Consider the following 57671-nt stretch of genomic DNA (forward strand, 5'->3'; position numbering starts at 1 on the left):
CGACCAACATTGCTCACTGAGCTACGCTCAATATTGCTCGTTGGTCAATTCGTCATTGCCCGGAATTCATCCCAACACTGAACGGAGTACCGTTACAGTGTGGGGCTTCTTCCGCTTTAAGCTAAAATGTTAGTTGTTGAATCAAAGAAAAGCTGACTTGAGTTTTGTATTTACTTAGTCATAGTCAAAATTTATGAATCGACCTCGAATTATTCAACCTGGTCAAAGTTATACATTTAGTAAGTATTTTGAACTACCTTTTTCTCCAGCAGATATTTTGGCTGAATTGGGTTGTGACTACGAACGTGAACGGTTACAATTACCGCAATTGATATCTATCCCCAATCAAATCCCAGAATTGCAACGAGTCATTGACCGGAATTTCCGACGTGTCAAGCTACTGAGTGAAGATGCACGTAAGCAAGCAATTATTGCACCCATACTACTAGAAGTTTGTGAAATCGCGCAAACCCAATTGAATATTGAGTATCCCATTAGCGTCAGCGACCAACTCAAAGGTAACTTAGATTATTACATTGATAAAGGTAAGGGGTTGTTAGTGATTGAAGCTAAACAAGCAGACTTAAGTAGGGGGTTTATACAATTAGCCGTAGAATTAATTGCACTAGATCAATGGATAAATTCAGATACACCAATTCTTTATGGAGCGGTAACGACTGGTGAGGATTGGCGATTTGCTACTTATAAACGTCAAGAAAAACAGATAACTGAAGACTTCAAATTATATCGAGTCCCAGAAGAATTAACTGAATTAATTAATATTTTGGTTGGCATACTAAGCAATTAAAGCTGGGTATAAAAATGTCAAAGCTACTAAATTTCATAAAACCCAGATTGGATAGTGCTACCTGTTCCGTAATTGGGTGCGAATGCAGTAAACCTCATGTCATGCCTTTTCCCGATTAGTCAAGCCCTGCAACAGGCGAGCAATTCGGAAATTTAAAAACCTGCCAAAATGGCAACCTGATTCTAATTAACCAAGTTAAATTGTACAAAGATAAACGACTTCAAGGGTTTTGTTATCAGGGGCTACCACGCAAGCAAATTCATTTTGTAAAAACACTATATACTAAGTGATTTACAAAAACAACTATCTCTACCAATTATTTGCAGAGTCTTTTCTGTGCAGATAAATATCAATAATCAGGTTTGGCATTTGCTGCAACAGGAATATTAAATGTGTGCGGGCGTTGTTGTTGAAGTACGCATTAGCCCCAAATAACGGGCAACATCTGTATACATTCCTGTTCACTTCAGTGGCAAATGGCAGAGTGGGAGTTTGAAAGCTGACTGATATGCTTCCTCCCACTCTCTTTTTATTTAATTCGTAATTCGTAATTCGTAATTCGTAATTCGTAATTATTGTTGAAACACTAGTGGGCAATTGGGAGGTGTTTTTACATATTTGGGATTCTCTGATCAAAACATGAGCTATCTTTAAAAATGAGTATCGCGTAAAAACTCAATAATCGCTGCATTCAATACTTCAGAAGCACCAGTTGAGGCATCATGATAGCAGTTAGACAAAATTTCTAATTTAGAATTGGGGATATGCTGATGCAATTTTTCACCATGACTAATAGGAAACCAACTATCTTGCTCACCCCACAAAATTAGTGTAGGACACTTAATCGCACTCAGTTTATTTTGAATTTGGGTGAGCATATTTGGCTTGTTTTCTTGCCAATTCTGAATTTCTCGCGCTGCTATTTGTAACTCTTCGGCGACTTTGGCGATTGTACCAGGTAGTTCAATAAACGGGTAAGTTATCCAATAGACATCTTCCTGTGTCAAAATTGACGGATCAAATAATACCCCACGTCTTTCTATAGCCATAATTTCTCTAAATAGAGGTGCAAACAAATATGCCAGACGTAAGAAGTCAATTGTATGCATTGTTTCCAAGGGCGTTTGGGCAAGTAACCACATAGCCCAATGAGGTAGACGTTCGGCAAAAATAGGTACGTTTACGACTACAAGCCGCCCGACTAACTGCGGATTTTCTTGAGCAAGGGCAAGGGCAACTAATCCCCCCAGAGATTCAGCCACAATCACTGCGGGTTCATCACATAATGCCTGAATAATTCTTTGAAACTCAATAACTTGATGACCGTTGTCTTCTCTACGAGACAATGGTTTTTCGGAAAAACCAAAACCTTTGGCATCAAAACAAATTACCCGGAAATATTTAGATAATGGTGCTATACTATGACGCCAATTATAGCTCCAACTACCCATGCCATGTAATAAAATTAGCGGTTTGCCTTTACCTATTTCGCCATAAGCAATTTGTACAGGATACCCTTTAGCATCAGTAATAATTAGATTTTGCCGCCCTTTAGGAAAAGTGGCTTGCCACCAATCTTTCATTCCGTTATCAATAAATAATTTAACCGCCTGTTAAGGCATTCCATAGCATTCTAATTACTATCACGGGCAATGCGACTAAAACAATGGCAATCAGCAATAATCCCACCAAAACGCCAAAGATAAACCACCCGTCGGCACTCTTTTGCTGGCTAGGAAACTTTAAGTAATCTTCCAACAGCTTGATATTATTAGTATTAGCTCTCCAGGTAAAATCAAAAAAGTCTCCCAAAACTGGGACAGCGCCTACTAAGCCATCAATGATCACATTTAGAACCATTTTGCCTAAAGTGGCTCTAGATACACCCAGTCGCGCTGCTTCTAGGATGATGTAGCTAGAAAACATGATTCCCAAAAAATCACCACCAATAGGTATTAATCCTATAATTGGATCTAGACCAAAACCAATCTGCGTACCAGGAATGGTAATAACATTATCCAGCAGCCGACTTAACTGACGCAGGCGCTTCAAGGTGGGTGCTTTGGCATCAGGTTCAATCATCGAAAATCGAAAAGGAGAATCAGGCATGGAGGCGATCGCTAAGTTTGTCTTGAATCGTTAGACATTTTACTCCCCTACTGAATTTTTGCAAAAATTTTCTCAGGGATTTATAACGATATTTACATATTTTTCACGAGATTCTGACTGTGCTTTTGGCGCATATCTTCGCCGACAGTCACGTTTAACTGATCTCCAATTAACAGAACCGCAGCACTCATCGACAGCCAAAGCATTAAAACTATCACAGCCCCTACTGCACCATAGACTTTATTATAATTGCCAAAATTCGCCACATAAAGCCGAAATAGAGCAGACAATATTGCCCAGAAAACAGCTGCTAAAATTGCTCCAGGCATCATTGGCGTGCCTGAGTTCCACTGGCTTGGGCCATAGCGATAGACAAAACTAAAGGCGACAGCAACAATACTTAAAGCTAAAGGCCAACGTAAAAGCTGCCAAAGATGCAACAAGAAAATTAAAGAATCATTTCCGCGCACTACCATTGCCAACAGTAGATCGCTGGTAAACACTAAGAAAGAAGCCAACACTAAAAGCAACATAGTACCGACTGTTAATGCCAAAGAGACGAGCTTGGCTTTCCAAAAGGGACGCATGTTTTCTGAAGGAATTTGATGGATTTGGTCGAAGGCAGTCATAGCTGTACTCACCGCCCCAGAAGCAGTCCAAATTGCTAATATAAAGCTCAGAGAAAATAAACCACTGTTTCTAGAATTGGTAATTTCTGTAGTGGCAAAATCACGAATTAGAACCAGGGCTTCTTCAGGTAGGACTTGACTGAGTTGTGCCGCCAGTTGTTTAAAGGTAGCTTGTAAAGATTCTGCTAATAAGCCAATGGCTGTAACGATCGCAAGAATTGCAGGAAACAGCGATAACATAGCATTGAAGGCAATTTCTGAGGCGAGTCCAAAAAGTCGTCTTTCCATTGTCCTGGCAAAAGTTTTTTTGAGCGTGCGCCAATTGAGATGGCGAAAGAAGCGTAAAAAACGAGGCTTTGGCATGATTTAGAGTTAAAACTGGTTGGCTTTATTAACTACTTTGCCAAATTTTGTGTAGCGATCGCATTTATCTTTTTACCGCAAGAATACCTAGTGGGGAGTAGGGAGTGGGGAGTGGGGAGTGGGGGGGAGCAGGAGGACAAGGGGACAAGGGGACAAGCAGAATAACCATGCCCCATGCCCAATGATATTATGTTCGCATAATTAGTTATGATTTCCACAGTCATTGCACCCCACCCCTTAATCCCCTCCCCGCAAGCGGGGAGGGGAGACGAAGCGTAGCTTTGGCGGGGTGGGGTTCTTCGGGTTTAATAAGTAATCAAGCGAACATGATATGACTCTTATTTATGTTGAATTACTTAGAGGATATACAAAAACTCCCCTCTGGTGTGAAGGGAGTCAGGAATTAGGTATGAGGGATTGGATTTTATTGACTCAACAACCCGATAGCCATCTCAAGATGCATTTTCGCTTTGTGCAAGGCTAATAGCTTCTCTTGGGTGTATCTATCCGGGTAATTCATGATTCTCCCTTCCATCGTGATTTTGATGAGTGCAGCTTGCTCATCAGTAGGTGAGTTCATCTCATCTATAGCGTTACTCAGTGCTTGCATGAAAGCAAAGGTAGGAGGTTTTAATCCCTTCCCTGTCTCAAACTGGGATAGCGCCATACGAGGGAATACCATCAACGATGTAATCCATGAAGTTTTGTACCCTTTATTCCCAGTTGGTTTGATACCGTAGCGTAAGCATAGGTCACGAAGTTCTTTGATGGTTTTGATTTCCAGTTCCGAACGTGTAAACATAGAGTAGCCATTCCTTAAAAGTGGTATCGGTAGGTAACAACTTTCTCAGGGTAAATTGCCTACCGAATTAAAACTGTATTTCGATGCTTGCCCCGAAATAAGTTATATTTACATCTCTCAACAATGCCTAACCGTAAAGGTAATCCTCAAAATTTTGACAATCCACCGAGTAAAGAATTAACTGAAAATGTTACTTTTAGAGCTACGAAAGAAATGAAGGAAGAAATACAGAAACAAGATAATCCAGCGCAATTTTGTAGAGATGCCGTTCAAAAAGCACTGGATGAAAAGAAAGGGAAGCAACAGTAAATAGTATTCAAATATTAATTTTTGTTTCAACAGCTACAGTAGTTATGCTTGCGCCACTTCACACTCACAAAAGCTACTGAGGTGTTACTTTAAAAAACTTTTGATGCCAATATAGATTGGTCAGTCTTTAGGATTAAAGTATTACTCTTGTTCTAATAAAAAAAGAAACCATCATGCTTTTTTGATTGACGAAAAATGTAACTTTAGTCCTTTTATAATACAACGAGGGTAATAATGGCTGAAAATACTAATCAAACGATAACTTTAACACAAGAGTGGTTGACAGAAATCCAGACACTCAAAGAGCAGATGGCGGGACTTCAGAGCGATCGCGATACGGCTTGGGAAAGCGCCCAAAAATGGCGTCAGCTTTACAACACAGAAGCAGAACAACGGCGCACAGATGCCCAATTGTCCCAACAGGCGATCGCATTCCTCAAGGCAGACTTGCATAAACTCTCTTGTCTTGAGATGGAGACACTGGCTGCTGGAACACCAGTAACAGCGATTCAACAAGAAATAGAACAACTAAAATCTGTAGAGGAATTGCAAGCTAAACTCATCGCCGTAATCAAAGAACGCGATCGCCTTTTGCAAGCTTTGAAAATTGAGCAGGATAACCACGCTCAAACCCGCAATAGCCTTACAACTGCCTTGGGTGATGCTATTGATAGCTTGACACGCGAACGAGCCGGAGGAGAAAAAGAGAGTAAATGACCTGCCGCTAAATGCTTAGGCTCTCTAGCGGGGATTTAAATCCCCGCCTCCACTACTAGACTCCGTAACTCTATCCTTGTCTCGGCTGAATGCCAGATACAATTAATGTCTCTATCGACTTGCTATCGAGGGGTTTGGAGAACAAATATCCCTGTGCGTACTTGCATTTCATGGCTCTAAGTAGTGCCAGTTGCTCTACAGTTTCTACGCCCTCTGCTATTACATCTATATTTAGACTTTGGGCTAGGGTGATGATCGCTTGAACAATCTCCAAGTTTTCCCCGTTAGCACCAATCTTAGCAACAAAAGAACGATCAATCTTCAAGGCATTACTTGGAAAACGGTGCAGGTAACTCAAGGATGAATAGCCTATGCCAAAATCATCTAAGTGTAATTGCACATTCATCTGTTGCAGTTGCAAGAGCATAAAAGTTGCTGATTGAATATTTTCCATCAGTACGCTTTCGGTAATCTCCAGCTTTAAATTGTTGCCTTCCAGACCAGTCTCTTGCATAATTTGGGAAATTTGCTCAATTAGCCCGGACTGTGAGAACTGTTTAGTGGAAAGATTTACACTGATTGTCAAGGGTGGTTCGCTAGGAAATTGTATTTGCCAAGCACGCATTTGCCGACAAGCCTCGCTCAGTACCCAATAACCAATAGGAATAATCAACCCAGTTTCTTCCGCCAGTGGAATAAAGTTGTCTGGAGGAACTAATCCCTGTTGCGGGTGCTGCCAGCGAACGAGAGCCTCGAAACCAGTAATTTTGTAAGTTTCTAACAACACAATTGGCTGATAGTAAACCTGAAACTCGTGGCGTTCAACTGCCCGCCGTAGATCCATCTCTAACTCTAATAGCTTCGTTACTTCGGTGTACATGGTTGAGTCAAATATCTCATGGCGTGCCTTACCCAATGCCTTAGCGCGATACATTGCAATGTCAGCATCGCGCAGGAGTTCCTCTGGTAGGTTGTAATTACCCTTATTTAGGGCGATGCCAATGCTGACGGTGGTAAATACCTCATATCCGCTGAGTTGGAACGCAGATGTCAGAGTTTCGTGTATCCGCTCCACTACGCCTGTTACGTCATTGATGTTGTTGAGATCCTCAAGCAAAATTGTAAACTCATCTCCCCCTAGACGAGCAACTGTGTCTCCAGCACGGAGACAGTTCTCCAGTCTGCGAGCAAGGGCAGTTAATAGTTGATCGCCAATCATGTAGCCGAGACTGTCGTTGATAACTTTGAAGCGATCTAGGTCTAGAAAGAGAACAGCAAATGTATAGTCCGCACGTCGTTTTGCCATCATCAGCGCACGTTCTAGCCGTTCCATAAATAAGGCGCGATTTGGCAAACCGGTTAGTATGTCGTGAAAAGCGTCATGAATTAATTGCGCCTCTGCAACTTTTAAAGCAGTAATGTTCCGAGCGATACTTAAAACAAAAAATACTGAGCCGTCGCTAGCCAACTCAGGCACAAGACGGGTATGGTAATGTTTTGTTTGGGAAGCGATCGCTAAACTGCATTCAAAGTCGGTTTCTTGCTTAGTTTGGAAAACTTGCTGGAGTTTATGATCGCATATCCGGCAAAATTCTTCTGGCAGATTTAACTCTGCGTTTGTTTTGCCGATAAATGTTTCGGCTGATATTCGTGTAACCTTTTCAATAACTGGATTAACGTAAACGTAGCGCAATTGAGTGTTAAATCTGGAAATAATATCAGGTGCATTTTCAACTAGTGCTTTGAATTCTTGCTGGCGACGCGCTAGTGCCTCCAATATCTGCTTACGCTCGGTGATATCCTGAAAAACGCAAACTGCACCCGTGATGTTACCATTGTCGTCTTTAATTGCTGCAATACTATCATCAATGGGGATTTCAACACCGTTTTTAGCAATTAGTATCGTCTGTTCTGGTAGACCGACAGTAACACCAGACTGAAGGACTTGCCTGATCGGGCTTTCAATTATTATCCGAGTTTCTTCATGAGCAATATTGAATATTTCTGTTGCTTCTTTACCAAACGCATCTGAATAATTCCAACCCGTCAGTTCCTCTGCAATAGGGTTCATAAAAGTTACAGTTCCAGATTCGTCGCTAGTAATTACAGCATCTCCAATACTTTTAAGTACAGCAGTCAGCCATTGTTCATTCTGTTTTAATTTTTTTTCCGTTCGATGTTTAGAAAGTGTAATTTCAATAGTGAACTTTAATTCCTTTTCTTTGAAAGGCTTGAGAATGTAGCCAAACGGCTCTGTTTCCTTTGCTCGATTCAATGTTGATTCATCGGCATTAGCAGTCAGATATATTACTGGAATTTTAAAAATATTATGAATTATCTGAGCGGCCTCCACACCGTCCATCTTTCCTTTGAGATGAATATCCATTAAAACTAAATCTAGAGAATCATCTGCTGCTTTCTTAATTGCTTCTTCTCCAGAATCGGCAAGCCCTAGAACATTATATCCAAATTTTCTTAGCCGACTTTGTATATCCATTGCTACGATGATTTCATCTTCAACAACTAATATATTTACTGAATTCATAATTTTGTGAAACTTACAATCTTAGGAAGTTTTATTCGGAAATATAATTTTATATTCCACTCCATTATCGCTGGTAAGATCGATATTACCTTCTAACTGATGTGTTAGACCTTTGACTAATCGCAAACCTAATGATTCTGTAGTTTGAAAGTCAAAATCTAGGTCAAACCCGACACCATTATCACTGATAATAAGCGTAAATAAATTTGCTTCTATGGAGCAAAATTCAATACAAATTTCTCCTGGTTCTCTTTGGGGAAAGGCATATTTTAAGGAATTTGAAATAAGTTCATTGACAATCAACCCGCAAGGAATAGCTGCATCAATGGCTAGAAAAACCTCCTCAACATTCATTTTCAAGGTAATAGCGCTGGAATTAACGTTGTATGAATAAAATAAATTAGTTACTAAATCTTGGATATAGTCAGCAAAATTAATCCTTGCCAAGTCTTGAGATTGATATAGTTTCTCATGGATCAGAGCCATTGATTCAATCCGGTTCTGGCTATCTTTGAATACCTCAAGGGCTTGATTGTCCTTGAGATACTCTGCTTGCAGATTGAGCAGACTAGAAATAATCTGCAAATTATTTTTTACGCGGTGATGAATTTCTTTCAATAGCACCTCTTTTTCTTGAAGCGATGCTTTAATCTGCTCCTCTGCTTGTTTGCGCTCCCGTCTCACCTGTGCCTCACGCAACTCGCGTGCAACAGCAGGGATAAGTCGTGCTAGATTACCTTTAATGATGTAGTCATGGGCACCAGCTTTCATGGCAGCTACTGCGGTATCTTCACCAATAGTGCCTGAGACAATAATAAATGGCAAGTCAAGTCCACTTTCCTTGACTTGCTTCAATGCAGCAGGAGCGCTAAAGGTGGGCATGGAATAATCGCAGATGACGATATCCCATGTTTGCCCTGCGATCGCAGCTTTCATGGCTATGGGTGTATCAATCCGTTCAAAGGTTACTTGATAGCCACCACGTTGCAGTTCACGCAGCATCAACAAAGCGTCATCTTCTGAATCCTCAACAAGTAATACGCGCAGTGGTATACCCATGTAATTCGTAATTCGTAATTCGTAATTCGTAATTAAGAAAGTCAGCTTTGTATCTATAACCTGATTTTGGAGGATTGGTAAGCTATATCCTTGGCGGTGATTCGTTTAAGACAAACCAGTACAACCCTAGCTGTCGCACTGCTTCACTGAATTGGGAAAAGTCTACTGGTTTACGAACATAGCTGTTGGCACCCAAGCTGTAACCATTGATTAAGTCTTGCTCCTCCTTGGACGAGGTGAGAATGACGATGGGAAGGATTTTTGTCCTGTCGTCGGTTCGCAGGTGTCGTAAAACTTCCAGACCATCCATTTTAGGCAACTTCAAATCCAGGAGGATGAGATTTGGCATAACGCTCATGTCGCGATCGGCGTACACACCTTTACCAAAGAGATAATCTAGGGCTTCTGCTCCATCGCGTGCCACTATTACCTCGTTCATAATATTGTTTTTCTTGAGTGCGCGTAGGGTTAGCGCTTCATCATCAGGATTATCTTCTACAAGTAAAATCATGTTGTATGTTTTCCTCTAGTTAAAGGGTGAAGTAGAATGTTGCGCCTTGCTCTACTGCACTTTGGGCCCAGACACGGCCACCATGACGGTGGACAATGCGCTGCACAGTAGCTAGTCCGATGCCAGTGCCTTCAAACTCAGTCATGGCGTGCAGGCGCTGAAAAGCACCGAAGAGTTTCTCAACATAGGCCATATCAAAGCCTGTACCATCATCACGGACAAAATACACATGGGTGTCATCTTGCTGCAAAAGCCCAAATTCTATGCGTGCTTTTTGATTTTTTCCTGTAAACTTCCACGCATTACCCAGCAGGTTTTCTAGCACGATCCGTAAAAGATGAGTATCACCATTGGCAACCAATCCCGGTGTAATGACAAACTCTACTTGGCGTTCTGGTTGTGTTTTGTGCAACTCACTTGCGATCGCCTCCACCAGTCCGCTCAGATCAACGTTTTCGCAACGCATCTCACTGCGCGTTAGTCGTGACAAATTCAGTAAATCGTCGATCAGTTGTGCCATTCGCTGGGTGGCTGCACGCACTCGCTGGAGGTAGTTTTGGCCTAGTGCGTCAAGGTTATCAGCATAATCTTCTAGTAGCGCTTGGCTAAAGCCGTCGATGCTCCGCAAGGGGGCCCGCAGGTCGTGAGATACAGAATAACTAAATGCTTCCATCTCTTTATTAGTGGCTTCGAGTTGTGCTGTGCGTTCTGCTACTCGCTGCTCAAGCTCGACGTTCAGGCGCAGAATCTCTGACTCTGCACTTTTACGCTCATTAATTTCAGTTTGCAATTCTTCGTTAGTGTTTCTAAGTTCGACAGTCCGTTTGTTAACCTCTATTTCTAACTCATCACGAGCTTTTTGCAGAGAATTTTCCATCCGCTTGCGTTTGGCGAGTTCCTGATTGGTGATCATGGCTGCTAAACCGACGAGAATAGAAGCTATAATGCTGCCAAAAATAGTTAACAAAGTTGTTTGATGAGCGCTGGCGTTCGCCTCTATTGACCGCTGTTTCAACAATTCATTCTCTTCGTTCTCCATAGCTGTAGTCAGCATTCGGATGTCCTCCATGATCTGCTGACCCTGATCTGTCTGAACTATTTCCAGCGCGGACTCTAAATTTTTGCTCCTGGCGTTAATCGCCTCTTCCATCAAAACTAGTTTTTTGGCAATCATGGGTTCAAGGCGATCAAGCCGCCCCTGTTGATTGGGGTTATCCGCAATCAATTGGCGCAGAGCCTTAAGTTTCTGAACAATCTCGTCAGTTACAGTGCGATACGGTTCTAGATACCGTTCTTTGCCCGTGAGAAGATAGCCCCGTTGTCCAGTCTCTGCATCTTTGATTTGTGACATTACTTCTTTAGTCTTTTCCAGCACCTCGCGTGTATGTGTGACCCACTGAGCGTTTTCTCTATACTGAAGCAAACTCAGATACGAGACGACGCCAACACCAGCCATGATTGCCACTGCTATTACAAAACTGCCCGTATTCTTTTTGTAAATAGCCCATTTCATTTTTTACCTTCCTAGTTGAAAAAGTAGCCGCTGACTAAATTGGTAAAAACGGTGAGCCAGCGCTGTAGACGGGTAACATAACAGCCCATTAGTGCAGCGTTAGCGACCTGAGAAGAGCCGTACTCCTACGGAGAAGCAAGCTACGCGTTAGCGTCTTCATACCGCACAGAAGGAAAAGGGTGACTAGCAGCCCCAGTCCAAGCAGCTATATCTTCGTTCCACCAAACAAGACCGATGAAAAAATTGGCTTGCTGAATAAGAAGTATGAATTTGATTTTGTTTAATATCAAAACCCATATATAGACGAGATATATGGGTTTTGATATTTGAATTCATACTTGAAATCAGTAATGCCAAAAGTTTTTCACGATACTACTCGTCATAGTCGTGCTAACTGATACCAAGTTTCTTAACTTTTAGAGCAATTTGGCTCTTATAAAGGATATCTATATTAGTTAATTATTGTGAGCGTATATTTTCTGACTCATAAAAAGGCAAATAATAAATTTTGTTTAATTATTCAGTATATTTCCCAAGCTATTTTCAAGAGATTTTCGCTTGCATAAATTATGTAAATATGCTATAAAAATTCAGCAATTACACTTAAAAAGCTTTGCTAGTATTAACTTTATATTAACTTGACTTATTGACTGGGTAGACTAGATAGAGACTTGACACTCCCTGCCTCCCCTGCTTTCTTCAGTCAGTGACGCTTCGGAATTGCTGGAATAAAGTAAAAATAATCGGGCATGGGGATAATTAACTCATGCAACTAACTCAAGGCAAGGTAAAGTACCCATGCTCAGGCGCTTAATTTTGATTGTTACTGCCGCTATACTCTTTAGCAGTTCCTTGACCGTGGCAGAAACTAAAAAGCCTAAACCACTGGATAAATTTCCTCCTAGTCCCCTAGAAATTACCACACCCGATCCACTGCTACCACGTTTGCCCAAGGATAAACAGCCGTTAACTCTCCAAGAACAGCAAAAATTAGAACCAGCGCTGGATGCCTTAAATCAAGAAGCAGCAGCGAAACTGCAAGCAGGAGACCAGGTGGCGGCGTTTGAAATTTGGAACCGGGAACTTCGTTTGCGGCGCTTTTTAGGTTCATTAGCAGAGGTGCAAGCACTATCACGAGTCGGAGCGATCGCCTGGAAGCAAAATGATGGACAAGAAGTAAAATATATTACGCAGCGATTGCAAGCAATTCAAAAGCAGGGACAATCTCAGAAAACAACCGCCCAAATTGATCTAGAATTGTGGCGATCGCTAGGTCAAGCTTATCAAAATGTGCGATCGCCTAAACTAGCTGTGGAAGCTTACGACCAAGTTTTGTTAGTGGTACGAGAGCAAAAAAATACAACAGCAGTAGTAGAAACCCTCAAGACAATTGGGGAACTACATTTGAGTTGGTTTGATTATCCCAAAGCTGCGCCAATCTACGAGGAATTGTTGGCTTTAGCTACATCCCAAGGCGTTGGTGTAAACGAGGTAACATATCTGCAATGGCTAGCTTACATTTACGAGCAAATAAAACAACCGCAGCAGTCATTGAATGTACTTAATAAATTAGCAGAAATTTACGTTAGTGAAAATAATCTTACTGAAATACCAGAATTAAAGCTAGCGATCGCTTCAAATTACGAATCTCTAGCAAAGGAAGATCCTAACTTACTGCTAGAGGCTTTTAAAAATTATCAAGAAGCTTATACCACTGCTTGGCAATTAAAGGAGTACGTTCGTGCTGGTGAAGCTTTGCAGAAGTTAATTGCGCTGTACCGTTCTCAAGGACAAACAGAGCAGGCTTTGCAGGCTAGCGAAATTCTTGTAGAGACACAGACGCAAGCCGCCAACTTTTACGGATTGATGCAAGCTTATGACCAAATTGGGCAATTGTATCTAGAACGTAAACAGTTTCCTCAAGCATTAACAGCTTTTCAAAAAGGATTAGAAATAGCGCAACAACTCAAACATGAGGAAGCATACTTTACTGGGCAAATTAAAAAAGTCTCGAAAGCAAATTTGTAGCTTATATTGCCCCTGACTTGATTACTGGGGTCAATCTAAAATCTAAAAGTGGGAGATAATTGTAGAGAAACTGCGATTCAACCCTTTAGGAATTGACCCCGAAATGTTGGATTAGGAAACATTTTCGTCTACAAAAAAATTTTTCTTTCCTTAGTATGCGTATTATTATCTCAAAATAAATCTTTACATCACTTCCCCCGGTCGGGTGATTATGGCATTATCTTTAGGAGAGGTTAGCGATCGCCCGATTCAAGATTTGGGAAAATAGTTCTCGATCAGCAAAGGAAATGCCGTCCATCGCTTCATCACGCACGGCTGCGGCGATTGGAGGTAAAACAGCTTCTAGTTCCTTACCTGCATCCGTAAGCCAGATTCGCCAGATGCGGCGATCGTAAGTGTCGCGTTCTCGACGCACCAAGCCGCGTTCTTCCATCCGATCTAGTACGCCTGTCAAAGTCCCCCCCACTTGTTTGAGTTTGTCCCCAATACTAGAAGTAGGTAAACCATCTTCTTGCCACAAACAGCACAACACCAGCCAGTGAAATGGCGTAAGTCCAAAGGGTTCTAGCCTCTCTGTAAACTTGCGACTGAGCAGTTGTGAGACTAATTTGATTCTGTAACCCAAATTGTATGGTGCCAGATTTTGCTGCCACGAATCTAAAGCTGGGGATTGATTAGATGTAGAAACCATTTAGCAAAATACTTAGTGTACGTACTATTATAACTAGATTAGTTTTTTTAGCAATAGTTGCTTGGCATCTGTCTTAGGGAAGAAATTGAATCAACTGGTACTCTTTGACAGTGCCGATAATGCGGTGAGGTCGAGATAATTTAGAGGACTGGTCTGCATATATCCAAGCATAGCTTAAAGCAGGTATTTGGGAAATAGAGGCTACTTTTTGGGGGTGAATAGAAAGATAGAAATTAAGCAATACTTGGGTTTTCTGGTCTATTTGTACATAGTAGGTAGGATGAGATTGAAGAATTGGGGCGATCGCACTTTGTTGTAAGAAAGATTTCAAAACAGGGTTATAGTCACTTAAAAGCCCTATGCTACCCGTCATCGCCAAAGCCAGCCAACAGGGAATTAACCAACCTGCAATCCAATAACGCGCTGTGAGAAACTTCTTGCCAAAGTGGTAACGACTAATCCACACCAGAGGTAAAATTAACCAACCCAAGCCCATAGCCAAGCCAATAGTTGCATAATTGCGGATGTCAGAACCACCCCAACTAAAAACACCAATACTCACTATTACAAGTAAAACACCGAATCCACCAAAGCCATAACTGAGATTTCGGGGAAGATTCTTTTTTGCAAAAAGGCTTAATATATTTATTTTACCTTTTTGAAAAGGTAAATGGGGGGGAATTCCTCTCTCGTAAATACTACCTAACCAGTTTAAACCCACAGATGCAAACAAAGCTATAAACGGATAAAGGCAAAGACTATAGTGAGGGAGACGAGTGCTAAAAAGACTAAGTTCACAAAATAGGACAAGTGGAAAGCCAACTAATATTAACTGATAACGATAAATAGGACGACGGACAGTCAAAAACAAACCTAAAAGTCCGAAAAAAGCCCAAGGAAATGCTTTTAAAAGAATATTCCATAAATAAAACAGCCGATCATTTTTATCATTATTTTCAGAACCTAGCTGCACAACAAACTTCAGCAACTCCTGAAAACTCTGATTTCCGTAGTGCTGCCAGCTTAACCACAGCCAAACACAGGTAGGTATTAAACCTACGAAAAAGCCTAAATATAAAATTGGGTTAGTAAGATGATAATGACGGCGGTGTTCCCAAATTAAATAAGGGAATAAAGCTACAATTGGCAAAAAAATCATAAAGCTTCTGACTAAGAAACCTAAACCTAAACTGAAACCAGCTATAAAACTCCAAAAATATCGATATTTAGGATGTAATTCCGTTTTTATTAAAGACCAAATAGCTAAAAGTACTAAGAGAACCATCGGGACATCAGGTGTACTTAAGCGAGAGTATTGCAGCCAGAGAAATTCCACACTTAAAATTGCAGCAGCAAGCCTTGCTAATTTTTTGCCTAGCATACTTTTGCCGATTTCATACACCAGCCATAAGCTAAAAATGCTAGCAATCATACTAGGAAGACGCGCACTAGTATCACTCATACCAAACAGCTTGTAGAAACTGGCAATTATCCAATAAGGGCCAGGGGTTTTATGATGTGCATTTTGCCAAGGAGTTATCCAATTACCAGAATCAAACATCAGACGCGCACGCGATGCATAAAGCGCTTCATCATGTGCCATTAGGCTATTGTGCCCAGAAGTAAATAATAATAAGGGCAGTATCCAAACTAACAAACTAACATAGGGTAATGATGCTACTAGGCGGATTTGTCGCCAAATATGCTGCAACAAGTGTAGTTTATATAACATTGAATTGATAAAAATCGAATGCTGCTATTTAGACTCGTTTTTGTGTCCTGCTGTTATTAAAATATGTTACATAGTGTTTGTTAAAAAATATCTGAAATTGCAGTAATTTTCGGAAAAAGTCCTCCAAAACAGAGATTTATGCAGTTAAGACCGAATCAACGCCTGAAATTAGACGACACAGACGATAAGCTGTTCTATGCTTATCCGCGCTTTGTTACCCATGTCGATGAAGGATTTATTCAACAGCTAACGGATTTATATAGCGATCGCCTCAAACCCAACACCCGTATTTTTGATATGATGAGCAGCTGGGTATCTCATCTGCCAGAAGAAATGGAGTTTGCCCATGTGGAGGGACACGGACTCAACGGTGAAGAACTAGCACGAAATCCCCGCTTAAATCATTACTTTGTGCAAAATCTTAACGAAAATCCGCAGCTACCTTTACCAGATGAAGATTTTGATGCTGTTCTCAATTGCGTATCTGTGCAGTATGTGCAATATCCAGAAGCAGTATTTTCTGAAATTTACCGCATCCTGAAACCCGGCGGTGTGGCAATTATCAGCTTTTCTAACCGGATGTTTTTTGAAAAAGCGATTCAAGGTTGGCGTGAGGCTTCAGAAGCACAGCGAGTAGAATTAGTCAAAGCTTACTTCGCGTCAGTCCCAGGATTTACAACCGCAGAAGTTATAGCTCATAAGTCCACATTACCGAATTTATTACAGTGGTTGGGTGCAGCTGGAGGAGATCCGTTTTATGCTGTTATAGCTTACCGTAGTTAAATTCACTAGCACAGTAGGGCTATTTCATTCTATACATAAACCGCCCATAACTAAAGTTCTTTGGCTTTTAGCTAAAGTCCGTTAAAACGGACTAGAACCTTTTCTCAGTCATCTTTAGATGACTTTCGCTATTAGACTCAGAATTCATTCTGAGGCGGGCTAGATGAGAATGAAATAGCCCTGCTAGCACAGCACGGCGTAAATCCAGCTATTATCTCAAAGACAAGGGGTAAAATCCCCTTGTTAAAAACCCTTGTTATTTGTATATAGATAATTTGTGTAAATGAATTATTGGCTAATGAAATCAGAACCAGAAGCTTATAGTATTGCTGACCTTCAACAGCATTGCAACAGGCGTGAGGTACAGATAATCGTAGGGGCACAACATGTTGTGCCCCTACCCGTGTACTTCATTTACCTGAATGTCTAAGCTTTCACGCTGCTCTTTTAAATTGTTTTCCGAAGGATTTATGTTTTTATTACTATTCCGACTCATGCAATCTGAAGCTGAGGTTATCTGGCTTTTAGACTAAAGTACTGTATCTCACTAACTTACAATCTTCTGTATCCGATGGAAGTCATTTCCTGAACAAAATAAGCGTTGGGATACACCAGAATTGAACGAAGTCTAGGGAAGTATTGCCCACGTTCATTTAATAGGAGTAAACAGGCGATCGCAGCAAGGGTCAGTTTCATTTCCTCCGTAACCTGTAATCCTCTACAGCCAATAAATTGCTTTTCTCTTAATAATACTTGAATATGTCCCTGAAGTCGTCTAATTTCATCGGTAGAGAGACACAGATAAATAGGAAGATTATTTTCAATAATGGCATTCCACAGTGGGGGGAAAGGACGGTGTTTGAGACGGTTTCTTCGCCTTTTTACTAAAACGGGATTGATTAAAATCCCAGTGATAATCCAATACAGTTCAGTTAAGCATTTCTTGCTTCTCTCTGTGTTCTCTGCGCCTCTGCGGTTCGTTAAAAAAATTGACTTTCACAGAGAGTTTTAGCCTTAACTGAACCGTATTGAGTGATAATCAGCCCAATGATGATAAAGACAACTATTGTTTGAATCATTGACTTATGAGCAGTTTACATATTTAAGTTAGTGGTAAGTAAGTAGGCACAAATAATTAGATGATGGTGTAGGCTAACCCATCTTGAATTGTTGACGGTCGCAACCTACATTTAATTTTGAATTGTTATAGGGCTTCTGGATTGAGTAGGTACAGAACCCCACCCCCAACCCCCTCCTCGCTTGCGGGGAGGGGGCTATGATGTAGCTTGCATGATTAGCAAACGGTAATGATAGCGTTTCCATAACTCTGACTATCGCCACTATTTTAAAATACTTAAGCGATGCAATAACAATTTATAAAAACTATATTTACTGCTATATATCACTGCTATTGGATCAGAATTATGCAAGATTGAACTTTGGTGGAAAGGGTTTTTTGAAGCCCTTGCTCAACTTTGCTAATCAGTTTATCAAAAGCCTCTTGATCTGCTGTCAGTTGTTCTTGAAGAACTTTCTCTAACTCAGGCTTTATTTGCTCACACATATCCTCGATTTTTTTATCACTCAAAAAACTAGAACGAACCCAACTAGGTACATCTACATTTGTCTTGATTACTTCTTGAACACTCTTGCGATTTAGCTCCATTCCTGCCGCCATAACCGAAGCCCCATATACTAGGGCAATAGGCCAGGTTAAATGTCCAGTTAGGATGAGAGTGATGATGCTAGCTACAGTGCCTCCACCAATTACTACATTGACAATAAAGCCCACTGTCTCAGCTAGGATAGCATCTCCAATTCGTAGCTCTGGGTTAACAAAATTTGGGTCAATACTATCCTGGAACCTTAAGCTGCTTCTAGGTATCTGAAACTTTCGACAGATTGGATCGGTTTGTGCAGCTAAATCGGGTTGGATTTTATTGCTAAACCAAGAAGCGCATTGATGATTAATTATCTGCACAGCGCGTTCGTCGGAGACGTTGCCGGAGGCATCGCTTTTGAGCCACTGTTCTGCACGACTGATCAAAGATGTTTCCAAATCTGCTAAAGTCCGTATTTTATTTTTTTGCCAATCTTTTAAACCTGGTTTAACTGCGTTGACAATCAAGCCATCTGTTAAAGGCTTAGTTAGTGATTCGATTAACTCCGGGATATGCCTCTCAATCAAACCTTTGAGCTTGTTCGAGGTAAATAGTTGGTTGACTTCTTCTTTAAAAGCAGCAGCACGCAGATCCCATCGTCCTACTCGTGCTAAACCCAGTGCAATGCACCGTTCCGGTTCTGGATCAGGGCGAAGCAGCGTTTCTGGTTCGGGAAACATTTCCTGACAAAGCAAGTGGGTAAACTTCATGCGAGATGCACCGCCAGTCATCAGCAAAAGTTTCGGCACGATGCCAAGTTTTTCTAGCTTTTCTTTCGCCTCGGTTAAAGAGTCGGTAAACGATCGCACCCAACTATGATGCCCCAATTCCGGTAAGGGTTGGTTTAAAATTTCCTCCATCATCAATTTATTTACTTGGGGAATAAAATAAATCTGTTCGTTGATCGACTCGAAGCCACGCGCAAAGGATTCAGGATCGCTGTATAGCTGTTCATTTGAAAAGTAATCTTCTTTAGCTTTGCGACAAGCAAGTTCACAACGAGCTTGGTGATGGGGATATTCTTTAAATACTTTTTCGAGTAATGCTTTTTGTTCGTGGTTGGCGAGAGTCCGGGCAAAAATAGCCTTGTCAATTAAGGATGCACCTAAAGTATTACTCCCGAAATCTATCGGGATCTCTTCTAAGCTTTTAACCAGAGTAAAATCTGTGGTTGAAGAACCAATATCGACAATTAGCACCGATCCAACAAGTTTGTCATACTCCAACTTCCCGGCTTCTTTGGCTTGCATGAAAGCAGCCCGCGATTCGGGTACAACATTTAGTTGGGGAATCCCAGCTTCTTGAAGCAGCTTTTGGTATTCGGTGCGATCGCTAACTGACCATCCTGAAGGGCAACCTATGTAAAAATAGCTACCTTCCCCACCTTCCAGTTGTTTGCTTTCTTTCAAAAGTCGGTAGTAGGTTGCCACAAAAGTGCTAATTGTTTCCCGATATTTGGGATCGTTGTTGGGTTTTTGCTTGAATGAAATTGTCAGTTGGGTAACGCCAGCTTGAATTAATGCTTGTTCGCCGACAAGATAACCGAGTTTAGGATGCCAACCAAGGGCTGTAATTTGGTTCTTCTTGTTGTTAATCTCCAGCATTTGGGGGGGGTCGATGCTTTCCACTATCGCTTTAGCTACAGCCGTTTCACCGTGTCCCAAATCAAAACCGATTGTTTCTAAAATTTCCATATCCTTATTGTCTATTATTCTCTAGAAGAGGAATATGCTGGCTCAATTACCCTACCGCGCCTAATCAAGCGATCGCCTTTCAACAAAGCCGGAGTTAGAGTTACGTGATCTTTGGTATCGGGGTCGATACTTGGCTCGAAGTCAAAATAGCCGCGATCGCTGTGTGGGTCATTTGGTCGGTAAATTTGAGCGTTAATTCCCTGAGACATTAAAATCTGTGGCAGAAGTTTTGCAAGTTCATGAGCCATTTGGGGTTTATCAAGTTTTGATGCGCCCATTAGCCTTTGCAGAAAATTCAATAGCTCTGGCAGTTCTTCTATTGCTAAGTCGCCTTCATGTTTATTCCCTTCTTCTACTCTAGCTACTGCTAGGTCGATAGTGTTGAGAGCATCGCCAAGATGATCTAAAAATACTTTGCTATCAACCCGGAGCATAGGTTTAGGTAATTCCAATAGCTCTGAAGATATAGAATTTTGCTGGTTATTTAATTCGAGTTGAAGTACAACTTCTACCCCTAGAAGTAGAGAGGTTAGTAAGATAGCCATCCATGCACCTGGGGTAGTTTTAGTTAAAGAGAACAACGAACCTAAGATGCCTATATAAATTAGTCCCTTTAGCAGTTTCAGGATTAATCTGCTGGAAAAAAACTTTGTACCTAAGTTAGTAAATTGCTTTTGCTCTATTGGAGCAATTTGAGAATAGTTAGCCGCAGCAAGAGTGGCGATGGACTGCCGCAGGGTATCTAGGAAAAAGGAAGCTAGACGAACTTGAGCCAAATTAAGCTTTTCAATATAAATTCTTTCGAGGTTATCAAGTCGATTCTGAACCAACTTAACTGTCTCCTCGATGTTGGTTGTGTTATCAATATCTGTCTGGAGTTGGTTGCGTTCTTCGCTAAAAAGTGAAGTGATTGTTTTCATTGCGTTGATTAAGACTTTAACGTTACTAATAGGGGTGAAATGAGCAGTTGTTTGTTCATTTCACCCTGTAATAACATGATGACTGATGTCATTAACTGAATTGCGTGGCAATATGCTTGGGTTAAGGCTAAAAGTCATGTAAATTAAAGATTATCCCTAAGAATGGAAATTAATTGTGGTGCATCTGATACAAAGCAATGAGAACTGTTTTGGCGATCGCCCCCTCGATAACCTTTCGGGACTTTGCACTTTTAGCAAAACGGCTTGTTAATTTGATTTCTCACTTGTTGTGGTTAACGTTTTGGAATGTGTAACTTGAGCGTTAACTTTGATGTGATTAGATGCTGGTGATGGGGGCGATCGCACACCCAGCGACAACCTCCAAAAATACCCACTGCTACTAACTAAGTAAGTGGGTCAAATTAAATATAAAACCTCACCCTGCCTCCGGCTTCCCTCTCCTTACCAAGGAGAGGGATTGAGGGTGAGGTTTTATCTTATATTTAATTGTGCCTCCTTACTTACTTTGAACAAGCAGCCTAACTCAAAACTGAGGAGGAGAAGAGTAGAAAAGTTAAAGAGACGCTCTAGGGGAACGTCTCTCATATACGGTGCAGATTTAAAAAAAAGAGTGTAGTGTATTCAGTACTTGATATTAGTGGGGGAGCTATGCTTCCCTCAGTTCCTGCGATCGCGCTTGGCACTTCGCTAGAAGATCATAATCTCTACACTCGCTACTATCAATTTAGACGAAGTTAGCAGCATTGTTGATAGCGCTAGCGGTTTGCGAGCTGACAACGGCTAAGACATCGTTACCAGCAGAAATCACTGCACCGTTTGCGCTATCTGCGAATGTCAGGTTAGCGTAGGATAAGTTAGACCCTAGTTGGAACAGAGTCTGACCTACCTGTAAGTTTTTGATGGTATCAAATCCATCACCAGCTTCTAGGACTACTCTAGCTGCGCCACTGCCGAGCCAGATTGTATCCAGACCAGAATTACTATTAATAAAGTCACCGCCGCCATTGGCGTAAATGGTATCGTTACCAGCGCCACCAAGGATATAGTCAGCGTCTGAACCGCCGTAAATCAGGTCATTACCAGCCCCACCGATGAGGATGTCTTTGCCACCGTTCCCGTAGAGAACGTCGTTATCAGCACCACCATCGATATAGTCGGCACCTGAAGCACCGTAAAGGGAATCATTTCCGGCATCACCTTGCAGATAATCAGTGCCGCCATTGCCGTAGATCACATCATTGCCAGCTTGACCCCGGATGACATCGTTAGCACCAGTCCCGAATAGAAAATCGTTACCTACTGTTCCAATCTGAGTGTAATTTGGAGCTAAGTTGAGGTTGAGATTGATCGAGCCTTGGCTACTGCTAAAGCCATCAACGGCAATTTGATAAGTTTGTCCAGCGACCGCCGTAAAGACAACCTGACTTTGAAGACCACTGGTGTCATCATTACCAGCAATTGTGGTTAAATTGTTGACCGGAGAACCCTGGTAAGCAGCTAGAGAGGTGTCATAGTTACTACCAAATGTGTCGATTACAACTTGACCAGAGGCTGGCGCTGTCCAGTTATACCAAACCGAATTGACATCATTGCCGAAATTTACCCCTGCGTGATTTGGCTCACCCGGTTCTCCTGTAGCTCCTACATTAGTCCCTGTGGTGCTAACTGAGCTACCAACTAAGCTAATGCTGTTAGCGAAATTATCATTAACAATTGCCATTCGTTTGTTCTCCGTTTTTGATGATTACTAACGGTTGATTTTTCGATAACGCCTGTATCAAAATTTTCTAGCCAGCCAGATACAGGCTCAGCTCAGTTGAGCTTTGCATATATCCAGTGCATAGCTAAAAATCTCGAAGTGCGATCGCCATTTGTGGCTACGCAAAATTACGTAATTTTTTAAAGTTTTGTATTTTTATATGCGTATTTTTACTGCCCACAATCTCATTGAATCATCTCTCAAACTTGCTTGGGTTTAGATTCTGTAAAACCTGTACCCAATTTACGTAAAGTTTTTGGAGCGATTTTTATTACACATCTAAAATCTAGCTAGAAGGGTGCTGCCTAAATACTTGTAAGCTACTTGACAAAATTCTTCTAGTCTGAGACGTTTCATATTTGCAGGTGAGAGTAGGTGGTTACTCCGGCGTTTTTGCTGACAGTGGTCTGTATTCAATCAGACACCCTGTTTTTTCTTATTTAGTCTAAACTCCAGTAGTAGAAATCTTGCATATAGTTGAGATCACATCTAAACTGCTGATCAGGCAGGTTCACTGAGATGTTTGAACACCACCCATTGTCTAACCATTGATTGCAAATTACTACCCATTAGAAGGAGAAGCAAAATGTTTATCTGCGTCATTGCAGACTACGGTACAGGAGATCCGGCATTTACAGAAGTCACACAACGTCTGCTGATGACTTTTCCCCATGCCCAAATTCATTTGCTTTCGGTTCCAGCATTCAGTACCTTGGCAACGGGATTCTGGATTGCCCAACTAGGACTTAACCCAGGCCCTAGCGATCGCCTAATTTATCATAACTGTGCCCCTCGTCAGGATGATCCCGAAGCCCGGCGAGACAATGAAGGTGAAGGACTAACTTACGCTCTTTTATCCAATGGTGTAAAAGTAGTGGGTGTAAATGCAGGCTACACCCTCTCCTTTATCAAAGACTATACAAAGGAGTTGCGAGTGGTCAACGTTTCTCGTGGTGGATCGCAGTTTCGCTCACGGGATGTATTTCCTCCGGCGGCGGCTGCTATTATGAATGAAGATTTCAGCCTTCTGGGAGATAGCTTTAAGAGTGAGCAAATCCCAGATGTTCCACCAGATCGAATTGCCTGGATTGATGGGTACGGCAACATCAAAACAACTATTGGGGCGCATACACTCAACTTGGAGCCTCAAACCAAGATCGTGATCCGAATTGGAGATGTAGTCAGTGATGCAGTGTATTCTGATGGCAGCTTCAAGGTGTCTGAAGGGACTTTAGCCTTTGCTCCTGGTAGTTCCGGTTGGTCAAGAGGCGATTCAGGAGAACCATTGCGCTTTTTAGAGTTGTTTCTGCGAGGAGGGAGTGCTTGGGAGCGCTTTGGTCGTCCCCGTGTGAATCAGCAAGTAACTCGAATTGCTTAAGCTATCCACACTTACCTGAAGGTTAACTAGCGAATGCGGGAGTGTATCGTCAGATAAGGCAATACGGTTCAGTTAAGGCTTAACTTTTTGTTAAAGTTAATTTTTTTAACGAACCGCCAAGGACGCCAAGGACGCCAAGGAAGAGAGAGAAAAATAAATAGGTAATCTTGTACCGGGAAGGGAGTAACTCATTCCACGGCTACGAAAACATCGCTTGGGACTTCCAAAAAATAAATTATCCAAAATTATTTGTACATTTGTAGGGGCACAAGGCCTTGCGCCCTTACGTTCGCGGAGCGTCCCGCAGGGATGGGATATTTTTCTAACTTGAAGTCCCTTATCTGACAATACAGTTTAGTTAAGCATTTCTTCCTTCTGTTTCTTCTCTTCCTTTGCGTACTTGGCGTCCTTGGCGGTTCGTTAAAAAAATTAGGTTAGGTATTGAGTAACTCTCACAACAATCCCCGATAACGAACAAAAACCAAAATCACAGCCCACGATCCCAAGGCGACTTTGACTGCAACTAGGATATTCAGCAAGGGGACAATCCCTCCACTGAAAAGTGCGCCCATTTCCCCATGCGGTAACTCCACTCCAGCCAGAGTTATAGCCGCCAGTACAATGAAAACAAGAACCGAAACTTTTTCCCATGTAGCGGCATGGTAGCGCTGGTAAATCCCTTGCATCCACTCCGGTGAAGAGGTAATGGCAATCAACCCGATCGCAGTTCCACCCGCTACCCCTGCGGCAAAACCACCGCCAGGGCTGAGATGCCCCCTAATAGCTAGTTCGATACTTACCAACGCGGCAATAGTTGCTCCTAGACGCGCCAGCACAATGGATGGTTGATCGGTGAAACGATAGATCGCGCAGGACGGCTTTTCATTCGCCAGCAGAAAGTATGCACCCATAATTGCGATCGTAAATACCACCACCTCGAAGATCGTGTCATACAACCGATTCCTGAGAATGATCACTGTTACCGCATTGGGCATACCACCATCTTTAACAATTGATTCAACGATCGAGAAATCCGGTACAACTGGCGCTGAATTCGGCAAGATAAGCATTTTTATAAACAGCGCTATCCCTGCTGCTATGTAGATCCATTTCATTTATGCTCCTCCCCTGAATCTGGTGTACTTACATAACTCAGGATTGTCGCTGGTGATGCAAGTTCGGATTGCATAATCTCATAGATGCGTTTCACCCTAATGGCGGTGTGATAAAACTGTTTTTCGTCCTCACTTGTTACCTGGTCTGGATCAGCGTGTTCTCGTCTGACACAGGTCGCATGGACTTCTTTATCCATCAGTGCCCGTTGCAAAGCTTGGGTATTTGGGTAAGGAACAAGTTCCAGACGCATCTGGCGTTTACGAAAAATTGTGCGTAAGTCATCCATCAGTTGCCCAAAATGCTGTTCGTCATCTGCCTCGATCGCCTCGTCTTTGACCAAGCCAAGACGCATCACCAGGGATGAACGCACTGCCACCGCGTAAAGGGTAATTGCCAGCATAGTACCCACCAATGCTTCGGTTAAAGCAACATCTGGCGCTCCTAAAACCGCATATACCATTGCCGCCACCGCTCCCAATATGCCGCGAATTACCAGCGCATGGTATGGATTGACCTGAAATACCACCATACACGCAGCCAACGGCAGCAGGGCGATGATGATATAGAGATAGCTATCATTCATAGTTACCCTCGCTACTAGAACAGTAAGCCAATACATACCCCAGCACTGTATTCCAGATGGCCAAGGAGATGAGAGCGAGGATGAGTAGCGGCCATTCGCTAGGTATCTTTAAGAGCAGCCCGATGATGATGCTCATTGAGCCAAGGGTGTCTGCAACCGAAAGACTATGGAGTTTGAACAATAGCGATCGCTTGCCCAGCAGAGGAAAGGTTCCCCAAAACCAGAAGAAAAGTCCTAAGCCTATGCATATATAGCTGAAAAAGTCAATCATATTTCATTCATTCGTTTGATTACATGAGCCAGCAACATTAAGCCAGCATTTCCCACACTTAGGATGATGACCCCGACAACACCAATCATCCAATCATCACGGAAGACGGATACCACCAGGATCATGATTGAAGTTTTGGTGGCAACACTGGCAAATGCAAGCATTTTTTGCCAAATATCATCATCTTGCCATGCCTCATACATGGGGATGAGCATTGCCAAAATCATTGCAATCAATACCAGATTTAGGATCATACTTTTCTCCTCCGTCGCACCCAATGTACTTCGTACCAGCCTGCTTCGTGGTATTTCAAGACAATGGTCTTTGGCGTAAAGGTAATTAAAAATATATCTAGGAATACAAGCCCTGGTGTGCGTCCTGGTTTAACTTGTTCCATCGTTATATCTTCGTATTTATGCGGGCGGAGGATGATTTGAAATGCCTCAATATACGCCTGCGGAATCGCCACTACGATCTCACCTAGCACACGCAGCCAATCTTTTAATGATTCTTTAGCTGTTTTACCACCCGGCAATAGAAGTGCGATGCTGATGCCAATGATGATATTCGCCACACTGAAATCGGCAGTGAGCAAAAACCAGATAGTCAGTCGCAATATTAGATTTAAATACCCAACCATGCAAATCCCTTCCAGAACAACAGGATTAAAATCAGACTCATTACACCGATCAAATGGTCAAATTGTTCAAGGACACGCGGTAGCTTGAGTACTGAGTGTTTAAAAATTAGTAAATACGCTAACCATCCAATGCCGATGGTTGCGAGGGGTTTAATGATATTCGCAACGGTGTACGCCTCGTAATACGCAATATTAGCTAGGAACAGCCCACCGATTAACAGAATTATGGCTGCCCAGAAACCAGGCTTTACCTCCGCTTTTCCCCCACGCGGCAGAAATATGAATTTGGCAAAGGATATTGCTGTTCCAAGGGCTGCAACATTCATAGCGATCGCTTGCCAAGGCAGCAAATTCTTTGTCGTCAACACCTTCGCCCCAAAGCCGGACAATAAGGGAAAGCCGGATATCGAGAAGCTGGCTACTACCAAGGCAATCCAGATTGGGGTAGCGATCGCTTGATGTTGCAGTTCCTTGAAATTTCGACTCGGTAAAGCCCCGGCAATTAGAAAAAGCGCCGATTTGACCAGTCCGTGCGTCAGCGCATAAAAACCACCCACGGACGGGGCAGCGAGGATAAAGCCCAACTGCGAAACCGTGTGAAACGCTAGCATTCGCTTGGTATCTTTTTCAAAGACTGCATAGAACACTCCTAGAAGCGCGGTGCCAACTCCGAAAATTCTCACTATTGGGTCAATCTCTTCTACCATCAGCGCACACCGCACTAATGGATAGACACCAGCTTTTACCACAACTCCCGACAGCATCGCCGACACTGGCGTTTCTGATTCGGAGTGAGTCAACGGCAACCATAATCCTGATACAAAAACTCCTCCTTTTGTCAAGAGTCCCAAAAAAATCAGCGCAAGCGCCTCTGGAGGTGCTACGCGCAAACCTGCAAAACTAAAGGAATGATGCGCCTGATAGACCAGCACCGCGCCAACCAGAAAAAAAAGCATTGCCACGTTGCTGATAAACAGATAGCGTAAGCCAACCCAAATTGATCGGTCAGTTCGGGGATAGGCAATCAACAGAAACGCAGCAATACCACTTACCTCTAACGCCACGTATAAACTGATCAAATCTGAACAGGCAAACGCGGCATTGATACTGCCATGCAAAATGATCAGTTGTGCGTAAAAAAAAGCTGTCTTATCGCTGTGCCAACAGTAGAGGATGACTGCTGCCGTCACCAGTGCATTAGTTAATATAAAATAGCCGCTTAATTGATCGACTGTTAAAATAACGCCAAAATTATCTATTAACTGTAGTGTCAGTGGCGACTGAGTGACAAATAGCTGCAACGCATATCCTGCTGAAGCAAAAGCCACACACAGTGCGAGATATTTGTCAATTTTTGGGAGCAAATAAATGACGAACCCCAAAAAAAACGGTAGTGTAATCCATGCGATGGCTACGCCCGCCGCAGGCAACGTAATGTTACTCATGGTGTATTGTTCTTCTCGATTTCGTTGCTTTCCAAAGTCGGATTATCCCGTGCCAGCTTCATAACGCCGACCAGCATTAACGCTTGAATCGAAAATCCGATCACAATCGCCGTCAAGATGACCGCCTGGGGAACTGGGTCGGCGTATCTGACATTTTTGACGTTGGAAATAATTGGTGTGAATAAACCATTTCGTGATGCAATCAGCACGTAATAGGCGATAACCCCGGTACTCATGACATCCATAGAGATGATCTTCATAACGAGGTTCTTTTTAAGGATGATGCCGAAAAATCCGCAAAATATTGTTGCGAATATGCAAGCTTCTAACACGGAAATTGCCTATAAGATAAAGGTTGAAGGTAAAAGAGAAAATAAAATTCGTCTCTTTTACCTATCTTGTGTTTGAAGGTAAAAGTAACTAGTACAGCGGGCGCGTAAATCAAGCCACCATTTTAAAACTTGCAAAAGTCTTGATATACAAAACTTTTGACTTTTGACTTCCGCCCTGCGGCACTAGCCTATTAAATTTGCTTCCTTTAGAGATTCTTTTTCTTCTGGCGATTGTTTGAATGCAAACCGCAATAAAGGAGGTGCTAAGAAGGTTGTCAAAATCACCATAATAACGATCGCAGCTTGCAATGGTTTATCAAGAGTACCACTAGCTGCACCAATGGCGGCAAACACTAACCCAACTTCGCCACGCGGAATCATCCCCACACCAACCGCTAACCGATTAATTCCAGGTTGACCAAAAACCGACCAACCTGTGACAACTTTACCGATAATTGCGATCGCAATTAAGAAGGTAGCAATAATTAATCCTTCTCGATTTCCTGGAACTAAAGGATTAAGAACGCCTAAATCAACTTTCGCGCCAACCGTCACAAAGAATACTGGCACTAGCATATCAGCAACAGGTTTAACCTGCTCATCTAGCTCTTTGCGTTTATCCGTTTCATCCAAAACTAAGCCAGCCGCAAATGCGCCTAAGATAGCTTCTAAATGAATGGCACTACCCAAAAAAGCCATAAAGAAGGCAAAGATAAATGCTGGGATAATTAAGTTGCCTCGCGTTTGCAATTTATCAGCAATGGCAACAAAACTCTGATTGAAATATTTCCCTAATAAAATCGAGCCAATGAGAAAGACTGTAGCACTGACAATCAAATAAATGACGTTGAAAATATCAACCTCACCAGTTTTGGCAAGACTTGCAACTACTGCCAATACAATGATGCCTAAAATGTCATCAATTACTGCTGCACCGACAATAATCTGGCCTTCACGAGATTTTAATTGCCCAATCTCTGACAATACTTTGGAGGTAATCCCAATACTAGTAGCTGTGAGCGCTGCACCTGCAAAAATTGCTGGAATTACTGGGGCATGAAACAATAAAATCAGTCCCGCCGTGCCAGCAGCAAAAGGAACAGCTACCCCAACACAAGCAACAATTGTTGCTTGATAACCAACTTTCTGTAACTCTTTTAAGTCTGATTCTAGACCAATTTCAAATAACAGAATGATCACACCTAGTTCTGCAAGCACAGAAACAACTTCGCTCTGGCTTTGAAAGATTGATGTGACTGCATCAGCACTAAGGTTATTAATGAATTGTAGGATAGTCATGATTATGGAGTCGCTACCAGCTGCTCCACTGTCGGGAAACACTACCAGATGAAGAGCAGAAGCACCCACAACCACACCACCAACTAATTCTCCTAATACAGGGGGCAAGTCCATCATTCTAAATAATTCGCCACCAATTTTACTAGCCAGATAAATTACTACTAAACTTAGCAATACTCCAGTCAGCACAATAGGAGCATATTCCGCCTCGTTAGTTGTTGCTAGGAAAGGAGACTGTAAACCTACGGGGAGAAAATTTAACCAGGTAAACGAATTAAGTATTGGTTCTGAAAAAATCATGTTTTTGCTTGTGTTTCTGATTCATTTCAAAATAATTCGTAATTCGTAATTCGTAATTGCATCATTAATTACGAATTACGAATTACGAATTACAAATTACGAATAGGTGTCAGTGTAGGTACTAACGCCAGAAGTATTAGCATCAGTTGCATGACGATTAACTAAAGCAACGGCTTGTTTAAGTGCATCTACACGATCTACAAACATGTAATGCTCTGGTACAAACCTCGAAATGCCAAACTTGTCTAAGCGCTTTTTGACTTTGCTGGTTGCACCAACAATTAATACATTACGACCTTGTTCATTAGCATCCTTGATGGCGTTTTCAATTGCCAAAGAAGCAGTCACACCCAACATTGGTACATCGGTCAAATCCATAATCAACACATCAGAGTCTGCCATTGCTGAATGTTCACGAGCGATCGCTTTGGATACTCCAAAAATCATCGGCCCGCTCAGGTAAAATAGCAGAACACGTCCATTAGCGAGATCAAGCCATTTTTTCTCTTCGTTATTCAAGATAACTGCATCATCAGCATCGCTAATTACCTTCACTTCCTGAGATTGTAATTCCGAGAGGCGATCAATAGTTAAGATATTAGCAATGAAGACTCCAACGCCGACGGCAACAATTAAGTCAACAAATACGGTCAAAAACAACACACCATACATGATGATTGTGCCTTTCAGCGACACCTTATGAGCGCGTTTCAAGAAGCTCCAATCAAGAATGTCAACCCCCACCTTCAGAGCAATACCAGCCAACACCGCCATTGGGATAGGTTGAGTGATACCCGCAGCCCACAAAACTACAATTAACAAAATTAAGGCGCGAGTTAAACCAGATACAGCTGTTCTAGCACCAGTTTGGATATTAACTACCGTTCCCATCGTGGCACCAGCACCAGGTAGCCCACCACACAAACCAGATACTAGATTACCAATACCTTGACCAATCAATTCTTTGTCAGATTTGTGTTCGGTACGGGTCAAACTGTCTGCAATTACTGCCGTTAGTAGAGTATCAATACAACCCAACATCCCTAACATTGCCCCATCAACAATCATGATTGTCATTTGGGATGGAGTGAAGGTAGGCAATTGTAATGACGGCAGTCCTACGGGAATTTCCCCAATTCGTCTGATATCCGTACCGCCGAAGATGGTCAAAGAAACTATAGTTCCGATAATTAATGCTACCAGCTGCGGAGGAGCAAAGCGCTTAAGCTTGCGTGGCATGAAGAAAATAATTGCCAGTGTCAGTAAGCCCAAAGCTGTTTCGGCAGGATTAATCTTAGTTAATAACAGAGGCAGATTTTGTACCATCCCCAGTACGCCACCTTTAGGATTTGCCTGTCCGACAAAAGGAGCAATCTGCAAAATAATCAGAATCACGCCAATCCCAGACATAAACCCAGAAATCACGCTGTAAGGCATGAGGGTAATGTATTTACCCAACTTAAATATCCCAAAGAAGATTTGAAATATTCCCGCTAGCATGACTACGGTAAATGCCATTGCCAAGCCGTTTTCGGGGTTAGCTGCGGTCATGGAACCGACAATTGCAGTCATAACTACAGTCATTGGCCCGGTTGGCTCAGAAATTAGGGTTGGTGTCCCACCAAATAAGGCTGCGAAAAAGCCGACGCAAACTGCACCATAAAGACCAGCTACAGGCCCAGCACCAGAGGCAACACCGAATGCCAGCGCTAGAGGTAACGAAACGATCGCAGCAGTTAAACCACCGAATAAATCGCCTTGTAAGTTTCTAAAGTTGATTGTATTAGTCAATGACATACTGGGATTTTGGTTACAAAAACAGCAAAATAAATTTTGGGTTGTAAAAATTCCCAGCTACTTTGAGTAAGTTTCATGTTTTATTGCCATGAAAATTAGGCAAAGAAAACTTTAATTCTTTGCAAAGCAGCAGGCTATGGTGCCTTTCTACATGGCGAGTCGCTGAATACGAATTTCCAATAGAGAAGGCTTAGACCAAAGATGGTTCAAAAATTGGACTGAAAAAACTTACATAAATTGCAAGTTTTATTGATTGCCAAATTTAATCGGATGAATAATAGCTTACAGCTTTATATGTCAATGTTGTTGATTCACAAGCCTCAATATTAAATAAATATTAAATTGCTTTCATAGATAAAATACTATACTTATTGACTAATTTTTGTTACGATAATCAATAAAATATGTAAATTTTATTTCAAAAACTTTTTGACCACTACCCGCCCACCTGCGATCGCTTACAATATCGCTATATTAAAACCCTATTCTCTCATCACTTTTTGTGATTAATTTTAAGCTGTTGAGAAGAAATCCTAATTTAAAACTCTTAAAATAATTTCCCTGTGGATTACCTTTGTAGAGACGTTGCATTACAACATCTCTACACACTAGTAAATTCTACCAATAACCTTAACTAAGTACAGTTTTGCGTAAAAGCGTAGCGTTTCCAATGCAGGGGAACGCATTGGCATTGCATTGAGATGCATTAACAATGCAAGCCGACGCATTAACAAGGCCGCCCACGCATTAACAATGCAAGCCCACGCATTAACAAGGCCGCCCACGCATTAACAAGGCCGCCCACGCATTAACAAGGCCGCCCACGCATTAACAAGGCCGCCCACGCATTAACAAGGCCGCCCACGCATTAACAATGCAAGCCGACGCATTAACAAGGCCGCCCACGCATTAACAAAGCGGCCGACGCATTCATTGCCAAATTTAATTCGCTACGAATTAAGGAAATGCTGTACTAAGCGGTAAGGAATAAGAGTTTCGGAGAGTTCTTGCCTAAGTGATGGCAAAGTTTAAGGGAATTTAGCGTGATTTCATTCAACTACTGTTACTGAAGCCCCTTCATTTGCTGGAGGTACACCGGGTAATTCAAGACAGTATCCAGCACCATATACTGTCTTTATATAGCGGGGGTGGCGGGGATCTGGTTCTAGCTTGGTTCTCAAGTGGCGAATATGAACTCGAATCGTTTCTATGTCGTCATCAGGATCGTAGCCCCAAACTTCTCTAAGGATTTCGCTAGGAGAAACTGTTTGACCGTGGCGTTGCAATAAGCAGTGAAGTAACTCAAATTCCAAATGAGTCAATTTCACCGTCTCATTGAACCATATTGCCTCAAATCTTTCGGGAACGAGAGTGAGTGAGCCATAGTTGAGAATTTCACTATGCTTTGCTGCTTGGGGAATGCGGTCAGTCCGCCGCAAAAGGGCCCGCACCCGCGCCAGCAGTTCTTCAACTTCAAAAGGCTTGGTGAGATAGTCATCTGCGCCAGCATTGAAGCCTTCCACCTTGTCCTGAGTTTGGCTCAAAGCCGTCAACATTAACACGGGAATCTCAGAGGTGCGATCGTCTCGGCGCAGGCGTTGGCAAACGGTAAACCCATCTACTCTGGGCAACATTAAATCGAGCATGATCAAGTCTGGTTGCAGCTGGAGAGCCAGCGCTTGACCTTTGATGCCGTCTTCAGCTTGACTAACATCGTAGCCAGCCATTTCCAAGTTGACGGCAACTAGTTCTGAAATCGCTGGGTCATCGTCTATGACAAGAATCCTCGGCATTCTTAAAAATTATTACTACTTATTAAGGATAATTAACAACCTTTGATAGATACAAAGATTTTTGAATCGATTCTAAAAAAGTTCTTAAATCTTACATAAATATTAAGATTAAATGACTGTGAAATCAAGACTCAATTACATGAAATCTTATAGTCTATGATGTGTTATACTCCCCCCTACAATCCGTCTTGGTTTTTACAAAACGGTCTGATGATGACTGTATACACCGCTTTGTGGGGAAAACGTTACTGGAAAAGTACTACTTTATTACCAGAACCGTCTTATCACGAAAAAATCTTTATTGGTGGCCAAGGTGTGCCAATTTTTGGCTTGGTTGCCATCCCAGAAAATGCTCACAGCACGATTATCGGTACTTATGGCATTACTGGAGAGTTAGAGACGGAATGGTATTTGAGAGTGCTAGGACGTAAGGCTTATGCTCAAGGATACGCTGTGGTGTTATTTGATTGGCGTGCCCACGGCAAAACTGCCAAATTGTCCCCGACTCTAACTTCTGATGGATTGTATGAGGGGGAAGATTTTGTTCGCATCGCTGCTGCTGCTAAGGCAATGGGATGTCCGAGTAAATTTTTGTTTACAGGGTATTCTTTAGGAGGGCAATTGGCACTCTGGGCGGTAAAGGTTGCTGGTGAGGTGATTAGGGAGCATGAAGATTTAGGACTAGAAGATGGCGATATTGGCGGTGGTATGGTAATTTGTCCGAGTTTAGATTCACAGCGATCGCTATCTTATCTAGTTACAAAGCCCTTTGGCAGATATTTGGAAGCGGGGATTGCACAGAATTTAAAAAAACTAGCATGGCGAATACATGATGCCCATCCTGGAAGTATTGACCCAGAAGCGATTGAACGGGCGAACAGTATCTGGGGTTTTGACAATGAACTGGTAATTAACCGACTAGGTTTTCCTTCTGTGGAAGCATATTACCAAGCTAGTAGTGCTTTACAAATATTGCCGCAAATCTCAAAACCGACTTTGATTTTATATGCTGCTGATGACCCACTTTTTGACCCAGCTATCATACCAGAATTAGAAGAAGCGTGCGATCGCAATCCTGCAATAGATTTATTACTCACTCAGTATGGCGGTCATGTTGGCTATTTGAGTAGCAAAGAGTGTCAGCGCCAAGTAAACGATTCTGACCCTTGGTGGGCATGGAATCGGGTTTTACAATGGTTGGAGCAACAGCGTAATTAGTCATTTGTCATTTGTCATTCGTTTTCGCAAAATCTAAAATCAAAAATTGGTATAAGGCATCACCGTGCCAAATCGGTAAACTTGTACGCTAAGACTGAAACTAAGATGGGGTAAGCTTTTTAAGAAGTGCTTTATATAATTATTATATTGGTGAAAGAACTATGGTTATGCTGCTAGTTTTGATCTAGTTTGAACGAAAAATCGTCGTTTCAGGCACTTGAAATTTTCTTAGCGTACAAAAAACCGAATTTGGCACGGTGATGCCTATTATTGTTAGTTAGCTAGGTAGAATATATTGATGACATCTGACTCTTTTAATTTGCCCCCACTGTTACGACAAAAAGCCCAAAGATATGCTGCAAGCCTTGGCATTTCTCTTGAGCAATTTATTGTCTCTGCTGTAGCTGAAAAGGTCGAAATTTTAACTGAGGATTTTGACAACCCTGTATTTCCTGAGCTTACTTACCGCCGGGGTGCTAGTGGTTTAGTAGTGCCAATACTGAATGGAACTGGCTTGCGGGTGCAGACTTTGGCGATCGCAGCTCAACAATGGGGATTATCTGCCGGACAAATTGCTGCTGAGTATGATTTGAGTGAGGCTCAGGTGAATGCAGCCCTGGCTTTCTATGCTGCTCATCAGCAAGAAATTGATGAGGCGATCGCATCTGAAGTAGCTCTCGAATCAGTTCACAATGTCTAAGCCTCTGTTACATTTGGATGCTGATACATCAATTAAAGCTTTACATTTAGCTTTGCTTAATCAGGGTCATGATGTCACCCGAACTCCCACATATTGGATGCCCTTAGATGCAACTGATGAAACTCAGTTGTTAGGGGCTACTGCTAGAGGAAGGTGTATTTTTACTTTCAATATCCGCGATTTTTTAGTTTTGGCACAAAGCTATCCTAACCATAATGGTATTATTTTAGCTGCCCAAAATAGTTGGACTCTATCTAGTTTGATTACTGCTTTAGATTGTCTGGTTGTAGAAACACAAGCTGCTGACTGGATTGGTCAAGTGCGCTGGCTCAATCAATGGCAAAGATAAGAATTACGAATTACGAATTATAATGAATCATCTCTGGCTACCTGCACCGACAGATTTAACTTTGTTACCGGATGAGATTCATCTCTGGCGCATAGAACTTGACCAACCAGAACCACAACTGCAAAATTTAGCAGCGACTCTTTCCAGTGACGAAATAACTCGTGCTGAACGGTTCTATTTTCAGGAACATCGGCAGCGTTTCATTGCTGGTCGTGGTATTCTCCGAACTATATTAGGTCGCTATTTGGGTATCCAGCCGCTACAAGTGGAGTTTAATTATCAACACCGTGGCAAACCAGTATTAGCAGATACATTTGCCGATAGTGGACTGGCGTTTAACTTGTCTCATTCCCAAAGGTTGGGTTTGTGTGCGGTGAATTGCACTCGCCAAATTGGTGTAGACCTAGAATATATTCGCCCGATGTCTGATCTGGAAGCTCTTGCCAAACGGTTCTTTTTACCGAGAGAATATGAAATGTTGCGATCGCTATCTGCAAACCAACAGCAAGAGGTATTTTTCCGTTACTGGACTTGTAAGGAAGCTTATTTAAAAGCAACTGGAGACGGACTAGCTCAGTTAGAGCAAATTGAAGTATCGTTGACTCCCACACAACCAGCTAAGTTACGGATAACTGAAGACTGGAGTCTTTTTGAACTAGTGCCTGCTAACAATTATGTTGCTGCTGTTGCCGTAGAGAATTTTGGCTGGAATTTAAAGTGTTGGCAGTATTAATCCTAGTCATTAGTCATTAGTCATTAGTGAATGCCCAATGCCCAATGCCCTATGCCCAATGCCCCATGCCCCCTACTTATCTTCCTGCATATTTCGCACAATTTTTGTTACCAGTTTTCTAGGTACAAATCTGACGCTTTTTGCAAGTAGTTTATTCATAAACCCAGGAATCGCAATAGTTTTGCCCTTCATTAAGGCGCGAAAACCAATTTCGGCTACTGTTTGTGCATGCATCATCCTCTTACCCTTGAGCAACTTAGAGTCAGCCATTCCGGTTCTTTCATGAAAAGCAGATGCGGTTGAGCCTGGGCAAAGAACTGTCACAGTGACACCTGTACCTTCTAATTCATTAGCGATCGCTTCAGAAAAAGATAAGATATAAGCTTTAGTAGCAAAATAAACCGCCATCAAAGGCCCTGGTTGAAAAGCAGCAGCCGAGGAAACATTTAATATTTTACCTTCACCTTGCTTTACCATGTGCTTTACAAATAGCTTGGTTAAATGGGTGAGGCACACCAAATTTACCTGTAGCATTTCCAATTCAGTAGCTAGGTCTGTTTCGTGAAATAATCCATAGATACCAAATCCAGCATTATTGACTAGCACATCAACATTAATATCGGCGAGTTGCAACTCCGTGAAAATTTCTTCAGGAGCTGTTGATATAGATAAATCCTTAACAATAGTTTTGGCAAAATTTCCGAATTCTTCTTGGAATTTAGCTGCAATTTCTACAAGCTTTAACCCGTTTCTGTCTACTAAGACCAGATTGTAATCATGAGCAGCAAAAATACATGCTAATTCGTAGCCAATACCACCGGCTGCTCCAGTAATAAGAGCAGTTTTTTTGCTCTGAGTTTGATGTGTTGTGTTCATGTAAGAATATTGGTGAATTCAACTTAATGAAGCTGCGTTGCATTTACAGTGGTTCTCGTTCTACAATTAAGTACGCGTAATATCTCAACCGACAAGAAATGTCTTGAGTTATTACCCTTTCCAATGCTTGTGTGATGGGTTTGATAGATGTAGCAGTCCAAACGTAAATTTAGGACTTATACATCGAATAAGTGGAGCATTAAAGAAGTTCGGTTATTTCAAACTACTAGCGCTGGCTTTTGATTACTCACAACAGCCAGCAGGTAAAATCAAACTTTTATGCCCAACACTAACCATTCTATCCTCAATTGCTTCTGTCAAGGGGTGAATCCTAAAAATTTACATGATTGAGCATAAAAAAACAGGGCAATTATATTGCCGCTGTTAGTGTTTGAGTTGTTGCTGGCATCTGAAATATTGGCTATTCAGTAGTACTGAGTTTTAAAAAATGGACTAAATCAAATTATTTTGTAGGGTGCGTTACGCAAGCCGTAACACACCGAAGTATTCGGGATGATGCGTTACGTTCCTAACACATCCTACGCAAGTTTTGAATTACTAAGCGATATTTAAGAAACCGCTTTGAATCAAGTAGGCGGTATAAGTCATAAACAATTGAGAGTCAATTGGAGGACAAACAATAGAACTGCCTGCTAGTGCATGGAGAGTATCTTGGCAGCTAATATGGGGTCTTCTAGCTTGTAAGTACAAATCAGGAATAGTCAGTTGTTCATCAGACCAGCGTTCCAGTAAAAAGGGTCGCAGAGTGTATAAAGGATTGTCAGCAGAAGTCACATTATTGATTAACTCTGATTGCCATTGTTGATATGGAATCATCTCAACTGAATAACCAAAAGAGCGTATCCACTCAACTAGCATTTTTAAAGCGGCGGGTTGGGGATGTTGTAAATTGAAAGCTTTACCTATAGATTCTTTTTGCCGTGATAGATAAACAATCGCTTTACTTACATAATCTACAGGAGACATATCCAACATATAATCTACATCAGGGAAACTTCCCATTTGTAGACAGCCCTTGGTCATCAGATTGATAAAATCATGTGTGTTACAAATGCCTGTTTTGCTATCACCTGAAATCAGTGGTGGTCTGTGAATAGTTACAGGAAGTCCACGGTCACGAGCAATTTTAACTAACTTTTCGGCTACCCATTTAGTTTGAGAGTAACCAAGATAAATACCTTCCCAATGATTGAATTCATCCTGTTCTTTAACAACCTTGCCAGCATAAGCAGTGGATTCAAAAACAGCAACACTAGAAACGTAATGTACAGGCTTGACTTTAATTTGACAAGCCAATCTCAAAACTTCTTGAGTTCCTAAAACATTGGCTGCCTTCAATGCTGAGTATGGAAAAACATAATTCAACAAAGCACCGCTATGATAGATAGTATCAATATCGGTAGCTAAAATTTGAAACTGTTCAGAGCCAATACCTAACAATGGCTGAGATAAATCGCCGACAATAGGAATAATTCTGGAGTTAAATTCTTCCTGCCAAATTGCATACTGTTCCAGATTCTTTTGGAGTTTGCTTTTGCCTTCTTCGGCATTAGCAGCACGCACTAAGCAATAGATATCCGCATTGGTTTCCTGTAGCAATTCCCGGATAATAAAAGCTCCTAAAAAGCCGGTTCCTCCAGTTAAAAAGATATTTTTGGGTTCACCCACAAGCACATTAGATGCAGCACCGGGATGGATGGTGGGGTCAAGAACAGCCTCAGCAGCTAAATCTAGAACAGAGGGTGCAGCATTGGCATTAGAGGATGCCACCCCTGTATCTTGAACTGGTGAACCATCTTGCACTTCTTCAGCTAAACGCTGTGAAAGAGCTTCAATATTTGGATAATGCCACAGTAGCAATGGAGATGGTTGAAATCCTAGCAACTTTTCTAAGTTACTTACTAGAATCATTGCTTGGGCTGAATCCAACCCATAGTTTTCTAAATGTTCTTTGACATCTATTTCATCAGTTGCTACTCCTAGTAACTTAGCTAAGTTAGATACCAAAAATACTTGAATATCGTCTGCTGTAAAAGACTGTTTTATAGTCATTTTTAAATCTCCAACAATGATGTAAAACGAACAGGGTGATACTGACTGTAATAATCGGAAGTTTGTAGCCCTTGAATTTTCAAATTTTGGACACGATACAAAAAGGCTGCACCAGTCATAATTTGATTAGCAACATCAACTACCTGACGATTATTTGGTTCAGACAGGTAGGAACCGCGTACCCAGTCATTGAAACCGCCCATTGCCGGGCCACACCAAATTTGATAATCGACTTCTCTACCTTTTTCACCAGAACTAGACCAGCGAGAAGATAATCCTAGATACCAACGGAAAATCAACGCCATTTTCAATTTAGGATTATTGACTGCTTTCCCAAGTTTCTCAGGATTCTTTTGGGACAAATAAGCCGCAGTTCCTTCCCATACTTCAGCAATAGTTTTGCGAAAAACTTGTTTTTCTAATTTCTGTCTTTCTGCTAAAGGAATCTCTTCAATGGAATCATAAGCGCGATAGAGTTCAAATAATTTCTGCGCTCGCATGGGGAACATCGTACCCCGTTTGAGAACTTGCAATTTGACTCCCATTTCAAACATATCTGCTGCTGGAGCCATTATCATATCAGCCATTTCTGCTTGGGCTAATAACTTTTTGGTATGTTCACAAGCCCCAGATTCAACGCATGACTGATTAATGGAACCGGTCATTACATAAGCAGCGCCCATCATGAAAGCTGCTAATGCTGATTGTGGTGTTCCAATTCCCCCTGCAACGCCGATTCTGATGGGTGTTTGGTAATGATATTGTGCTTGAATTTCATCTCGCAAAGCAATAATAGAAGGTAATAAACAAACCAGGGGACGGTTATCTGTATGACCTCCAGAATCAGCCTCGACGGTAATATCATCAGCCATTGGAACTTTAGCTGCAAGGGTTGCTTGTAACTCAGTAATTAACCCTTGTTCCAGGAGTTCTTTGAGTATTCTCGCTGGTGCTGGTTGCAGAAATTTAGTAGCAACTTCTCGGCGAGAAATTTTGGCAATGACTTTATTTTTGATTTCAATTTGATTGGCGTTATTCAACCCCAATCCAGCAACGCGGTAATAAACAATGTTGGGGGTCAAGTCGAGAAATGCAGAGGCTTCTACTGTTCTCACTTGATATTTGAGGTATAAATCCACAGCCCGGCGTTCAATCGCAGGTTCATTGGGACTGTGAATTAAATTAAATGCATAGGGCCCTTGAGGTAAAGCTTGTTGAATGCGATTTATAGCTGCTTCTAAACGGTCTGGAGTTAAACCACCTGCACCAAAGGAACTCAAAATTTGCTCTTTTCCTAGTGCAATGACCATTTCTTCGGAAGCAATTCCGCCAGCCATTGCGCCGGTAACGTAGGCATATTTCACTCCATAAGAGGAGAGAAAATTGGGATCTCCAAATTGTTGAATGCGGATTGGGGCTGCAAATGTTAGCAGTTCTACTTGTGCTGTTGTGCCATTATCACCAGGGGATAAATACCCCTCATTAGTGACACCGATTTTTCCGGCAACTTTCACGATGTAGCAGGGTTTATTTAATACCATCAATTTATCTTTGATGGTTTGTTTCTCAAAAGATACAGTTTCTAAAGAACCTTTCCAAACCTGGTTTTTGTTATAAGACCAGGTGGAGAAGTTAAGGCCATTATCGTGTTTACTTAGTACCGTATCTACGGTTGTCACGGCAGTTATCCCTCGGATTACAAACAATGGATAATAAGGTTGAAGGAGTCTACATTTTTATACCAATTCTCTCTGAATATGCACGTAATAATTTTTAAACGAACCGCATAGACGCAAAGCGGCTTCCCGCAGGGTAGGACGCAAAGGGCGCAAAGGAAGAGATAAGTTAAGAATTAGTCGGTGTAAGTTGAGAAAGAATTGGTATGAGATATTAAGATTCGTCGTTAAGTAAGTTTTGGGCACAAGCTAGTTGCAATTGAATTATTTCACTCATTTGCTGACTGTAATCTTGTCTAGCTTGTAAGAAGGCATTGTGTGCTTTGGTTATCTTTGAATTATTAGCATTGAGCTTTTGATACTGAGTCTTATTTAAATCGAACATGCTGATGATGCTACTAATTTTTCGAGTTATGACTGGCGGGGAAGAAAGAGAAATTGGCTGTCTAATTGCGCTTGACTCAGAAGATTGTAATTGTTCTCTCGGTTCAAAAACGTTATCAATGATATTTTTCGGTTTGACTTCTTTTAGCTGAGGCAAGATGTTAGGGGAATAACTTTCTTGTTGAGTTATTTGGTTGGAAGTGTTAAGAAAATCTGTGATTTCAGATTGTTGGACATTAGGTATGTTTTGATGCTGTTTTTTGAAGCGATCGCACTTAATATCCTCAACCAAATTTTCAACAATTTTGCGATTATCGTCACTCAAAATTGTAGCTGCGATCGCTTTTCCACCCAAGGTAACTGTTCTCAATGTTGCTTTATTTGAATTAGCGCTTTCTTGGGCTTTACTGTACAACGGTGATAAATCTACGTTCACCTGATGACTGAGTAGTTTTGCTAATGCTTTGACCATCGAAGCATGGTCATCCATCCCTCTACGATTCAAAGAAACTGTGATATGTTCTTTGTTGCCAAGAATTTTATCAATCCATCGTGAACAGACACTACCAGCGCCCGCTTCTAAAAATATTCTGACTCCATCACCGTAGACACGATTAACTAATTGCGGAAAATCAAGTTCTTGGCACAATCCTTTGGCGATATTGTGAGCAATTGCATCTCTTTCAAGTGCAACTGGTTGATAATCGGCGGCAGAATAAAACACAATACCAGGAAGATTTTGGGATGGTAAGGTGTTTACCTTCTTGATTTCCTCGTATTGCGATCGCATCGCTTCACAATGTATCACATGGTCGAAGGGAGCGGGGAAAGAATTGCAACCTAAAGTTGTAATCACTCGCTTACAGGCGGCATCTTCACCAGCAATTAATACTTCTTCTGGTGTGTTAATTTGAGTTAAGTAGACGCGATTCTCATGTTTCAGGCATTCTCTAACTTGAGATGGAGTAGCCATGAGAACATAAGTATTCCAAAAATTGTTGTTTGGTGAATCTGTTAATCCCCAATATTCACGCACAGCATTTTTTGGCCCAGATAACTTATCACCAAATAGAGGTGATGAGTTTAAGGTGTTACTTCCGCCTTCAAAATCACTCCAAACTCCTTGGGCAACCATCATACTAGTTTCACCCAAACTATACCCAAAAACGCATTTCGGCTTGACTTGAAAATCATCTCGGAAAATTGCCGTCATGTATCTAGCAAAGGCAATTTCACTTTCAAACATTGCTAGTGAATCATCTAACAATTGCTTTTCGAGAGTTTCTAGTTGCCTGGTTGTCAATTTAGGTAAACTTCTGGGATAAACCAATTTTTCAACATCGGCAGCCCGGTTGTAGAGATTGTTACTTTTTAAGTCCTCGAAGACTTTAGGAAATAACCGAAAAACAGTCCGACCAATGCCGATATAAGAATTAACTGCTGCGGGATAAACATAAGCAACTGCTCCAGTTTTACCCAATGGTTTCGCTGTAAAATAACTTCCTATTGGTGTTTGCCAATCTGTACCGTTATCAAAGGCATTATTTACACCTTTGCGGGCAGATTCAATTTCTTTGAGTAGTTCTTTTGTGTTACGTCCTGTGATTGATAAGACGTATTTTGCATCAGAATGCTGTTCAAAGGTAGCGAATGTTTGGCTGGCGGTAGCTGATAAAGAAGAACTAGCTTCGATGGATTTTTGGAGATGGTTTAGGATATCAGGTATAGTGGAGCGATCGCTAACTGCTATAGGGAACAGATGAAAAGGCATTTGTTGCAAATATCTGTTATCGCGCTCCTCTTGGCTGGGTTCCTCCGATAAGATTAAATGGGCGTAACTCCCATCTATACCCATGCTATTAATCGCTGCTATTCTGCGTGTGCCGCCTTTATCGACAAACCAAGGTCTTGATTCCATTGCCACATAGAAAGGACTACCTTCCCATACTTGCGGTGTTTTGACACCAGACCATTTGGGAGTGGCGGGAATATACCTGTAATAAAGACAGAGAGCGGTTTTGATTAAGCTAGCAATTCCCGATGCTGTATAGGTGTGACCGATATTGGCTTTAACACTGCCCAATGCACAATGCAAACCATTGCCCACTTTTGGATAAGCTTGCAGTAAACCTGTGATTTCGGCTTCATCCTCCTGGGGAATGCCACTACCGAAGACTTCCACATAGTTAACTTCTGTGGGTTGAATATCTGCCATCTGGAAAGCTTGTTTGCAGACATTGCTGATAGCTGAAGCATCAGGTTTTACCAAAGCGTTACTCAAAGTAGAATTACCTTGTGCGAAACTCATGGCATCAATTACTGCATAGATGCGTTCATTGTCTTCTTTAGCGGCTTCGTAGCGCTTGAGGACGACAGCACCCGCACCTTCGCCAACCGTCCAACCGTTGGCTTGTTGGTCATAACCCAATGTATTTACACCCGTATTAATTGGTGCAAATTGGCTGCGGAATAAGACATTTTCCACACCACCGGCTAAATCTACGGCACCAACAACCACCGCGTCTACTTCTCCAGTAGCAAGTAGCATTTGGGCTACTTCCAACGCTTTGAGGGCAGAATTTTCGCCAGCGCTGACTGTAAATGCAGGGCCAGTGAAATTCCACAAAGCAGAAATCCGGCTTGCCATGATGTTGGCAATGTGACTCACATATTCGCCGATTTCTACTGGTTGGTGGATGCTATCTTTGACAATGGTTTCCAGTTGGGAAAGATGTTCAGCAGGTAGAGAAATTCCTTGGTTGAGTAAGCCATCCTTAACTTGCCAAGAGAGATTCCATCTTTGCTGTAGCTGATGCACAGAGAACTCTGTCTCGGCGGCGACAATCACAGCCACATTGCCACCCTCCTGTAGTTTCGCATCTTTCACGGCGCGATCGCTAACCTTGAGGAGTAACAATTGTTGTGGGTTTAATTTCTCTATCTCATTTGGTGGGATTTTGCACGATAAAGTATCGATTTCAAAATCTTTGATGTATGCCCCTAGTGGTGCTTTTCCATCTGCTAAACCGTACTCTTTCAGGATATTTTCTTGACTTTCTATACCATGCCATCTTTGAGGCGGTAGAGAAGTAAAATGCTGTGTTCCATCGTAAATACTGCGTTCAAAAGCATCTAAACCATTGCAGTTACCAAAAAAGGCATCCATGCCGACAATAGCAACTTTGGTAGTTGGAACAGGCGGAGTTGATTCAACTGATTCTGCTGTAGTTCCTTGTTCTAAAATCAGATGAGAATTAGTGCCGCCAAAACCAAAAGCGCTAATAGCTGCCCGTTTAATTGGTGCGTTATTATTGGGCCACGCCGTAGCTGTTCTAACAATTTTATCGGCGGAAATTGTACTTTTTTCTGATGTTAAAGGTTCAGAAACATTCATGGTTGGTGGAATTACACCATGAGACATACTCAAAATCACTTTAGTCAAGCCAACCATGCCAGCAGCAGTTAGCAAGTGACCAGTATTTGCCTTAGCAGAACCCACCAGAGGCGCAGCTTGATTTTGACCAAAGAATGTTTCTATGGAGTTAAATTCGGTTGTATCTCCTAGTAATGTGCCAGTGGCGTGACACTCTAGATAATCGATGGTTTTGGGACTAAATTTCGCCTCATTATAGGCTCGCTCAAAAGCTAAGATTTGTCCTTTAGGATTCGGACTCAGTAAATGTTTACCTTTGCCATCATTCGAGAGTCCATTACCGCAAATAGTGGCGAGAATATTATCACCATCTCTGACGGCATCAGAATATCTCTTCAGCATCACCATCCCAACACCATCTGCGGGAATTAGCCCTCTAGAGGATTTATCTAAGGGGCGGCTGATACCGTTTTCTGCATACCCTTGAACACCGGAAAATAACATCCGCACGAATAGGGAATCTGCACAACTGATAGCTCCAGCTAACATGACATCAGCTTTATGTGACCATAAGTAATGAGATGCTAGTTTAATCGCATAAAATGATGATGAACAAGCAGCATCCAGGCATAAATTAATCTGGGATAGGGATAGAGCTTGAGCAACGATAGATGCTGGTAAGCCAGATATCATCGCATTGTATAAAGATGCTTTGGTTGCACTTGGGACAGCTAAATCAAAATCTTCATACTGCAAAAGTTCTCTGACAGCAGGGTTAATAGCTTGCTGGTAAATTGGAGAGAATAGCTGGTTAGATAATTTTGTCGGAAATGACAAATTACCTAAAATTACGCCACATTTTGCAAGAACAGTTTGATTACCCCAATAACCACTCTGTACAATTGCTTGTTTAGCTGCATACAATGACCATTTGAAGGTGTTATCTAAACCAGCAACAAATTCTGATGGTAGATTGTATTCAGATGGATTAAATTGAAAGTTGCGGATGTATCCGCCTTTGAGAGAATAAGTTTTGTCTGGTGTACCTTTAACTGGATTGTGAAAAATTGTCGGATCTACTCCGATTTCTTCGACGGTTGCAGAGGATGTCGAATCTTTTTGATTAATGATGTTTTGCCAGTATTCTTCAGGATTTTTTGCATCGGGGAATAGGCATGATAATGCGATGATGGCTATTTTTTCCACGATTTATATGCTCCGAGTTTGGGTATTTAGCAAGAGATAATTAAAAGGCAGGATTTACGCTGTTCCCCAAACTTTAAACGAGGCAAGTTATAGCAATCCTATTTGAGTTGTGATAAATACTCTTTTTAACGAACCGCAAAGGACGCAAAGAGCACGAAGAAGAGAAAGAATTTCACAGATCATTTAGGACTGCTATGTAGATGTTGAGTGGTAAAGGAAAACTACTAGCTTCTGAGCATTTTCATTGACCAAATAATGGCATGAGCGCCGAGCATTCGTGAGTATATTTTTCCTTGGCGATCGTGTATGATGAAGTTTGCGATCGCACTACTTGGTGTCTTAGATTTGACTTCACAAGAAACGTAAAATGTTTCGTTATGTGGTATCATTGCAAACTGTTCAAACTTTTCTACTTTTCCTGGTAAGCAACCTTCTTGATGAAAGTGTTGTGTCCAAACCCATAAGGCGTGCATACTCAAGTCTGTTGTGTAAGGATTTACCCATTGGACGGGGAATTGTCCTTGTTGCTGTGCGCTGAGTTCTGGCCAAAGACATTCTGTAGTAATTTTTTCAGGACTAATGTTTAAAACTCTTTTGATTTCTTGAAAAGCGGGGCCATGAAATAATGTGGCTCCACCATTTTGGTAAAAATCCTTTCCTGTAGCGGTGATGATATTATCTTCTTCAAGATTGAGAGATTCATAAGTGGGTGCAGATGGGATTTCTCGCTGGAGATTGAGTTGAGCGCTAAAATGAAAATGGATTCTGCCTTCTGGATTTTTACTCGAAATTTTTGCTTTAAGTTCGATTCTTTCAAGATTAACTTTAGAAATTTCTTCTATTTCTAAAATATGTTCCTTCGCTAATGTCTCATTGAAAGTAATCCCCTTTAAAACTTTGAAATCTTGGTAATTAAATAACCGATAACCTGGATATAATTGTTCACAAGCATTGATAATCCAAGTCATTGCACAAGTTGCTGGTAAAACTGGAGAACCAGCAATAGTATGATCGTGTAAAAATGGATTAGCCTCCAATGTCATTTGGCGACGAATACGATAAGTTCGTAGTTCTGAATCTAGCTCTGTAGCCATTGGAACTAGTGGGCTACCAATAACAACTTGTGAGGTTGCATGATTGGTATTATCCATTTCTTTAACGAGCATTTGCGCCCCAACTGCAATGGGAATAATTTCGATTTTTCGCTCTTGAAAAATCTTCTTTAATTCTGCTGTCACCATCCCACTGTCCCAAGCGCCCCAGTTGATAGCGACTACATGACATGAGGGATAACTTTGCTTAAATATATGGGCTGATTTGTTCAGAATTTCATTTGCGATCGCATAATCAGATTGTCCAGGATTTCCGTAAAATCCTGTGACTGAAGAAAACAAAACTAAATGCTGAAGTTGATTAGGGTTAACGCAAGCTAACAGATTTTCTAAACCTTGAACTTTAGCGGTGTAAACTTTTTCAAAATCCTCTTCTGTTTTCTTTTCAATTAACTTATCAGCTAAGTTTCCCGCGCCGTGGATGATTCCTGTAATTGGGCCCTGATGTTGTACAACAGTGGCAAGTTTTTGTTGTAAAGCTTGCGTATCTGTGACATCGACGCTGATATATTCTGCTTTAGCTCCGGTTTTTTCAATTGCTGCTAGAGTCTTTTTAATTTCGCGGCTGGAGGTAATTTTGTTATATATTTTTTGCACATTCATGGGTGTAGGCTTCTCTCCGTGAGAAAGAAGATTTTCCATGATGCATTTTTTCAATGCGGATTCATCAGAATTTAGAGCATAATCTGGTTCGGTTTTTAATAGTTCGGAGCGACCAAGGAGGATGAATTTGCAGGGTTGCTGTTGGGCTAATCTGATAGTACACTCAGCCGTAATCCCTTTTGCACCGCCGCTCACGACAAAGACAGATGATGGACTAAGCTGGGCTATTTGTGTCATAAATCCTCATGAATACCTGCATAAATTGGGTTTTTTTGATATACGAACCGCAAAGGGCGCAAAGGACGCAAAGTAAGAGAAATAGGCAATCTTGTAGTGGGAAGTAAAAAGTAACGTGCTATAGCAGTCCTAAAAAATTTGTCAAATTCTCTGTTTATTTCTTTTCTTTGCGCTCTTTGCGTCCTTTGCGGTTCGTTAAAAACAGGAATTTTCACAACTCAAATAAGACTGCTATATCAAAAAACTAATTAATCGGCGATAATGGTGACTCGTCCTTGTGAACCATACCCAACTTCACTTATATAAAGGTTGGGGTCGTGAAGTTCGGCGATGATGTTTTGTACTGATTGTTTAGCGTCAAGTCTGGGGCTTAGGTCGATCGCACGAGTAAATACCTTTGGCCATTCCCATCTCAGAGTTTTGGTTAATCCGAATAAACCAGCGCCGATCGCACCGAAATTGACTTTGTACTCTAAGCCGAAGGCTCCATCAAGATGAGCAACTGTGCAGAAACAACTACGCCCATGACGTGAGGCTTCGTTTAGAGAGGGTTTCAGGTGTTTCGCCATCAAAAATATGTGCTTGACGATCGCCTTTTCTTGCTCGTTATAAGAAATACTTCCGGTGTGATTTCCTACAAACATCGGATGTAGGTGGATGAAGGCCCCAATCGTTCCGCAGTGAGATGCGATCGCTTGCAATTGTTGTTGGAGATGTTCTTCACTCAAGTTTGCTAAGGTGACGCGGGTTACTCCTGCGGGTAAGGGCGCTTGTTGGGCGATGAGCGATTGGGGGAAGCTGATAACTACTACTTTCCAGCCTTTCTCGATTAGGGATTCAGCTAATTTATAAGTGGTGAGGGAACCATCATCGGTGATTAAACCGATGTGTCCCTCTGGTAATGTGAAATCCAAATAATCGGGCTGTGCGAGGGTTCTGAGTTTGACGGGATGGCGCTGGATATTATGCTCTAATTCCGGTGGTTGTTGGACAAACTCAGGCTCAGACTTTTTTTTTTCACCTCCAGCCAACTGCTGTAGGTAATCGACTATTTGACCGATGGTGCGGAGGTCTCCGAGTTCTTCGATATTTGGCTTGGGTAAGTTGGGGTACATTTCTTGCATCGCCCCCAAGATTTCTACCCGTTTGATAGAGTCAATCCCTAAATCAGCTTCCATGTCCATTTCCAGTTCCAGCATCTCTACTGGATAGCCGGTCTTATCACTGGTAATAGCTAACAGGGTTTGACCTAAGTCTGCAAATTCATCACTTGTAGCGGGTTCTGGGGTGAATGCGACAACTACGCTTGGTTCAGGTGAAGTTACTACCTCAACTACAGGTGCAGCCTCTACTGAAATCTCGGTTGCTTGTTGTACTTCGTGAACTGCAATTTCTACAGTAATACTTTTGGAAGCATGGGATTGCAGATACTCTACAACTTGACCGATGGTGCGTTTTTCTGACAGTTCTTCTAAATTGGGCTTGGGTAGGTTAGGGTACATTTCCTGTAGCGCCCCTAAGATTTCCACCCGTTTGATGGAGTCAATTCCTAAATCCGCCTCCATGTCCATGTCCATTTCCAGCATTTCGACTGGGTAGCCGGTCTTGTCGCTGGTGATGGCTAAGAGGTTTTTATCCAAGTCAACAATATCGATGGTTGCGCCAGATACAGGTGCAGCAGTTGTAGGTGCTGGTTCTGGGGTGAATGCAACAACTTCTGGAGGTGAGCTAATTTTGACTACAACCTCGGCTTGAGGTTCTACTACTGGGACAGGTGGCTCTACTGTCTCGACAGTGGCGAAATGCGGTGTGGGCAGTAGAGACGCGATTGATCGCGTCTCGATTGATCGCGTCTCTGTTGATCGCGTCTCAATTGATCGCGTCTCAATTGCTCGTGTCTCTGGGGATACAGGAGTTTCAACTACAGGCTCTACAGCAGCCGGGAGAGGCTCTTGGGTAACATTTAAGCCATTTTTAACTACAGGCTCAGTTACAGGCAAAGGCTGGCTTTCTACTATCTTGGTAGTAGCAGGTACTGGTGCATCACTAACAGTTGTTTCTGTGCTGAAGGGAGTGAAATTACTTAGTTTCTCTGTTAGTTGGGTTGCTCCCTCACCAGAGATGATTTGAGAATACTCTTGCTGTATGAGTTGGAAAAAGTTTTTAGTATATTCCAACTGTTCTTGAAGATATTGTTCATGGATGCGTAGGGTTTCACCTTGTTGAGAGTGAAACTGCATCATGCTACGCTCTAAGCTTTCCATGACAACTAGCTTCATTTTGGCAGTTTCGGCTGTTGATTTACTTTCACTCAACAAAGAATTCTGCTGCTGCATCAGTTGGAAAAACGCTTTAGCGTATTCCATTTGATGGTTGAGATAAGTACCGTGAACTTGTAAATTCTCGGCTTGATTTTCCTGGAACTGTGTCAGGAGATATTCTAAACTTTCTAAAAGTTGTTGGTAATTTGTAAGTTTTTCTGGCGTTGGTTGCATCTTAGATTCCTGGGCTGGTTGTGAAAGGGTCACAGGATTCATTTGTTGCTCTGGTTGGGTGATGACACCGTTCATTGTTGCGGTGGATTTTTTATGTCCGTTAGTCTCGATCGCAGCGAGAGTTGGAGTCACACCTGGGCTGCTAAATAAAGGAGCCGCATCAGAATATTCGGGGGTGGGTAATGTGACTTTATGCCCATCCTGCAAAGCTAGAGCGAAGGCATTTTTGGTTTTTTCGGATCTGTAGTTTATCCCGTTTAAACGGACATTTAATGTCTTCTTCGTCTCAATTGGGGGTATAGTTTGGGGAAGTTGGTAAGGATCGAGGTTATTCAAAGCCAGACCAATCACACGCAATTGCACAACTGCTTCTCGCAAAGAACGATCGCTATTCTTTTGAGTGCTAGGATTCAAAGATACGGTGATGTGTGGGCGATCGCCAAGGATATCTTTTACCAAGTTAGTCAGAATTCTTCTCGGCCCAAATTCCACAAAGCAAGTACCACCCGCCGCATAGATATTTTCAATTTCCTGTTTAAACAGCACTGAGTTGGAAAGATGCGTTTCCAGGATTTTTTGAATACCTTGGGGTTCTTTAGGATACTGCTTACTGGTGACGTTGCTGTAAACAGGGATTTTTGGACTTTGGAATTTGACAGACTTGGTTGCGATCGCAAAGGATTTCTGAGCAAAGGCAATTAGCGGTGTATGGAAAGCTGCTGAAACAGGTAACAATACAGCTGTATATCCTTTCTCGTGTAAAGCCTCTTTGATTCTCGCTATTTCTGCGGTAGGCCCAGCCAAGACAAATTGAGTCGGAGAATTTTGATTTGCGATCGCAACTTGGGGAAAATGTCTCAGCACTGCTTCCACTTTGCTGATATCTTCTTTGACAGCCAGCATACTACCCGCATCATGATCTGGGTCTTCTGGAGCCGCCATTGCTTGACCCCTAGCTTTCACCAGAAATAAGTAATCTTCTGTACTCAAAACACCCGCAGCCCATAGCGCTGTCAGTTCACCAAAGCTGTGACCGGCAACAAAATCTGACTTGAACCCAGCTTGTTGCAATATGCTGTACATCCCTGCACTCAACACCCCGATAGCTGGTTGAGCGTATTCTGTGCGTTGTAAGGCAGCAATTTGGACATTTTTTTCTGCCTCTCCAAACACAGGATGAGGAAAAACGATTTCTGACAACGGCTGCAAATTATCTTTGATTAACAGGCTATCCATATAGCCATGAAGACGGCGCATCAAAGGGAAATTCATTACTAGTTCCCGGCCCATCTCCAAGTATTGCGAACCTTGACCAGAAAATAGAGAGACAACTTTTCCGCCCAACTCCATACCAGAGGAACGGTAATAAATCCCTTGGGGATGCTCCCAAGATGCTGCTGTTCCTTTGTGTTTTAGCCAGTCAATGCTAGTTTGCAGAAACTTGCAAGCTTCTTCGAGATTCTCAGCTACAAACCCAAATCTGGCAGCAGAGAGGGGAATTTGTGGCGATTTGCACTCATTGACTAATTGTGCGTAGTGTGTAGGTGCATCTGGCGATCGCAACTTACCTAAAATCTCTTCCGATTTGCTCAACAATTGGTCTACTGTAGGAGCAAACAACAGCACTTCACTAGCATCACTGTGTAAGCGGTAAGCGTGGTTTTGGTCGGCTTCATATTCTTCCAAAACGACGTGATAGTTGGTTCCGCCAAATCCAAAGGAACTTACACCTGCGCGTCTTGGTGCTTCCCCTTCTGGACGAATCCAAGGTCTAGTTTCGGTATTCAAATAAAAGGATGAATTTTTAATGTTGAGTTTGGGGTTTGGCTCGGTAATGTTAATTGTGGGCGGTAATACTTTGTGATGTAAAGCCAAAGCAGTTTTAATCAAACTCGCCGCACCCGCAGCCGCTTTTGTGTGTCCGATTTGCGATTTCACACTACCCAAAGCGATGTGCTGCTTTTTGTCATCATGTACATCAAAGTAGTCTTTTAAAGAACCGAATTCTGTCGGATCTCCAGCCATTGTGCCGGTGCCATGTGCTTCCATTAAACCAACAGTAGCGGGAGAGAAACCGGCATCTTCATAAGCACGTTCTAAGGCTTTAACTTGACCTTCTTTGCGGGGAGCATAAATACTCTTATAACGCCCATCGCTGGAAGTACCAATACCTTTAATTACGGCATAGATTTTATCGTTGTCCCGTTCCGCATCTTCTAACCGTTTAAGGACAATCATCCCGATACCTTCACCCAGCATCATCCCATCCGACTTAGCATCGAAAGGTTTGACATTTTCACTAGGAGAAACCGCCGGTGTTTTGCTGAATGAGATGTAAGCCATGATGGTGTTGTCGGTATCAACGCCACCAGTCAGCATCATGTCAGAACGATGCTCAACTAGTTCGCTAATTGCCATTTTTAAAGCACCGAAGGAACTAGCGCAAGCGGCATCAACTACACAATTCATCCCGCCAAAATTTAGGCGATTGGCAATTCTACCCGCGACTACGTTAGCTAACATTCCAGGGAAAGCGTTCTCATCCCATTTCACATAAGCGCTTTTGATTTTTTCAACGATTTTTTGCGTATCTTCATCAGATAAACCACTGCTTTTAAGTGCTTTTTCCCAAATCGGATATTCCAATCTCGCAGAAAGTGGCATTCCTAATTGCTTGGCCATAGCCACGCCTAAGATTACCCCAACCATCTCGCGGTTAAACTCACGTTTTTCACCATAACCTGCATCTTCCATCGCCTCTTTCGCAACCACTAAACTTAATAGTTGCGATACATCTGTGACTTCCAAAATGCTGGGTGGTATGCCGAATTCCATCGGGTTAAAATCTACCTCTGGAAGAAACCCACCTCTTTTACAGTAGGTTTTATCTTCAGTAGTTCTGGGATTGGGATCGTAATAATCTTCGACGCTCCAGTGAGTGGAAGGAACATCAGTAATACAGTCAATTTTGTTTACTATATTTTGCCAGTATTCCCGCAAATTTCTGGCTTGAGGCAATAGAGAAGCCATCCCAACAATGGCTATAGGATTGTGTTGTAATTGTCTGTTAATTTTGTTGATTGACACTGATTTATCTGATTTATCTGACTTCATTTTTTTTTCCTCTATAGACCTCATCACAGCCTTTTCACAATTATTGATAAGGCTTTCTAACTCCGCTAAGGCAGTATCAATCGAATAAGCAGACATAGGGCATAGTTAGTACTGTGGATTGTGTAGCTACAGTAATTCTGTTGCCTACTAATTAATGAAAAACTCTCGTTTTGTAAGCAATTAGCTATCTTATCTTTGCTAAATGCTTGTCTCCAAATCGACACCACACGATACATACTGCCGGGGTAAAGCCTTATGTTTCCAGGCGACTTTGGCACACTGCGATCGCAAAAAAATGTTATCCAACGCTAGACTCTTGATATTGTGGCAATAGGTCGATGACGTTGTTAAAACTGGTAAAATAGTCTTGGAGTGTAATAGCTGCTTGACCAGTGAATTCAATGCATTTGTAATAGTAGAGATTTTGAGCAATGGTATCCCACTGGAACAATAAAAACTGAAGAGTAGCTAAGGAAACAGAAACGCTTTTTTTGCCTGAACCCGTTTGATTATCTAGCCTAACTACAGCAACATAGCTGTTATTAATGACAACGTTCTGTATCTTGATCAACGTCATAGCCAGTTTCAACGTCCAGGATAATATATTTTATGGGATTTGACCCAGTAAAGTTGACAAGTTCGTTACAGAAAAGACACCACCTTTAATCCGAGATAATGCAAATTTAAAAGTAACTAAACGATCAGAAGCTGATGCATAAGCAGTTATATTTAGTTATTTTTAATTTTAAAATTACAATTAAATAACTAGTTTGCTTAACTGCTTTTAAGCATTGAATTAATAAAAACAATAACACACTTTACATAAACTAAATCATTCCTTTAAAGTTATTTTATAAAGAAGCCTCCACTATTACTTATGTCAATTTTAAATAAAATTCCGCATCCCAGTATAATTTATGACAATATAAATGTGTGAGATATTTTGTTATCTACGGGTTAGCCAAAAATTTGTACTGGATTAAGTTAACAATGCAAATCTGTTGTCTAGTAAGTAACAATTCCATGAATACATAGATAAATTGAATAACCATAAGTATGTTTTCTCAGAGAAACATCATAATTGAATCAAAGTTTTGGGTTATTTTTCAATATAAGTCAAGTTAAGATGCAAAGCGGTTATTTATAAAGCAAATGTTAATTTTTAGTATGTTGCTTGGTAAACATAATTATGATTACATCCTTCAAAAGGGCGTTTATAAAGCGCAGCTACAGAGGTAACAGTCAAAGTGTCGCACTGATTGACATCCCGCCCAGAACTTAAGTTCTGCTTTTCATAGTCCAAGTCCACTCAAGTGGACTGAAATTTTCCCTTTCATTAAGGATAAGCATGTACATAGCTTCAAATTTTGTATTTAGTCCTCTTGAGAGGACTTTAGCTATTAGCCTTGGAATTTATTCCAAGACGGGATGGCAACGAAGCAGAAGATTTATAAGTATGTTGGTAATCACAAGAGGCCAAATCCCTTGTTAAAGGTAAACAAACTTCCGCCACAGTGGACTCGTGTATTTTTAGATATGCGTTGACGTAATACCGTTTCTTTGTGAAGCTGCGCCAAATCTCTTAATTTTTTATTTCTTGGCGTACTTGGCGGTTCGTTCTTGCACTATAGGTGCATCTTCATACAGAATTGGTATAACGCACCAAATATATCGCTTCATGCCTTTAATTACTATGAGCAAAGCTGATAAGAATGTCTTATAATACACAACCTTAATAATAATAATCTGTTAGTAATATCAAATCTGCTTAATAACGAACTATCTTTTGGTATTCAATTAGCAGACGAGGGGTTAGTAATGAGCAAATTTATTCAGTCTCTAACCTGACTGTGATGAAATATTTTAGTGAGAGAATCAGGACTTATGCAAAGCTAATCGGTTGACAAAAATCAACTTTTGTGCTATTGTTAATAACAAGTTTATCCCAACTTTGAGATCATTTTATTAGCGCTTCGTTGTTCTTGAAAGTTAAGTTTTCTGGTTAGCCCTATTGTATTTTACGCTACGGGATTAGATGTCAAATTAGGATATAACTTAGGAAGCTTTGAAGTAACACACCATTAATTTTCACGCCACAATAGTGAGTTTGGGCGGCAAAAGCGTACAACAATTCATATAAAACCAATTTAGACCCATCCACTTTATTAAGGTAGAAACCTTAGAGGAAAAGCCCTCTTAGTAATTTGCGGATGAGTCTATATCTAATCGACTAAATATAACCAGGCTATCCCCTAGAAAACAGAATTGGAATGAAAATATGGCAGTAAATAAAGAAAGCCGATTATTCACAAAACCCGTAGGGCGATCGCAAGTAATTTTAGCAGCTTCTCTCACCTTGGCGGCCGGATTAATAGCTTTTTATAGTTTGATACCGTTTTGGTCTAAACCTAAAGTTGTGACACCGCAAGCAAATCCTCCAAAAGCAGTCGCTCCTGCAAAACTTGCTGTGACAGCCTTGGGGCGTTTGGAACCAGAAGGCGAAGTTACTTCTTTGACTGCTCCCGCTTCCAATAACGGGGTGCGAGTAGAAAGACTGTTGGTAAAAGAAGGAGATACGGTTAAAGCACGACAAGTACTGGCGTATCTAGAAAACTATGGTCGTTCTAGAACCGCATTGCAACAGGCTTTAGACCAACTGCAAGTTGCCAAAGCTAAACTAGCGCAGGTTAAATCTGGAGCGAAAACCGGAGATATTGAAGCTCAAAAGGCAGCGATCGCCGGTTTAGAGCCACAATATAAAGGAGACGTTGCTACACAACAGGCGACAATCGACCGTATCCAGGCGGAAGTAGACAATGCTCAAGCCGAGAATAATCGCTATCAGCAATTATATAGACAAGGTGCGATCGCGGCTTCTGTAGCAGATACCAAAGCATTGCAACTAAAGACTACACAGCAGCAGCTAACAGAAGCCCAAGCCACTCTCAAGCGGACTCAAGACACATATCAAGAACAACGCAAGCAAGCACAAGCCCAACTCACCAGTATTAGCGAAGTGCGTAGTGTAGATGTTCAAGTCGCACAAACCGAAGTCAACAGTGCAACAACTTCTGTTCAACAAGCAAAAGCCGACTTGGATTTAAGTTACATCAAATCTCCCATAAATGGCAAAATTTTGAAAATTCACGCCAAAACCGGAGAAGTCATCAGCACCAGCAGAGGATTTGCTGAAATAGGTAAGACATCTCAAATGTATGTGATTGCAGAGGTGTATCAAACCGATGTCCAAAAAGTGCGTGTAGGACAAAAAGCCACAATTACCAGCACTGCATTTACTGGAACAATAAAAGGAACTGTAAAAGAGATTGGTTGGCAAGTTGACAAGCAAAACATCTTCAGCCTAAACCCTGGCTCAGATACAGACCGCAGAATAATTGAAGTGAAAATCTCCATCGATAGTCCCGCAGATAGTGAGCGGGTGGCTCGTTTAACTAACCTACAAGTGGATGTCGCCATTCAGATTTAGTCATTAGTCATTGGTCATTCATAAATGACAAATGACAAATAACAACTAATAAATAAATCCATGAATTTCAAAATTCCTTTAGGATGGCTACAGCTAGCGCAGCAAAAAGTTCGTTTACTAGTAGCTGTAGCTGGAATTGGTTTTATTGTGCTGCTAATGTTTGTGCAACTTGGTTTTCAAGATGCCCTCTATTCAAGTGCAACCGCAGTGCATCAGAATCTCAAAGGAGATTTATTTTTAGTTAGTTCGCAATATAAATCTTTGACCTCAAATCAAAGTTTTTCGCGGACTCGTTTGTACCAATCTTTGGGGTTTGATGGCGTAGAGTCAGTTAGCCCCATGTATTTGCAATTTGCCAAACTGAAAAATCCGGCAACCGGTGAGAAATATTCAATATACGTTATTGGTTTCGATCCCGGTAGACCTG

42 protein-coding genes and 1 pseudogene (1 of these 43 running past the window's edge) are annotated in these 57671 nt (G+C 41.7%); 12 read left to right on the forward strand and 31 right to left on the reverse strand.

Annotation, left to right across the window (positions count from 1 at the left end):
* Positions 1-193 precede the first annotated feature (193 nt).
* Positions 194-808 carry a hypothetical protein gene (locus tag LC586_RS00005; protein ID WP_229482364.1) on the forward strand — a complete coding sequence of 205 codons (615 nt, stop codon included), beginning with the start codon at positions 194-196 and terminating at the stop codon, positions 806-808.
* A gap of 650 nt (positions 809-1458) precedes the next feature.
* On the opposite strand, the gene LC586_RS00010 is transcribed toward LC586_RS00005, so the two are convergent.
* The 4 genes from LC586_RS00010 to LC586_RS00025 form a co-directional block, all read right to left on the reverse strand.
* On the reverse strand, positions 1459-2391 hold the full coding sequence (locus tag LC586_RS00010) for an alpha/beta fold hydrolase (RefSeq protein WP_229482365.1): 933 nt from the start codon (positions 2389-2391) through the stop codon (positions 1459-1461).
* Between the two features lie 19 nt (positions 2392-2410).
* A complete protein-coding gene (locus LC586_RS00015) occupies positions 2411-2917 on the reverse strand; it encodes a DUF4112 domain-containing protein (protein ID WP_229482366.1) in 507 nt (168 codons plus the stop codon).
* A gap of 92 nt (positions 2918-3009) precedes the next feature.
* Positions 3010-3909, reverse strand: coding sequence for a YihY/virulence factor BrkB family protein (locus LC586_RS00020; RefSeq protein ID WP_229482367.1), 900 nt, complete (start codon positions 3907-3909; stop codon positions 3010-3012).
* Between the two features lie 424 nt (positions 3910-4333).
* On the reverse strand, positions 4334-4711 hold the full coding sequence (locus tag LC586_RS00025; protein WP_229482368.1) for a hypothetical protein: 378 nt from the start codon (positions 4709-4711) through the stop codon (positions 4334-4336).
* Between the two features lie 123 nt (positions 4712-4834).
* Between LC586_RS00025 and LC586_RS00030 the strand changes: the two genes are divergently transcribed.
* Together LC586_RS00030 and LC586_RS00035 are read left to right on the forward strand one after the other, a co-directional pair.
* A complete protein-coding gene (locus tag LC586_RS00030; protein WP_229482369.1) occupies positions 4835-5020 on the forward strand; it encodes a hypothetical protein in 186 nt (61 codons plus the stop codon).
* Between the two features lie 234 nt (positions 5021-5254).
* Positions 5255-5737 (forward strand): hypothetical protein, encoded by a 483-nt coding sequence (locus LC586_RS00035; RefSeq protein WP_229482370.1) that lies wholly within the window; start codon positions 5255-5257, stop codon positions 5735-5737.
* A 70-nt stretch (positions 5738-5807) separates the two neighbouring features.
* On the opposite strand, the gene LC586_RS00040 is transcribed toward LC586_RS00035, so the two are convergent.
* The 4 genes from LC586_RS00040 to LC586_RS00055 all read right to left on the reverse strand — a co-directional run bounded on the left by LC586_RS00040 (position 5808) and on the right by LC586_RS00055 (position 11365).
* Positions 5808-8282 carry a GGDEF domain-containing response regulator gene (locus LC586_RS00040; protein ID WP_229482371.1) on the reverse strand — a complete coding sequence of 825 codons (2475 nt, stop codon included), beginning with the start codon at positions 8280-8282 and terminating at the stop codon, positions 5808-5810.
* 21 nt (positions 8283-8303) lie between these two features.
* Entirely contained in the window at positions 8304-9341 is a 1038-nt protein-coding gene (locus tag LC586_RS00045; RefSeq protein WP_229482372.1) for a sensor histidine kinase, read from the reverse strand.
* Positions 9342-9423: 82 nt separating this feature from the next.
* Entirely contained in the window at positions 9424-9852 is a 429-nt protein-coding gene (locus tag LC586_RS00050; protein WP_229482373.1) for a response regulator, read from the reverse strand.
* A gap of 19 nt (positions 9853-9871) precedes the next feature.
* Positions 9872-11365, reverse strand: coding sequence for a sensor histidine kinase (locus LC586_RS00055; protein ID WP_229482374.1), 1494 nt, complete (start codon positions 11363-11365; stop codon positions 9872-9874).
* A 798-nt stretch (positions 11366-12163) separates the two neighbouring features.
* Here LC586_RS00055 and LC586_RS00060 point away from each other — a divergent pair.
* The gene (locus tag LC586_RS00060) at positions 12164-13393 is read left to right on the forward strand and encodes a tetratricopeptide repeat protein (protein ID WP_229482375.1); all 1230 of its coding nucleotides are present in this window, start codon (positions 12164-12166) and stop codon (positions 13391-13393) included.
* A 223-nt stretch (positions 13394-13616) separates the two neighbouring features.
* On the opposite strand, the gene LC586_RS00065 is transcribed toward LC586_RS00060, so the two are convergent.
* Together LC586_RS00065 and LC586_RS00070 are read right to left on the reverse strand one after the other, a co-directional pair.
* A complete protein-coding gene (locus tag LC586_RS00065; RefSeq protein WP_229482376.1) occupies positions 13617-14084 on the reverse strand; it encodes a MarR family winged helix-turn-helix transcriptional regulator in 468 nt (155 codons plus the stop codon).
* A gap of 73 nt (positions 14085-14157) precedes the next feature.
* Positions 14158-15816 (reverse strand): ArnT family glycosyltransferase, encoded by a 1659-nt coding sequence (locus LC586_RS00070; RefSeq protein ID WP_229482377.1) that lies wholly within the window; start codon positions 15814-15816, stop codon positions 14158-14160.
* Between the two features lie 138 nt (positions 15817-15954).
* Here LC586_RS00070 and LC586_RS00075 point away from each other — a divergent pair, with 138 nt between their 5' ends.
* Positions 15955-16599, forward strand: coding sequence for a class I SAM-dependent methyltransferase (locus LC586_RS00075; protein ID WP_229482378.1), 645 nt, complete (start codon positions 15955-15957; stop codon positions 16597-16599).
* Positions 16600-17169: 570 nt separating this feature from the next.
* Here the strand turns inward: LC586_RS00075 and LC586_RS00080 are convergent.
* The 4 genes and pseudogenes from LC586_RS00080 to LC586_RS00095 form a co-directional block, all read right to left on the reverse strand.
* Positions 17170-17526 (reverse strand): annotated as a pseudogene (locus tag LC586_RS00080) (zinc-dependent peptidase); the annotation flags it as partial.
* A gap of 481 nt (positions 17527-18007) precedes the next feature.
* Positions 18008-19954, reverse strand: a complete 1947-nt coding sequence (locus LC586_RS00085; protein WP_229482379.1) for an Hsp70 family protein — start codon at positions 19952-19954, stop codon at positions 18008-18010.
* Positions 19955-19968: 14 nt separating this feature from the next.
* Positions 19969-20874, reverse strand: a complete 906-nt coding sequence (locus LC586_RS00090) for a hypothetical protein (RefSeq protein WP_229482380.1) — start codon at positions 20872-20874, stop codon at positions 19969-19971.
* A gap of 745 nt (positions 20875-21619) precedes the next feature.
* The gene (locus tag LC586_RS00095; RefSeq protein ID WP_229482381.1) at positions 21620-22615 is read right to left on the reverse strand and encodes a calcium-binding protein; all 996 of its coding nucleotides are present in this window, start codon (positions 22613-22615) and stop codon (positions 21620-21622) included.
* Positions 22616-23240: 625 nt separating this feature from the next.
* On the opposite strand from LC586_RS00095, the gene LC586_RS00100 reads away from it, so the two are divergent.
* Positions 23241-24032, forward strand: a complete 792-nt coding sequence (locus tag LC586_RS00100) for an SAM hydrolase/SAM-dependent halogenase family protein (protein ID WP_229482382.1) — start codon at positions 23241-23243, stop codon at positions 24030-24032.
* A gap of 452 nt (positions 24033-24484) precedes the next feature.
* On the opposite strand, the gene LC586_RS00105 is transcribed toward LC586_RS00100, so the two are convergent.
* The 10 genes from LC586_RS00105 to rpaA all read right to left on the reverse strand — a co-directional run bounded on the left by LC586_RS00105 (position 24485) and on the right by rpaA (position 33608).
* The gene (locus LC586_RS00105; RefSeq protein WP_229482383.1) at positions 24485-25147 is read right to left on the reverse strand and encodes a Na(+)/H(+) antiporter subunit B; all 663 of its coding nucleotides are present in this window, start codon (positions 25145-25147) and stop codon (positions 24485-24487) included.
* Positions 25144-25731 carry a DUF4040 domain-containing protein gene (locus tag LC586_RS00110; protein ID WP_229482384.1) on the reverse strand — a complete coding sequence of 196 codons (588 nt, stop codon included), beginning with the start codon at positions 25729-25731 and terminating at the stop codon, positions 25144-25146. The genes LC586_RS00105 and LC586_RS00110 overlap by 4 nt, the downstream gene beginning before the upstream one ends.
* Positions 25724-26002, reverse strand: a complete 279-nt coding sequence (locus tag LC586_RS00115) for a monovalent cation/H(+) antiporter subunit G (protein WP_185585622.1) — start codon at positions 26000-26002, stop codon at positions 25724-25726. Before LC586_RS00115 ends, LC586_RS00110 begins: the two co-directional genes overlap by 8 nt.
* On the reverse strand, positions 25999-26256 hold the full coding sequence (locus LC586_RS00120) for a hypothetical protein (protein ID WP_229482385.1): 258 nt from the start codon (positions 26254-26256) through the stop codon (positions 25999-26001). The genes LC586_RS00115 and LC586_RS00120 overlap by 4 nt, the downstream gene beginning before the upstream one ends.
* On the reverse strand, positions 26253-26642 hold the full coding sequence (locus LC586_RS00125; protein ID WP_229482386.1) for a Na+/H+ antiporter subunit E: 390 nt from the start codon (positions 26640-26642) through the stop codon (positions 26253-26255). The genes LC586_RS00120 and LC586_RS00125 overlap by 4 nt, the downstream gene beginning before the upstream one ends.
* Positions 26627-28087, reverse strand: coding sequence for a cation:proton antiporter (locus tag LC586_RS00130; RefSeq protein WP_229482387.1), 1461 nt, complete (start codon positions 28085-28087; stop codon positions 26627-26629). The genes LC586_RS00125 and LC586_RS00130 overlap by 16 nt, the downstream gene beginning before the upstream one ends.
* Positions 28084-28419: a cation:proton antiporter subunit C gene (locus LC586_RS00135; protein ID WP_152588762.1), complete on the reverse strand. Its 336-nt coding sequence runs from the start codon at positions 28417-28419 to the stop codon at positions 28084-28086. Before LC586_RS00135 ends, LC586_RS00130 begins: the two co-directional genes overlap by 4 nt.
* 183 nt (positions 28420-28602) lie before the next feature.
* Entirely contained in the window at positions 28603-30018 is a 1416-nt protein-coding gene (locus tag LC586_RS00140; protein ID WP_229482388.1) for a cation:proton antiporter, read from the reverse strand.
* A 96-nt stretch (positions 30019-30114) separates the two neighbouring features.
* Complete coding sequence (gene bicA, locus LC586_RS00145; RefSeq protein ID WP_229482389.1) at positions 30115-31815, reverse strand: bicarbonate transporter BicA; 1701 nt, start codon at positions 31813-31815, stop codon at positions 30115-30117.
* Positions 31816-32864: 1049 nt separating this feature from the next.
* Positions 32865-33608 (reverse strand): two component system response regulator RpaA, encoded by a 744-nt coding sequence (gene rpaA, locus LC586_RS00150; protein ID WP_118170349.1) that lies wholly within the window; start codon positions 33606-33608, stop codon positions 32865-32867.
* 156 nt (positions 33609-33764) lie between these two features.
* Between rpaA and LC586_RS00155 the strand changes: the two genes are divergently transcribed.
* The 4 genes from LC586_RS00155 to hetI all read left to right on the forward strand — a co-directional run bounded on the left by LC586_RS00155 (position 33765) and on the right by hetI (position 36608).
* Positions 33765-34826 carry a YheT family hydrolase gene (locus tag LC586_RS00155; protein WP_229482390.1) on the forward strand — a complete coding sequence of 354 codons (1062 nt, stop codon included), beginning with the start codon at positions 33765-33767 and terminating at the stop codon, positions 34824-34826.
* A 298-nt stretch (positions 34827-35124) separates the two neighbouring features.
* Positions 35125-35526 (forward strand): DUF433 domain-containing protein, encoded by a 402-nt coding sequence (locus LC586_RS00160; RefSeq protein ID WP_229482391.1) that lies wholly within the window; start codon positions 35125-35127, stop codon positions 35524-35526.
* Positions 35519-35875 carry a DUF5615 family PIN-like protein gene (locus LC586_RS00165; protein WP_229482392.1) on the forward strand — a complete coding sequence of 119 codons (357 nt, stop codon included), beginning with the start codon at positions 35519-35521 and terminating at the stop codon, positions 35873-35875. Before LC586_RS00160 ends, LC586_RS00165 begins: the two co-directional genes overlap by 8 nt.
* A 22-nt stretch (positions 35876-35897) precedes the next feature.
* Positions 35898-36608 carry a 4'-phosphopantetheinyl transferase HetI gene (gene hetI / locus LC586_RS00170; RefSeq protein ID WP_229482393.1) on the forward strand — a complete coding sequence of 237 codons (711 nt, stop codon included), beginning with the start codon at positions 35898-35900 and terminating at the stop codon, positions 36606-36608.
* A 72-nt stretch (positions 36609-36680) separates the two neighbouring features.
* On the opposite strand, the gene LC586_RS00175 is transcribed toward hetI, so the two are convergent.
* The 7 genes from LC586_RS00175 to LC586_RS00205 all read right to left on the reverse strand — a co-directional run bounded on the left by LC586_RS00175 (position 36681) and on the right by LC586_RS00205 (position 54334).
* On the reverse strand, positions 36681-37484 hold the full coding sequence (locus tag LC586_RS00175; protein WP_229482394.1) for an SDR family NAD(P)-dependent oxidoreductase: 804 nt from the start codon (positions 37482-37484) through the stop codon (positions 36681-36683).
* A gap of 558 nt (positions 37485-38042) precedes the next feature.
* Positions 38043-39557 carry a thioester reductase domain-containing protein gene (locus tag LC586_RS00180; RefSeq protein ID WP_229482395.1) on the reverse strand — a complete coding sequence of 505 codons (1515 nt, stop codon included), beginning with the start codon at positions 39555-39557 and terminating at the stop codon, positions 38043-38045.
* 2 nt (positions 39558-39559) lie between these two features.
* Entirely contained in the window at positions 39560-41236 is a 1677-nt protein-coding gene (locus tag LC586_RS00185) for a PfaD family polyunsaturated fatty acid/polyketide biosynthesis protein (protein WP_229482396.1), read from the reverse strand.
* Between the two features lie 211 nt (positions 41237-41447).
* Complete coding sequence (locus LC586_RS00190; protein WP_229482397.1) at positions 41448-46196, reverse strand: PfaB family protein; 4749 nt, start codon at positions 46194-46196, stop codon at positions 41448-41450.
* 224 nt (positions 46197-46420) lie between these two features.
* A complete protein-coding gene (locus tag LC586_RS00195) occupies positions 46421-48148 on the reverse strand; it encodes an SDR family NAD(P)-dependent oxidoreductase (protein ID WP_229482398.1) in 1728 nt (575 codons plus the stop codon).
* A gap of 248 nt (positions 48149-48396) precedes the next feature.
* Positions 48397-53853 (reverse strand): type I polyketide synthase, encoded by a 5457-nt coding sequence (locus LC586_RS00200; protein ID WP_229482399.1) that lies wholly within the window; start codon positions 53851-53853, stop codon positions 48397-48399.
* Positions 53854-54055: 202 nt separating this feature from the next.
* Complete coding sequence (locus LC586_RS00205; RefSeq protein WP_229482400.1) at positions 54056-54334, reverse strand: hypothetical protein; 279 nt, start codon at positions 54332-54334, stop codon at positions 54056-54058.
* A gap of 1701 nt (positions 54335-56035) precedes the next feature.
* On the opposite strand from LC586_RS00205, the gene LC586_RS00210 reads away from it, so the two are divergent.
* On the forward strand, positions 56036-57244 hold the full coding sequence (locus tag LC586_RS00210; RefSeq protein ID WP_229482401.1) for an ABC exporter membrane fusion protein: 1209 nt from the start codon (positions 56036-56038) through the stop codon (positions 57242-57244).
* A gap of 60 nt (positions 57245-57304) precedes the next feature.
* Positions 57305-57671 carry the 5' end (the start) of an ABC transporter permease DevC gene (gene devC, locus LC586_RS00215; RefSeq protein WP_229482402.1) on the forward strand. Its footprint extends 812 nt past the window's final position, so only the first 367 of its 1179 coding nucleotides appear in the window; the start codon lies at positions 57305-57307; the stop codon falls past the right edge of the window.

It is taken from the genome of Nostoc favosum CHAB5714 (assembly GCF_020829495.1).
GTDB classification, from domain to species: domain Bacteria; phylum Cyanobacteriota; class Cyanobacteriia; order Cyanobacteriales; family Nostocaceae; genus Nostoc; species Nostoc favosum.

Bases quoted from the DNA above. Each gene is read 5' to 3' on its own strand.
- LC586_RS00115 (WP_185585622.1), bottom strand. From the start codon at position 26,002: ATGATTGACTTTTTCAGCTATATATGCATAGGCTTAGGACTTTTCTTC.
- LC586_RS00040 (WP_229482371.1), bottom strand. From the start codon at position 8,282: ATGAATTCAGTAAATATATTAGTTGTTGAAGATGAAATCATCGTAGCA.
- LC586_RS00020 (WP_229482367.1), bottom strand. From the start codon at position 3,909: ATGCCAAAGCCTCGTTTTTTACGCTTCTTTCGCCATCTCAATTGGCGC.
- LC586_RS00180 (WP_229482395.1), bottom strand. From the start codon at position 39,557: ATGACTATAAAACAGTCTTTTACAGCAGACGATATTCAAGTATTTTTG.
- LC586_RS00035 (WP_229482370.1), top strand. From the start codon at position 5,255: ATGGCTGAAAATACTAATCAAACGATAACTTTAACACAAGAGTGGTTG.
- LC586_RS00210 (WP_229482401.1), top strand. From the start codon at position 56,036: ATGGCAGTAAATAAAGAAAGCCGATTATTCACAAAACCCGTAGGGCGA.
- LC586_RS00070 (WP_229482377.1), bottom strand. From the start codon at position 15,816: ATGTTATATAAACTACACTTGTTGCAGCATATTTGGCGACAAATCCGC.
- LC586_RS00085 (WP_229482379.1), bottom strand. From the start codon at position 19,954: ATGGAAATTTTAGAAACAATCGGTTTTGATTTGGGACACGGTGAAACG.
- rpaA (WP_118170349.1), bottom strand. From the start codon at position 33,608: ATGCCGAGGATTCTTGTCATAGACGATGACCCAGCGATTTCAGAACTA.
- LC586_RS00105 (WP_229482383.1), bottom strand. From the start codon at position 25,147: ATGAAATGGATCTACATAGCAGCAGGGATAGCGCTGTTTATAAAAATG.
- LC586_RS00050 (WP_229482373.1), bottom strand. From the start codon at position 9,852: ATGATTTTACTTGTAGAAGATAATCCTGATGATGAAGCGCTAACCCTA.
- LC586_RS00205 (WP_229482400.1), bottom strand. From the start codon at position 54,334: ATGACGTTGATCAAGATACAGAACGTTGTCATTAATAACAGCTATGTT.
- LC586_RS00195 (WP_229482398.1), bottom strand. From the start codon at position 48,148: ATGACACAAATAGCCCAGCTTAGTCCATCATCTGTCTTTGTCGTGAGC.
- LC586_RS00110 (WP_229482384.1), bottom strand. From the start codon at position 25,731: ATGAATGATAGCTATCTCTATATCATCATCGCCCTGCTGCCGTTGGCT.
- LC586_RS00005 (WP_229482364.1), top strand. From the start codon at position 194: ATGAATCGACCTCGAATTATTCAACCTGGTCAAAGTTATACATTTAGT.
- LC586_RS00120 (WP_229482385.1), bottom strand. From the start codon at position 26,256: ATGATCCTAAATCTGGTATTGATTGCAATGATTTTGGCAATGCTCATC.
- LC586_RS00175 (WP_229482394.1), bottom strand. From the start codon at position 37,484: ATGAACACAACACATCAAACTCAGAGCAAAAAAACTGCTCTTATTACT.
- LC586_RS00155 (WP_229482390.1), top strand. From the start codon at position 33,765: ATGATGTGTTATACTCCCCCCTACAATCCGTCTTGGTTTTTACAAAAC.
- LC586_RS00090 (WP_229482380.1), bottom strand. From the start codon at position 20,874: ATGAAAACAATCACTTCACTTTTTAGCGAAGAACGCAACCAACTCCAG.
- LC586_RS00075 (WP_229482378.1), top strand. From the start codon at position 15,955: ATGCAGTTAAGACCGAATCAACGCCTGAAATTAGACGACACAGACGAT.
- LC586_RS00200 (WP_229482399.1), bottom strand. From the start codon at position 53,853: ATGTCTGCTTATTCGATTGATACTGCCTTAGCGGAGTTAGAAAGCCTT.
- LC586_RS00160 (WP_229482391.1), top strand. From the start codon at position 35,125: ATGACATCTGACTCTTTTAATTTGCCCCCACTGTTACGACAAAAAGCC.
- LC586_RS00140 (WP_229482388.1), bottom strand. From the start codon at position 30,018: ATGATTTTTTCAGAACCAATACTTAATTCGTTTACCTGGTTAAATTTT.
- LC586_RS00095 (WP_229482381.1), bottom strand. From the start codon at position 22,615: ATGGCAATTGTTAATGATAATTTCGCTAACAGCATTAGCTTAGTTGGT.
- LC586_RS00015 (WP_229482366.1), bottom strand. From the start codon at position 2,917: ATGCCTGATTCTCCTTTTCGATTTTCGATGATTGAACCTGATGCCAAA.
- LC586_RS00165 (WP_229482392.1), top strand. From the start codon at position 35,519: ATGTCTAAGCCTCTGTTACATTTGGATGCTGATACATCAATTAAAGCT.
- LC586_RS00100 (WP_229482382.1), top strand. From the start codon at position 23,241: ATGTTTATCTGCGTCATTGCAGACTACGGTACAGGAGATCCGGCATTT.
- LC586_RS00045 (WP_229482372.1), bottom strand. From the start codon at position 9,341: ATGGGTATACCACTGCGCGTATTACTTGTTGAGGATTCAGAAGATGAC.
- bicA (WP_229482389.1), bottom strand. From the start codon at position 31,815: ATGTCATTGACTAATACAATCAACTTTAGAAACTTACAAGGCGATTTA.
- LC586_RS00060 (WP_229482375.1), top strand. From the start codon at position 12,164: ATGCTCAGGCGCTTAATTTTGATTGTTACTGCCGCTATACTCTTTAGC.
- LC586_RS00025 (WP_229482368.1), bottom strand. From the start codon at position 4,711: ATGTTTACACGTTCGGAACTGGAAATCAAAACCATCAAAGAACTTCGT.
- LC586_RS00130 (WP_229482387.1), bottom strand. From the start codon at position 28,087: ATGAGTAACATTACGTTGCCTGCGGCGGGCGTAGCCATCGCATGGATT.
- LC586_RS00010 (WP_229482365.1), bottom strand. From the start codon at position 2,391: ATGAAAGATTGGTGGCAAGCCACTTTTCCTAAAGGGCGGCAAAATCTA.
- LC586_RS00055 (WP_229482374.1), bottom strand. From the start codon at position 11,365: ATGAAATGGGCTATTTACAAAAAGAATACGGGCAGTTTTGTAATAGCA.
- hetI (WP_229482393.1), top strand. From the start codon at position 35,898: ATGAATCATCTCTGGCTACCTGCACCGACAGATTTAACTTTGTTACCG.
- LC586_RS00065 (WP_229482376.1), bottom strand. From the start codon at position 14,084: ATGGTTTCTACATCTAATCAATCCCCAGCTTTAGATTCGTGGCAGCAA.
- LC586_RS00030 (WP_229482369.1), top strand. From the start codon at position 4,835: ATGCCTAACCGTAAAGGTAATCCTCAAAATTTTGACAATCCACCGAGT.
- LC586_RS00125 (WP_229482386.1), bottom strand. From the start codon at position 26,642: ATGGTTGGGTATTTAAATCTAATATTGCGACTGACTATCTGGTTTTTG.